At 67.2% G+C, this 54418-nt stretch carries 57 protein-coding genes; 19 read left to right on the top strand and 38 right to left on the bottom strand.

Annotation, left to right across the window (positions count from 1 at the left end; all coding sequences use genetic code 11):
- Positions 1–19: 19 nt before the first annotated feature.
- Positions 20–748 carry an NIPSNAP family protein gene (locus tag ACGFNJ_RS15240; RefSeq protein WP_393447559.1) on the bottom strand — a complete coding sequence of 243 codons (729 nt, stop codon included), beginning with the start codon at positions 746–748 and terminating at the stop codon, positions 20–22.
- A 46-nt stretch (positions 749–794) separates the two neighbouring features.
- Positions 795–1109, bottom strand: coding sequence for a DUF4873 domain-containing protein (locus tag ACGFNJ_RS15245; protein ID WP_393447561.1), 315 nt, complete (start codon positions 1107–1109; stop codon positions 795–797).
- Between the two features lie 149 nt (positions 1110–1258).
- Here ACGFNJ_RS15245 and ACGFNJ_RS15250 point away from each other — a divergent pair, with 149 nt between their 5' ends.
- From ACGFNJ_RS15250 to ACGFNJ_RS15265, 4 genes are read left to right on the top strand one after another with little or no spacing between them, the layout of a single operon-like run.
- Positions 1259–2281: a diiron oxygenase gene (locus tag ACGFNJ_RS15250; RefSeq protein ID WP_393447563.1), complete on the top strand. Its 1023-nt coding sequence runs from the start codon at positions 1259–1261 to the stop codon at positions 2279–2281.
- Positions 2278–3267: a diiron oxygenase gene (locus tag ACGFNJ_RS15255; RefSeq protein WP_393447565.1), complete on the top strand. Its 990-nt coding sequence runs from the start codon at positions 2278–2280 to the stop codon at positions 3265–3267. Before ACGFNJ_RS15250 ends, ACGFNJ_RS15255 begins: the two co-directional genes overlap by 4 nt.
- Positions 3268–3269: 2 nt before the next feature.
- Positions 3270–4343, top strand: coding sequence for a 2Fe-2S iron-sulfur cluster-binding protein (locus ACGFNJ_RS15260; protein WP_393447567.1), 1074 nt, complete (start codon positions 3270–3272; stop codon positions 4341–4343).
- A 9-nt stretch (positions 4344–4352) separates the two neighbouring features.
- Positions 4353–4685, top strand: a complete 333-nt coding sequence (locus ACGFNJ_RS15265) for a DUF4873 domain-containing protein (protein WP_393447569.1) — start codon at positions 4353–4355, stop codon at positions 4683–4685.
- On the opposite strand, the gene ACGFNJ_RS15270 is transcribed toward ACGFNJ_RS15265, so the two are convergent.
- Both ACGFNJ_RS15270 and ACGFNJ_RS15275 read right to left on the bottom strand, forming a co-directional pair.
- The gene (locus ACGFNJ_RS15270; RefSeq protein WP_393447571.1) at positions 4674–5540 is read right to left on the bottom strand and encodes an NmrA family NAD(P)-binding protein; all 867 of its coding nucleotides are present in this window, start codon (positions 5538–5540) and stop codon (positions 4674–4676) included. The two genes, ACGFNJ_RS15265 and ACGFNJ_RS15270, sit on opposite strands and share 12 nt — an antisense overlap.
- On the bottom strand, positions 5537–5989 hold the full coding sequence (locus ACGFNJ_RS15275; RefSeq protein WP_393447573.1) for a nuclear transport factor 2 family protein: 453 nt from the start codon (positions 5987–5989) through the stop codon (positions 5537–5539). Before ACGFNJ_RS15275 ends, ACGFNJ_RS15270 begins: the two co-directional genes overlap by 4 nt.
- A gap of 90 nt (positions 5990–6079) precedes the next feature.
- Between ACGFNJ_RS15275 and ACGFNJ_RS15280 the strand changes: the two genes are divergently transcribed.
- The gene (locus tag ACGFNJ_RS15280; RefSeq protein WP_393447575.1) at positions 6080–6679 is read left to right on the top strand and encodes a TetR/AcrR family transcriptional regulator; all 600 of its coding nucleotides are present in this window, start codon (positions 6080–6082) and stop codon (positions 6677–6679) included.
- A 5-nt stretch (positions 6680–6684) separates the two neighbouring features.
- Here the strand turns inward: ACGFNJ_RS15280 and ACGFNJ_RS15285 are convergent, their stop codons facing one another.
- The 7 genes from ACGFNJ_RS15285 to ACGFNJ_RS15315 all read right to left on the bottom strand — a co-directional run bounded on the left by ACGFNJ_RS15285 (position 6685) and on the right by ACGFNJ_RS15315 (position 14287).
- Complete coding sequence (locus tag ACGFNJ_RS15285; protein WP_393447577.1) at positions 6685–7944, bottom strand: diguanylate cyclase domain-containing protein; 1260 nt, start codon at positions 7942–7944, stop codon at positions 6685–6687.
- A 53-nt stretch (positions 7945–7997) separates the two neighbouring features.
- Positions 7998–8807, bottom strand: coding sequence for an SAM-dependent methyltransferase (locus ACGFNJ_RS15290; protein ID WP_393447579.1), 810 nt, complete (start codon positions 8805–8807; stop codon positions 7998–8000).
- A 170-nt stretch (positions 8808–8977) separates the two neighbouring features.
- On the bottom strand, positions 8978–10189 hold the full coding sequence (locus ACGFNJ_RS15295) for an ROK family protein (protein WP_393447581.1): 1212 nt from the start codon (positions 10187–10189) through the stop codon (positions 8978–8980).
- Positions 10190–10256: 67 nt separating this feature from the next.
- The gene (locus tag ACGFNJ_RS15300; protein ID WP_393447583.1) at positions 10257–11492 is read right to left on the bottom strand and encodes a sugar ABC transporter permease; all 1236 of its coding nucleotides are present in this window, start codon (positions 11490–11492) and stop codon (positions 10257–10259) included.
- A gap of 79 nt (positions 11493–11571) precedes the next feature.
- On the bottom strand, positions 11572–12360 hold the full coding sequence (locus ACGFNJ_RS15305; protein ID WP_393447585.1) for an ATP-binding cassette domain-containing protein: 789 nt from the start codon (positions 12358–12360) through the stop codon (positions 11572–11574).
- A gap of 68 nt (positions 12361–12428) precedes the next feature.
- Positions 12429–13508 carry a sugar ABC transporter substrate-binding protein gene (locus ACGFNJ_RS15310; protein ID WP_393447587.1) on the bottom strand — a complete coding sequence of 360 codons (1080 nt, stop codon included), beginning with the start codon at positions 13506–13508 and terminating at the stop codon, positions 12429–12431.
- Between the two features lie 182 nt (positions 13509–13690).
- A complete protein-coding gene (locus ACGFNJ_RS15315; protein WP_393447589.1) occupies positions 13691–14287 on the bottom strand; it encodes an NAD(P)H-dependent oxidoreductase in 597 nt (198 codons plus the stop codon).
- Between the two features lie 207 nt (positions 14288–14494).
- Between ACGFNJ_RS15315 and ACGFNJ_RS15320 the strand changes: the two genes are divergently transcribed.
- Positions 14495–15439, top strand: coding sequence for an alpha/beta hydrolase (locus ACGFNJ_RS15320; protein ID WP_393447591.1), 945 nt, complete (start codon positions 14495–14497; stop codon positions 15437–15439).
- A gap of 132 nt (positions 15440–15571) precedes the next feature.
- On the opposite strand, the gene ACGFNJ_RS15325 is transcribed toward ACGFNJ_RS15320, so the two are convergent.
- The 3 genes from ACGFNJ_RS15325 to ACGFNJ_RS15335 form a co-directional block, all read right to left on the bottom strand.
- A complete protein-coding gene (locus ACGFNJ_RS15325; protein ID WP_393447593.1) occupies positions 15572–16492 on the bottom strand; it encodes an LLM class flavin-dependent oxidoreductase in 921 nt (306 codons plus the stop codon).
- A gap of 42 nt (positions 16493–16534) precedes the next feature.
- On the bottom strand, positions 16535–16945 hold the full coding sequence (locus tag ACGFNJ_RS15330; RefSeq protein ID WP_393447595.1) for a nitroreductase family deazaflavin-dependent oxidoreductase: 411 nt from the start codon (positions 16943–16945) through the stop codon (positions 16535–16537).
- 75 nt (positions 16946–17020) lie between these two features.
- Complete coding sequence (locus ACGFNJ_RS15335) at positions 17021–18532, bottom strand: flavin-containing monooxygenase (RefSeq protein WP_393447597.1); 1512 nt, start codon at positions 18530–18532, stop codon at positions 17021–17023.
- Positions 18533–18601: 69 nt separating this feature from the next.
- On the opposite strand from ACGFNJ_RS15335, the gene ACGFNJ_RS15340 reads away from it, so the two are divergent.
- Entirely contained in the window at positions 18602–19606 is a 1005-nt protein-coding gene (locus tag ACGFNJ_RS15340; protein WP_393447599.1) for an AraC family transcriptional regulator, read from the top strand.
- On the opposite strand, the gene ACGFNJ_RS15345 is transcribed toward ACGFNJ_RS15340, so the two are convergent.
- Entirely contained in the window at positions 19607–20179 is a 573-nt protein-coding gene (locus tag ACGFNJ_RS15345) for a TetR/AcrR family transcriptional regulator (protein ID WP_393447601.1), read from the bottom strand.
- A gap of 124 nt (positions 20180–20303) precedes the next feature.
- Between ACGFNJ_RS15345 and ACGFNJ_RS15350 the strand changes: the two genes are divergently transcribed.
- On the top strand, positions 20304–21731 hold the full coding sequence (locus ACGFNJ_RS15350; RefSeq protein WP_393447603.1) for an MFS transporter: 1428 nt from the start codon (positions 20304–20306) through the stop codon (positions 21729–21731).
- Between the two features lie 75 nt (positions 21732–21806).
- Positions 21807–24701, top strand: a complete 2895-nt coding sequence (locus tag ACGFNJ_RS15355; protein WP_393447605.1) for a BTAD domain-containing putative transcriptional regulator — start codon at positions 21807–21809, stop codon at positions 24699–24701.
- 292 nt (positions 24702–24993) lie between these two features.
- Here ACGFNJ_RS15355 and ACGFNJ_RS15360 read toward each other — a convergent pair whose 3' ends face one another.
- The 3 genes from ACGFNJ_RS15360 to ACGFNJ_RS15370 form a co-directional block, all read right to left on the bottom strand.
- Positions 24994–25977, bottom strand: coding sequence for a zinc-binding alcohol dehydrogenase family protein (locus ACGFNJ_RS15360; RefSeq protein WP_393447607.1), 984 nt, complete (start codon positions 25975–25977; stop codon positions 24994–24996).
- A 4-nt stretch (positions 25978–25981) separates the two neighbouring features.
- Positions 25982–26446, bottom strand: coding sequence for a MarR family winged helix-turn-helix transcriptional regulator (locus ACGFNJ_RS15365; protein WP_393447609.1), 465 nt, complete (start codon positions 26444–26446; stop codon positions 25982–25984).
- A gap of 167 nt (positions 26447–26613) precedes the next feature.
- Positions 26614–28062: an alpha/beta hydrolase gene (locus ACGFNJ_RS15370; RefSeq protein ID WP_393447611.1), complete on the bottom strand. Its 1449-nt coding sequence runs from the start codon at positions 28060–28062 to the stop codon at positions 26614–26616.
- A gap of 70 nt (positions 28063–28132) precedes the next feature.
- On the opposite strand from ACGFNJ_RS15370, the gene ACGFNJ_RS15375 reads away from it, so the two are divergent.
- The 3 genes from ACGFNJ_RS15375 to ACGFNJ_RS15385 are packed head-to-tail and all read left to right on the top strand — an operon-like array spanning position 28133 to position 30093.
- Entirely contained in the window at positions 28133–28735 is a 603-nt protein-coding gene (locus ACGFNJ_RS15375; protein WP_393447613.1) for a TetR/AcrR family transcriptional regulator, read from the top strand.
- Positions 28732–29313, top strand: coding sequence for a YdcF family protein (locus ACGFNJ_RS15380; protein ID WP_393447615.1), 582 nt, complete (start codon positions 28732–28734; stop codon positions 29311–29313). The genes ACGFNJ_RS15375 and ACGFNJ_RS15380 overlap by 4 nt, the downstream gene beginning before the upstream one ends.
- Positions 29314–29358: 45 nt before the next feature.
- Positions 29359–30093: a VIT family protein gene (locus ACGFNJ_RS15385; RefSeq protein WP_393447617.1), complete on the top strand. Its 735-nt coding sequence runs from the start codon at positions 29359–29361 to the stop codon at positions 30091–30093.
- Positions 30094–30165: 72 nt separating this feature from the next.
- Here ACGFNJ_RS15385 and ACGFNJ_RS15390 read toward each other — a convergent pair whose 3' ends face one another.
- Genes ACGFNJ_RS15390 through ACGFNJ_RS15400 form a run of 3 tightly spaced genes read right to left on the bottom strand, consistent with a single transcriptional unit; the run spans position 30166 to position 30981 of the window.
- Positions 30166–30339, bottom strand: coding sequence for a CsbD family protein (locus ACGFNJ_RS15390; RefSeq protein ID WP_393447619.1), 174 nt, complete (start codon positions 30337–30339; stop codon positions 30166–30168).
- A gap of 9 nt (positions 30340–30348) precedes the next feature.
- Complete coding sequence (locus tag ACGFNJ_RS15395; protein ID WP_167837670.1) at positions 30349–30504, bottom strand: DUF6131 family protein; 156 nt, start codon at positions 30502–30504, stop codon at positions 30349–30351.
- 24 nt (positions 30505–30528) lie between these two features.
- Complete coding sequence (locus ACGFNJ_RS15400) at positions 30529–30981, bottom strand: hypothetical protein (protein WP_393447621.1); 453 nt, start codon at positions 30979–30981, stop codon at positions 30529–30531.
- Between the two features lie 126 nt (positions 30982–31107).
- Here ACGFNJ_RS15400 and ACGFNJ_RS15405 point away from each other — a divergent pair, with 126 nt between their 5' ends.
- Entirely contained in the window at positions 31108–31302 is a 195-nt protein-coding gene (locus ACGFNJ_RS15405) for a heavy-metal-associated domain-containing protein (RefSeq protein WP_393447623.1), read from the top strand.
- A 1-nt stretch (position 31303) separates the two neighbouring features.
- Here the strand turns inward: ACGFNJ_RS15405 and ACGFNJ_RS15410 are convergent, their stop codons facing one another.
- The gene (locus ACGFNJ_RS15410; protein WP_393447625.1) at positions 31304–32881 is read right to left on the bottom strand and encodes a Na+/H+ antiporter; all 1578 of its coding nucleotides are present in this window, start codon (positions 32879–32881) and stop codon (positions 31304–31306) included.
- 120 nt (positions 32882–33001) lie between these two features.
- Positions 33002–33865 (bottom strand): MBL fold metallo-hydrolase, encoded by an 864-nt coding sequence (locus ACGFNJ_RS15415; RefSeq protein WP_393447627.1) that lies wholly within the window; start codon positions 33863–33865, stop codon positions 33002–33004.
- A gap of 148 nt (positions 33866–34013) precedes the next feature.
- Here ACGFNJ_RS15415 and ACGFNJ_RS15420 point away from each other — a divergent pair, with 148 nt between their 5' ends.
- Positions 34014–35186 (top strand): cytochrome P450, encoded by a 1173-nt coding sequence (locus ACGFNJ_RS15420; protein ID WP_393447629.1) that lies wholly within the window; start codon positions 34014–34016, stop codon positions 35184–35186.
- A 21-nt stretch (positions 35187–35207) separates the two neighbouring features.
- Here the strand turns inward: ACGFNJ_RS15420 and ACGFNJ_RS15425 are convergent, their stop codons facing one another.
- Positions 35208–36209, bottom strand: a complete 1002-nt coding sequence (locus ACGFNJ_RS15425) for a DUF418 domain-containing protein (RefSeq protein ID WP_393447631.1) — start codon at positions 36207–36209, stop codon at positions 35208–35210.
- A 120-nt stretch (positions 36210–36329) separates the two neighbouring features.
- Between ACGFNJ_RS15425 and ACGFNJ_RS15430 the strand changes: the two genes are divergently transcribed.
- Complete coding sequence (locus tag ACGFNJ_RS15430) at positions 36330–36776, top strand: MarR family winged helix-turn-helix transcriptional regulator (RefSeq protein WP_393447633.1); 447 nt, start codon at positions 36330–36332, stop codon at positions 36774–36776.
- 31 nt (positions 36777–36807) lie between these two features.
- Positions 36808–37188, top strand: a complete 381-nt coding sequence (locus tag ACGFNJ_RS15435) for a DUF5313 family protein (RefSeq protein ID WP_393447635.1) — start codon at positions 36808–36810, stop codon at positions 37186–37188.
- A 16-nt stretch (positions 37189–37204) separates the two neighbouring features.
- Here the strand turns inward: ACGFNJ_RS15435 and ACGFNJ_RS15440 are convergent, their stop codons facing one another.
- On the bottom strand, positions 37205–37840 hold the full coding sequence (locus tag ACGFNJ_RS15440) for a response regulator (protein ID WP_393447637.1): 636 nt from the start codon (positions 37838–37840) through the stop codon (positions 37205–37207).
- Positions 37837–39042: a sensor histidine kinase gene (locus tag ACGFNJ_RS15445; protein ID WP_393447639.1), complete on the bottom strand. Its 1206-nt coding sequence runs from the start codon at positions 39040–39042 to the stop codon at positions 37837–37839. The genes ACGFNJ_RS15440 and ACGFNJ_RS15445 overlap by 4 nt, the downstream gene beginning before the upstream one ends.
- Positions 39043–39168: 126 nt before the next feature.
- Here ACGFNJ_RS15445 and ACGFNJ_RS15450 point away from each other — a divergent pair, with 126 nt between their 5' ends.
- A complete protein-coding gene (locus ACGFNJ_RS15450; protein WP_393447641.1) occupies positions 39169–40137 on the top strand; it encodes an SDR family NAD(P)-dependent oxidoreductase in 969 nt (322 codons plus the stop codon).
- Positions 40138–40213: 76 nt separating this feature from the next.
- Here ACGFNJ_RS15450 and ACGFNJ_RS15455 read toward each other — a convergent pair whose 3' ends face one another.
- The 11 genes from ACGFNJ_RS15455 to ACGFNJ_RS15505 form a co-directional block, all read right to left on the bottom strand.
- Complete coding sequence (locus tag ACGFNJ_RS15455; protein ID WP_393447643.1) at positions 40214–41098, bottom strand: aminoglycoside phosphotransferase family protein; 885 nt, start codon at positions 41096–41098, stop codon at positions 40214–40216.
- A gap of 43 nt (positions 41099–41141) precedes the next feature.
- Positions 41142–41753, bottom strand: a complete 612-nt coding sequence (locus tag ACGFNJ_RS15460; RefSeq protein WP_393447645.1) for a hypothetical protein — start codon at positions 41751–41753, stop codon at positions 41142–41144.
- A gap of 140 nt (positions 41754–41893) precedes the next feature.
- The gene (locus ACGFNJ_RS15465) at positions 41894–42850 is read right to left on the bottom strand and encodes an MlaD family protein (protein ID WP_393447647.1); all 957 of its coding nucleotides are present in this window, start codon (positions 42848–42850) and stop codon (positions 41894–41896) included.
- Positions 42847–43920, bottom strand: a complete 1074-nt coding sequence (locus ACGFNJ_RS15470) for an MlaD family protein (protein ID WP_393447649.1) — start codon at positions 43918–43920, stop codon at positions 42847–42849. The genes ACGFNJ_RS15465 and ACGFNJ_RS15470 overlap by 4 nt, the downstream gene beginning before the upstream one ends.
- A complete protein-coding gene (locus ACGFNJ_RS15475; RefSeq protein WP_393447651.1) occupies positions 43917–45020 on the bottom strand; it encodes an MlaD family protein in 1104 nt (367 codons plus the stop codon). Before ACGFNJ_RS15475 ends, ACGFNJ_RS15470 begins: the two co-directional genes overlap by 4 nt.
- Positions 45020–46048 (bottom strand): MCE family protein, encoded by a 1029-nt coding sequence (locus ACGFNJ_RS15480; RefSeq protein WP_393447653.1) that lies wholly within the window; start codon positions 46046–46048, stop codon positions 45020–45022. Before ACGFNJ_RS15480 ends, ACGFNJ_RS15475 begins: the two co-directional genes overlap by 1 nt.
- Positions 46036–47040, bottom strand: a complete 1005-nt coding sequence (locus ACGFNJ_RS15485) for an MlaD family protein (protein ID WP_393447655.1) — start codon at positions 47038–47040, stop codon at positions 46036–46038. Before ACGFNJ_RS15485 ends, ACGFNJ_RS15480 begins: the two co-directional genes overlap by 13 nt.
- A complete protein-coding gene (locus ACGFNJ_RS15490) occupies positions 47037–48083 on the bottom strand; it encodes an MlaD family protein (protein ID WP_393447657.1) in 1047 nt (348 codons plus the stop codon). The genes ACGFNJ_RS15485 and ACGFNJ_RS15490 overlap by 4 nt, the downstream gene beginning before the upstream one ends.
- Before the next feature lie 3 nt (positions 48084–48086).
- Complete coding sequence (locus ACGFNJ_RS15495) at positions 48087–48950, bottom strand: MlaE family ABC transporter permease (protein WP_393447659.1); 864 nt, start codon at positions 48948–48950, stop codon at positions 48087–48089.
- A 1-nt stretch (position 48951) separates the two neighbouring features.
- Positions 48952–49794 (bottom strand): ABC transporter permease, encoded by an 843-nt coding sequence (locus tag ACGFNJ_RS15500; RefSeq protein ID WP_393447661.1) that lies wholly within the window; start codon positions 49792–49794, stop codon positions 48952–48954.
- Between the two features lie 201 nt (positions 49795–49995).
- Complete coding sequence (locus ACGFNJ_RS15505; protein ID WP_393447663.1) at positions 49996–51087, bottom strand: calcium:proton antiporter; 1092 nt, start codon at positions 51085–51087, stop codon at positions 49996–49998.
- Positions 51088–51342: 255 nt separating this feature from the next.
- Here ACGFNJ_RS15505 and ACGFNJ_RS15510 point away from each other — a divergent pair, with 255 nt between their 5' ends.
- Positions 51343–52176: a patatin-like phospholipase family protein gene (locus ACGFNJ_RS15510; RefSeq protein ID WP_393447665.1), complete on the top strand. Its 834-nt coding sequence runs from the start codon at positions 51343–51345 to the stop codon at positions 52174–52176.
- Positions 52177–52410: 234 nt separating this feature from the next.
- Positions 52411–53556, top strand: coding sequence for an FG-GAP repeat domain-containing protein (locus ACGFNJ_RS15515; protein ID WP_393447667.1), 1146 nt, complete (start codon positions 52411–52413; stop codon positions 53554–53556).
- 8 nt (positions 53557–53564) lie between these two features.
- Here the strand turns inward: ACGFNJ_RS15515 and ACGFNJ_RS15520 are convergent, their stop codons facing one another.
- Entirely contained in the window at positions 53565–54368 is an 804-nt protein-coding gene (locus ACGFNJ_RS15520; protein ID WP_393447669.1) for a transglutaminase family protein, read from the bottom strand.
- Positions 54369–54418 lie beyond the last annotated feature (50 nt).

Raw genomic sequence — 54418 nt, forward strand, 5'->3', positions numbered from 1 at the left:
ATGTCGACAGGCGTGCGGATCAGCGCAACATGGACCGCGCGGTCGGCGCCAGCAGTAGCTGCTCGGTCGGGGCCGACAGCCGCTTCGACAGCTCAGGCAGCACCTGCTCGGTCCACGTCGAATCGGCAGCGAGACGATCGAGGTGCGCCCTGCGCTGCGCCGCGTTCTCGAAGAGCGCGAAGCAGACGAACACCGTCTCCGCCCGGACCGGCAACGGCGTAAAGGTATTCGGCGACGGATCGGTGACGTAGCAACCGATCGGCGCCGCACCGGTCCGCTCGAACAGCGGCCGGACCCTGCTGTCGAAGAACTCCGCGAACTCCGCGGTCGGCGGGTCGATGTGGTAAATCGTTGCCAGCACGCGAGATTCCGGCAGCTCTGTCGCGTCATGGCCGGGCCGCTCGCCCGACACCACGAAACCCGAGTCCGCCGAGGCGGGTTGCAGCAGCAACGCGTTGTCGGTGTCGACCATGGTGGCTCGCGCCGCGGGTGCGTGCGTGCGCCACACCTCGCCGTCTATGTAGAACGCGGTCAGCGCGTCGCCCCTGGTGCCGAAGTCGGGGAACGCACGCATCCACACGAACCGATCCGGATCACTCTCGTCCCGGAACTGCGCGACGATGCGCATGCCGACGGCTTCCTGCGTTTCGACGAGCTCCCGATCGAAGAGCTCGATCAGCACATCGCGGGTGCCGGGATGCAGCGTGTACTGCCTGAGTTCGACTATCGGCCAGATGTTTTCAGTCATGCGCCTACAGTGCCAGCACCCACCGACAGATCACCATCCACCACGTTCAGTGCACCGGGTACGGCGGCGTGCTCTTGCCCATGATCCGGTACCGGTTCCAGAGGTCGCGGTCGCCGACGACCGCGGGCCTTGCCGCCGTTTCGGTCCGGACCACGCACGGCGTGCGCTGCTCGTCCCCGAGCACCTCGGTGAGCGTGGCGTCGGCCTCGACCCGGCCGACCCACCGGTACACGCCATCCGTCGGCTCCGGATAGCCCCGGAGTTCCACGCGCACCGGCACTTCCACGCCACGCACGACGAGGGTCGCCGTGCCGTAGTAGTCGGCGCCGTCGTGCGGGCTACTGCCACCTCGCTCGGTCATGGCGTCCTCTTTCCCGCGCTGACGAAACCGTGTCTCAGACAATCTTGACAATACTGATCCGCGGTTCCAGACTCAAGGTGTCGGTACCAGCGGTACCGGATACACCTTTCGCGATCGTGCGCCGTGGCGGATCGACACCGGCGACGTGCGTGCGCGACCCGGAAGAGAGCCCGATCACGATGGGAACGCCGAGCCCCGACCCGATCGAATTCCATTCGCCAACAACCACTTCGGGCGCACCGGTGCGGCGCAGGCGCACCGTCGCCGACCGTGCGCTCAGCGCACGACGGCTGCTGCTCGACGCCGCCGCCGAGACCTACGACGGCGACCTGGACATCGACTGGTCAGCCCCGATCGATCCCGAAAAGCACTGGCTGCCCGACCAGCTCAGCACCATTCACGGCACCTGGCTGTGGCACCGGATGGGCACCGAACAGCGCGCCACCCTCGCCAAACACGAACTCGCGAACCTGCTCACGCTGGCCATCTACGCCGATGCCGCCCGGTCCATGCTGCTGTTCCGCGACATCATCGAGGCCTCCGGCCCTGCCGACGACGAGACGCGCGCCGCGCTCGCCGCCATCCACGCGGACAGCCGCACGATGGCCATGTTCGGCAGGATGGTGCACAAGAGCGGTCTCGCCCCATACCGACGGCCGCTACTCGCGCAGGCAGTTTCGCGGCTGGTGTTGCTGACGCCGAGGAACACGGCTACCCCGGCGGTGACCCTGCTGATCCAGCAGGCCATCCACGACATCGCGGCCACGATCGCCGACGACCCGCAGGTCCAGCCCCACGTGCGCCAGCTGATGAAGATCCACCGCGCAGGCGCCCGGCGCAACCTGGCCTACGCTCACGATCAACTGCTCGCCGAAATCGACGAGCACGGAACGATATCCAACCGACTGGCGGCCCTGTGGGCGGCGCTCGCCACCGTCGCGCTGTATCCCACGATCATCGCCGCGCGCCCCTATCGCGCGGCCGGGGTCAGCCCCAGGCACGCACTACCCACCGCATACGTGAGCGGCCACTACACCGAGGCGGCCGGTGCAATGACCGAATCCTTTGTCCGCCAAGGCATTGCCGCCGGACTGTTCGACGGCCCGCTGACCACCACCATTCTCCGGCTGGGTCGCGTCTGGCCCGGTTCCACTCCGAGGAGGCACCGATGACCACACCCGCCAGGCACACGGTCAGCACGGCAGGAATGTCGACAACTCGCGCCAAGAACGTCGGCGACCGGCAGAAGACCGCACAGCGCCTGCTGCGTTCGGCCGCCGATCGCGCCTATGACGGTGAGGTGGACATCAATTGGGATGCCCCGCTGGATCCGGACAAGCGCTGGATGCTCGACCATCGCCAGACCCTCTACGGAACCTACCTGTGGGACAGGCTGACCGACGAGCAGCGCCGCACCCTAGGCATGCACGAGGCGGTCAGCGCGCTGAGCTTCGGCATCCTCGCCGAGACGGCGCTGTCCACCTTCCTGCTGCGCCAGGTGATCGAATATCAGAACCCCGGCGACGACCACAGTCGCTACGCGCTGGCCGAAGTCGGCGAGGAGACCAGGCATTCCACGATGTTCAGCAGGCTGATCAACAAGTCCGGCCTCCCCGCGTATCAGCCGTTCATCCCCAAGGCCGCGTTCAAGGCGGTGCGGCTGGTCGGCCTCGTGCCGATGGGTCCTGCCATCATGGCGGGCCTGCTGCTGGTCGAGGAGACGCTGGACCGATTGCAGCGGGAGAACATGGACGACCCGCAGATTCAGCCACATATGCGTCAGCTCAACAAGATTCACGTGCTGGAGGAGGCCAGGCACATCACCTATGCGCGCGAGGAGCTGGTGCGCCAGATCGCCAAGCGCGGCAAGGTGGTCAACGCGGCGCATCGACTCGCGTTCGCGGTCATGGTGTTCGGCATCCAACCCGCCGTGGTGACCCCACGGGTCTACCGCTCGGTCGGCATCCACCCGCTGCATGGTCTTGCCGTCGCGCTGCTGAACCCGAACTACCGGGACAACGCCAAGTTCGCCGGCGAGGTGTTGCTGCGCTATGCCTATGAGGTCGGCATGGTCCGCGGCGCCGTGAGCACCCGCATCCTGCGGCTGGCCAGGGCACTGCCCGATGACGTCATGGCCGAACTGTCTCGGACGGCTTGATCATGACCGAGCCGGACACCGCCGCGACGCTGCCCGCCGCGACGGCGAACACCCACGTGCACGAGCTGCAGATCGTCGAGGTGATCCGCGAGACGACCGACGCCGTCTCGCTGGTCTTCGAGGTGCCCGACCTGCTCGTCCCCCGATTCCGCCATCGCCCTGGGCAATTCCTCACGCTGCGCATCCCGAGCGACCGGACCGGCGCGGTGGCCCGCTGCTATTCGCTGTCGAGCTCACCGCATCTGGACGACGACCTGATCATCACGGTCAAGCGCACCGCGGGCGGCTATGCCTCGAACTGGTTGTGCGACAACGCCGTTCCCGGTCTGCGACTGACCATCCTGTCACCGTCGGGCGTCTTCACGCCCAAATCGCTCGACGCCGACCTGCTCATGATCGCCGCGGGCAGCGGCATCACCCCGGTCATCTCGATCATCAAGTCCGCCTTGATCGCGGGCACCGGCGCCGTCTACCTGTTCTATGCCAACCGCGACGCGTCCTCCGTCATCTTCGGCACCGAACTCGCGGACATGATGGCCGAGTACCCGGACCGGCTCATCGTCGACCACTGGCTGGAGTCGACCATGGGCCTACCCACCGCCGAAGCGATGACCGAACGACTGTGGCCCTACACCGGCTTCGATGCATTCCTCTGCGGCCCAACGGTATTCATGCACACGGCGCGCTCAGCCATGGTCGCCGCAGGCATGGCCGAACGCCACGTGCACACCGAGATCTACCAGTCACTGACCGGCGATCCGTTCGCCGACATCGTGATCGCTCAGGACGACTCCGAAACCCCGGCTACCGCAACGGTGGATCTCGACGGCCGCCGCCTGGAGCTGCGCTGGCCGAGGCACACACCGCTGCTCGATGTGCTGCTTGCCGGTGGCCACGACGCCCCCTACTCCTGCCGCGAGGGCGCGTGCAGCGCCTGCGCCTGCACCGTCCGGTCCGGCGAGGTCCGCATGCTGCGCAACGACACCCTGGTCGACGCCGATCTCGCCCTCGGACTCACCCTGGCCTGCCAGGCCGTGCCGCTCACCGACCACGTCGACATCGCCTTCGATCAGTAGGACCCGACCATGTCCGACCCCGCCGACGACCACGACTACCAGGGCCAGGCGATCATCACCATCGACGGCGCCGAGGTCCCGGTCGAGCTCACGCTGCGTGGCCATTTCCAGGGCATCGACGGAATCTATCGCTGGTACGGGCGAATTCAGCCGAACCGGGAGCTCGCGGCCGCCGTGGGCGACACGGCCATCGCGGAGGTCAGCACCCCTTTCGGCACAGCATCCGCGGTGATCGGCGAACTCGACTTCTGGGGCCGCTACCGGGTTTCCGGACACAGCACGCCACCGTTCTTCGTGCCGAACAGCTTGGCGGAGATCGACGACACCCGCTCAGCGCAGTGAACTCCCCTGCGGCCGAACCGCTTCGGTGATCAGTGCAGCTCGATGCCGCACGACGTGCTCGCGGAACGACCGGGCAGCCCGGCCGGTCACGTCGGGCACCACGGTGGTGACCCGATCTTCGGCGCCCTGCCGGATGTCGTCGTCGAGAGTGGCGAGCATCGCGGCGAACTCGGCGGGCACGCCGGATTCGTTGACCAGCGCGGTGAATTCGATGCGGCCCACGCTGCGATGCCGTACCGCGCGGCCGGTGACCTCGGCGACGACGGCCGCGGCCGTCGAGTAGCTCAACGCCTCGGGTCCGGTGAGCACGTGCTCGGCGTTGTGCGGCGCCGGATCCAGCAGGGCGCGCACCGCGACGGCGGCGATGTCGTCCGCGTCGACGAAGGCGACCCGGCCGGATCCGGTCGCGGTGACGATCTCCCCCGCCGCCCGGATACCGGCCGCCACCGGATGTGCGCCGGTGAAGTTCTGCATGAACCAAGACGGCCGCAGCACAGCCCATTCCGGCACCGCCTCGCGCACGAGCCCGTACAGCTCGCCGACCCCCGGCGTCTCGGCGGTGATCGCAGACGAACCGAGCAGCACCACTCGACGCACACCGGCACGCACCGCTGCGGCCAGGAACGGCGCAACGAGCGGAGCCGGGTCGATCGCCCCGATCGGCGGGACCAGATAGCAGCCGTCCATGCCTGCCAGCGCGGCCGCATGCGTATTCGGCTCGGTCCATTCGAAACGAATCTGTCCGGGGCCGTGCGGCTTTCGACTAGCGACGCGCACCTCGGCAGCTTCGGCGCGCAGCTGGGCCGCCACTCGGCTGCCTGTCGTTCCGGTACCTCCGGTGACCAGGATCCTCATCCACGCACCACCGACGCGCCGAAGTCCGCCAAGCCCTCCGCGCCGCCGAGCGCCTCGGCCGCGGCAAGCGGGCTCCAATAGTCGCGATAGTGCGCGATCTCGCCAGCCCGCACGGTGATCACCGCGATGTAGCGCAGCCGATATGGCCGCCCGGTCCGCACCGCGACGCCGTCCACCGAGAACTCGACGACAACGATGTCGGGGTCGGCGGTGACATGCACCGTCGGCGGGTCGATCGACTGGATATCGGCCATCTCGGGGTAGCCGCGCAAGTAGTCGGCGATCGCCGCGCGCCCGATCACCTCGGTCGGATAGCCGGGCGGCGCGAACGGGAATTCGATGCTCCCCTGCTCTGCCCACAACCCCGCGAAGCCTGCCATGTCCTTGGCCAGCAGGAGCCGGAGTGCCTCGTGGACCACGGCACTCGGGGTGCTTACCGATTCGGGCATGAGCCCTCCCATTCCATTTGGACGATACGGTACCGTCCCGTTCAAAGATAGACGGGACGGCACCGTCCCGTCCACCCGTATACTTCGCCCATGGTCGAGAAGCCCCGCCGCGCGCCCACCGGCGCCGCGGTCCTGCAACCACGCATCACCGCCGCCGTCGCCGAGGCAGTCATGGACGAGCTCGCCGAGCACGGATACGTCCGGCTGTCGATGGAGGCGATCGCCAAACGGGCCGGCGTCGGCAAGAGCGCGCTGTACCGGCGCTGGCCGTCCAAACAGGACATGGTGATCGCGGTGCTGTCCGAGTTCAGCGTCGAACTCGCCGATGTCGAGGACACCGGCACACTGCGCACCGATCTCACGGCGAGTTTGCGGGCAACGCACGCCTGGTTCACCCACCCGAGGATGTCCACGATCCTGCCGGATCTCACGGCCGAGGCAGGCCGCAATCCGGTACTGGCAGAAGCGGTCCGGGCCACCATCGGCGCGCCACGGCGCGCGCTCGGCACCCGAATGCTGCACCGTGCCATCGAGCGCGGCGAACTCCCCGCCGACACCGATATCGAGCTGGCGCTGGATCTGATTGCCGCGCCGATGTTCTGGCGGTTGAACGTCCGGCACGCCACGACCGAACCCGGCTATCTCGACCGCTTGACCGAGCATCTACTGCGCGCGCTAGCCGCCCGCTGAGCCGACTACCGCTGGCGAAACCTGGTGCCCGTCGCCTTGTTTCGGTACATCGCGGTGTCGGCGGCATGCATGAGCTGATCCGGCGCGGTCGGGACCTCGTCGAGGAAGACCGTTCCGATGCTGGCCGCCACGCTCACCAGGTGATGCTCGACTTCCATCGGCTCGGTGAGCGCCCTGGCCAACCAGTCGGAGATCTCGGTCAATTTGCCTGCACACGGGCACTTTTCGATCAGCACGATGAATTCGTCACCGCCGAGACGCGCGACGAGCCCGTCGACCGTTTCGACCGCGGACTGCAGCCGCTGACCGACCACGCGGAGCACCCGGTCGCCGACCGTGTGCCCCCACACGTCGTTGATCTCCTTGAAGCCATCGAGATCGAGGTAGCACACGCCGATCGGCGGCACCGCGTTCGCCAGCCGATCGAAGAACAGGCCGCGATTGGGCAGGCCGGTGAGGCTGTCGTGGTTGGCGTCGTGCCACAGCCGGTCGGCCAGCTGCTTGCGCTCGGTCACGTCGACGGCGACCCCGATCAGGAAGGCGATCTGCCCGGCGCTGTCGCGCACCGACGACATCGAGAGGTCGATCGTGGTGGTGGTGCCGTCCGGGCGCAGATGCTCGGTCTCCAGCCGGAAGCGATCGGACTCGCCGGCCAGCATCCGCTGCAGCTCCTCGAACGCGTACCCGATATTCGCCTGGCCGATCAGCTCGGCGACCGACCGGCCGGGCATGACTTCGACTGGCAGACCGAGCATTTCGGCCATCGCCGCGTTCGCGTCGAGCACGTTGCCCGCCACGTCGATGGTGCCGATGCCCACCGACGCGCCCGCGAAGACCGCCGCGAACCTGGCCTCCGATAACTGCCGCCTGGCCTCGGCCTCTTGCGCCGCCGCCAGCGAAGCCACCAGCGTCGCTTCCTGTTCGGCCAGCGCCGCCATCCGCAACGCGGCGGTGAAGCCTGCCGCGAATTCGGCTGCGGCGAGCACCGCACGGTCGCGGATGCGCTCGTATTCCGGGCCTTCCCTGGTCGGACAGAGTTCGTCCACCAGGTCTCGGCAGATCACCACCACCGAACGGCTGACCGCCACCGCGTCCCGATAGTTGGCCGCTACCAGCACGGTCGCAGCGTCGCGCGCCACCGCGAGGTCGGTGCTGCCGCGCACCACGTTCATCAGCGCCGCGCCGAGGTCGGCGAGCATGGCCTCGATCTGGGTCCGCGTGAGGGTGGGGGCCACCGCGCCGTCGAGCGCGTCGGCCCACCGCACCGCTAGCTCATGCGACCCCACTCAGGGACCCCCTGCTGGCTCGTGTTCGCGCTTCAGACCTTTCGGCCGACCCCGGCCAGACCGAGCGAACGGCCCGGTGCCTCGTGCAGATCCCGCTCGGACTCCGGGCGCCAGACCGGCAACTCGACTACGCCGGGCTCGACCAGCTCCCATCCATCGAACATAGCGACGATTCCGTCCCGATTACGGAAATGGATGCCAATTCGATCCTGTTTGGTCGCATTATCACCCAATTTATTCGCATCTTCCGGACGCAGCTCCGACGTCAGGTGCGAGATGGCGACATAGCTGCCCGGTTGCACGGCCGCGCGCAGATCCGCCACCTTCGCGACGGGCTCGTCGCTGTCGGCGAGCAGATGCAGCACCGCGACGAGCAAGAGGCCAACCGGTTGATCGAAGTCGATCAGTCCGGTCGCGGCCGCCTTCGCCCGCAGTTCAGCGGGCTTGCGCAGATCGGCCTCGATGGCGCCCGCGTTGATGTTGCCTTGCAGGATCGCCCGCGAATGCGCCACCGCCACCGGATCGATGTCGGCGTACAGCACCCGGATCTCCGGATCGATGGCCTGGACCACCTCGTGCACGTTTCCCGCCGTCGGAATCCCCGACCCGATATCGAGGAACTGACGGATACCGGACTCGGCGAGGAAGCGCACCGCCCTGCGCAGGAACGCCCGGTTACTCAGCGCCAACCGGGGCAGATCGGGCACCAGCATCTTGCCCATTTCCGCTGCCTTGCGGTCGATCTCGAAATTGTGCGAGCCACCGAGCAACGCGTCGTACATCCGCGCCGGGCTCGCCTGCTCGGTATCCACGCCTTCGGGCGCCCACGCCGGCCTCTCCATCACAACCCCTTATTGCTCACGCTCGAACTACCGCAGACCGGCCAAGCACCCCGGGTGTGGTGTGCTCGATCACCCGAACGGTGCTGTGCGCATAGTAGTCGGGTTAGGTGATCAGCGGGAAGCTCACCGTCGACGAGGGTTGGCCCACACGCGGTTTCACGTGCGGTAGGTCACGAAAGCCCGGCGGAGATCCTGGCCAGCGTCTGCAGCGGATCGGTCAGCACGTCGGCGAAGGCCAGCTCGGCCGCGCCGATCAGAGTCGCGTCGCCACCGAGGGTCGAGGTGCGCAGCCTGACCCGCTCGCGGACCGCCTGCAGGCCGTCGACCGCGACCCTGCTGCGCACCTGCGCCGCCGAGGCCAGGTAGATGTCGCGCAGCACGCCGCCGAAGACGACCATCGACGGGTTGAAGATGTTGACCAGGTTGGCGACGCCGTAACCGAGCCAATCGCCGACATTGTGCAGCGCGTCCCGCGCAGTGGCGTCGCCGCGCGCGGCGGCCTCGACGATGGCTTCCACCGCGGCTCGGCCCGCCCGGTCGGTGCGGCCTGCCGCGGCGATCAGGCCGAGCTCGCCCGCCTCGGCTTCCAGGCATCCGCGCGATCCGCACGCGCACGGTCGGCCGTCCCGGTTGACGATCATGTGGCCGACCTCGCCCGCGTAGCCGCCCTCGCCGCCGAGCAACTGGCCGCCCATGATGATGCCGCCGCCGATGCCGACGTCGCCGTGCAGGTAGATCAGGTCGGACAGGCCGACACCGACACCGCGTTCGCGTTCGGCGAGCGCGCCGAGGTTGGCGTTGTTGCCGACCGCTACCCGTAGGCCGAGGTCGAGTTCCTGAGTCAGGCTGGCGCCGAACGGCACATCGACCCAGCCGATATTGGGCCCGTAGCGGACGACGCCGTCCTCCTCGCGGACCATCCCGCAGAACGCGACGCCGACACCGACGCACACGGCATCGGCGGCCTTGCCGATCATCCCGCGCGCCATCGAGGCCAGCGCGCTTATCACGTCCTCGGGATCGAAAGTTCCCATGGGCCTTGCGGTTTCGATCTGATCGAGCACCAGGCCGCCGAGTCCGACCCTGGCCGCAGCGAGCCGGTCGGCGCCGACGTCGAGCGCGACGACGTAGACGCGCTCCGACTCGGCCCGCACCACCAGCGACGGACGGCCCGCCTTGCCGGTCTGACCAGGCAGTTCCTCACGCACCAGGCCGGCAGCGGCCAGGTCGGCGGTCAAGGCCAGAATGGTGCTGCGGTTCAGCCCCATTCGCTCGGCGAGCGTGGCACGCGAGGCCGCGCCGTCCCGATGCACGTGCCGGAGCAGCGCGGCCAGGTTCTGCCTGCGAATCTCCTCTGGGGAGGGAGCAGCGCGCACGGTCACCTGCCTCTCCAGATCTCTGGCCTCGCTGACGTCGGACTCCTTCGAAGTCGCTGATCCTCCGCTGTCTTTATCCGCTCAGTCGCGTGCGTTTGCGCGACAAGGCGTCCACGCCGGCCGCCAAGAGCAGCACAAATCCTGTCACAACGAATTTCGTGCCCGCGCTGTAGCCCATCAAGCCCATGCCGTTGTCGATCACCGCGACCACCGCGGCGCCGAGGACCGCGTCGAGCATGCGGCCGCGCCCGCCGAACAGGCTGGTGCCGCCGATGACTGCCGCGCCGACCGCGAGCAGCAGCACGCTGCTACCACCGGTGTTGGGGTCGACGGAGTTGGCACGCGAGGCCGCGATCAGGCCACCCACCGCCGCCATCGTCGAACACAGCACGAACGCAGTGATTTTCACCCGATCCACCGTGATGCCCGCGCGGCGGGCCGCCTCGGCATTGCCGCCGACGGCGTAGATGTGCCTGCCGAAGGAGGTGCGGTTGAGCACAAACGTCCACAGCAGCAACAGGATCGCGATCAGCGGCACCACGATCGGCATGCCCTTGAGCGAGTGCAGGTCCGGGTTGCGGCTGCGTTCCCCGTTGAGCACCAGTACGGCGATGCCGAGCACCACCGCGACCGCGGCGATCCGCAGCGCGATCACCGGCGCCGTCTCGCCGGTGAGCCCGAGTTTGGTGCGGGCCCGCAGTTTTCGGTATTGCACGAACGCGAACCCGGCGATCAGCACCGCGTACAACACCCAGCCGAGCACGGGCGGCACGTTCTTGTTCGCGATGGCGAGGATGGTGTCGTCGCGGATCGAGATGTTGCGGCCGTTGTCCATGATCTTCAACGCGACACCTTGCAGCGCAAGGAAAGCCGCGAGCGTCACCACGAACGAGGGGATGCCGACCTTCACCACGATGGTGCCGATCGTCAACCCGATCACCACGCCGGTGAGCAGCGAAACCAGCACCGCCGCATACCAGGGCCAGCCGCGGTCGGTGAGCAGCACCGCGAGCACCGCGGCACAGACGCCGCTGGTGAAGCCTGCCGACAGGTCGATCTCGCCGAGCAGCAGCACGAAGATCAGGCCCATCGCGATCACCGCGATCGCCGCGCCCTGCGTGAACAGGTTCGCGAAGTTGGCCTCGGACATGAAGACCGGACGAGCAATCCAGAAGACGACGGACAGCAGGACCAACGCGAGCACCGAGGGCAGCGCGCCCATGTCCCCGCTGCGCACGCGGCCGACGTAACTCTGCACCATCTCGGAAACCGGTGCAGTATCAGGCTTTTCAACCACAGTGGCGCTCATGCCTGCGCCTCGCTGACGCTCGGCTCCGGCATAACCGCCACAGGGGCGGCTGTGCCCATTGTTCGCTCGCTGCGCTCACTCATCCTTTAGCTCCGTTCGCGTCCAGGCCCAGTGCGCCGCTGCGGCCCGCCGTAATCAACTCGACGACCTGCCCGTGGGTCACGTCGGAGGTGCGTACCTGCGCTGCCATCCGGCCCAGATACAGTGCCGCGATCCGATCCGAGACCGCGAAGACGTCGTTCATGTTGTGCGAGATCAGGACCACCGCGAGGCCGCGGTCGGCCAGGCGGCGCACCAGTTCCAGCACCTGCTGGGTCTGGGCGACGCCGAGCGCAGCGGTCGGCTCGTCCAGGATCACCACCTTGCTGTTCCACAGCACGGCCTTCGCGATCGCCACCGTCTGACGCTGGCCGCCGGACAGGCTGGACACCTGCTGCCGGACGCTCTTGACCGTGCGAACCGACAAGCTGGCCAAGGTCTTTCCGGCCAACTCCTCCATCGCGTACTCGTCGAGCACGATCCCGGTCTTCTTCTCGCGACCGAGGAACATGTTCTGGACGATGTCGAGGTTGTCGCAGAGCGCGAGATCCTGGTAGACGATCTCGATGCCGAGCGCCGCCGCATCACGCGGGCTGTGCACCTGAACGGGCTTGCCCTCGAACAGGAACTCGCCCGCATCGATGGGATGGGTGCCGCCGATGCATTTGACGAGCGTGGACTTTCCGGCGCCGTTGTCGCCGACCAGCGCCGTCACCTCGCCCGCGTAGGCGGCGAAAGCGACGTCGTGCAAGACATGGACCGGCCCGAAACTCTTTTCCAGGCCGCGTAATTCGACGACCGGCGTATCACTACGCGATGCTTCTGTCATTTGCTGCTCCCTGAGAAGGCACCCCTTCCGCCGTCCCCTCATCGAGCCGGCGGAAGGGGCTCGGGCGATCAGATGCCGTTGGACGCGCAGAGTGCGGCGATCTCACCGGTGCACAGCTCGGCCTTGGTGACATAGCCGTCCGCGACAACGTCTTTCACGTTCGCCGCGTAGATCGGCTTGGGCTCCAACAGCACCGAGGGCACGTCGGCCTTACCCTCAGGGTCGCGCACGGTGCCGTTCGCCTGGCCCTGCTGGCCCTTGGTCAGCGCGATGGCCAGCTCCGCAGCGGCCTGAGCTTCCTTCTTGATCGCCTTGTAGACGGTCAGGCACTGGTCGCCCTTGAGCACGTTCTGCAGACCCTGCACCGTGGCGTCCTGGCCGCTCACCGGGACCTGCCCATTGAGCTTCTGCTTCTTCAGCACCGCGATCGCGGCGTTGGCGAGGCCGTCGTTCGCGGCGACAACGCCGCCGATGTTCGGCTGGCTGGTGAGCATCTGCTCGAAGATGGTGCCCGCCTGGGTGTTATCCCATTCCGGCACAGCCTGATCCGGGCCCTTCGTGTACTGGCCCGCGTCGAACTTCGGCTTGAGCACTCCGTCGTAGCCGGTCTTCAGCAGGGTGGCGTTGTTGTCCGTCGGCCCGCCGTTGAGGTACGCGACAACGGGATTGGCCGCGTTCTTGTCGGTGAGGCATTTCGCGACGCCCTCGCCGAGCAGGCTGCCGACCTTCACGTTGTCGAAGGACACGTAGAACTGGGCGCCGCCGCCGAGCGTCAGCCGGTCGTAGTCGATCACCGTGACGCCTTGGGACTTCGCCTTCTGGATCACCGCTTTGCCGGTGCCGCTGTCCAGGTTGGTCATCAGCAGCACCGAGGCGCCGTTGGTCATCATCTGGTCCGCGATGGTCTGGAAGGCGTTCTTGTCGCCCTGCGCGTTCTGGATGTCGGCCTTGACCCCGGCGCCGTCGAACGCCTCCTGCAGGTACTTCCGGTCCGCCGTCTCCCAGCGTGCGGAGGTCTTGCTGTCCGGCAAGATCACCCCGATCTTGGCCCCACCACCCCCTGAACCCTTCGAGTCGTCACCACAAGCAGTCAACGAACCGAGCAACGCGATCGAGACGGCCGCGATGCCGAGAATGCCCTTACGCATGAGGGGGCCTTTCGTGGAACCACCGCCCCGGTAGTGCCCGGGCGGTCGAGGTCGAGCGAATGTTGTTCGCTGCAACATATTCGACTGTGACTCAGCGCACAACCTGTTCGGGCGACCAATTTGTTGTTCCAGATAACAATCAGGACACGCACGGGTCGGTCCACCGCCCACATGCGCCCGTTCTAACGGTCGGCGACCAGCGCGGCAGCCAGGTCGCGCGCCTCCTTCAGCCAGGTCGCGCGCTGGTCGGCGGTCGAATCCGTGACCGTCCGGAACACCCTGCGGCGAATATCCGCGACACCGACATAGGGCAGCACGCAGGCCGCCCAGATCTGCGCGAGCGGATCACCGAACACGTCACGTTCCCGCTCGAGGGTCGTGTCGGAGGTGTTGAGCACCAGGGCCCGCCGCACCCGGAGCAGTCCGGCCGGTTCGCCCGAGGCTTCGTCCAGCTTGTAGGCGACGGCCGGGGTGAGCACCCGCTGCACCCAACCGGTCAGGATCGCGGGCGGCATCCCCCACCAGTTCGGATGCACGAATGCCAGCGCGTCCACGTCGGCCAACTCGTCCTGATAGCGCCGCACCAGCTCGTCGGCGGTGTGCGCGCCGCGCACGGTGTCGGTCTCGGCCGCGGTCGACGCCGGGTCGAAGCCCTCCGCATACAAGTCGTGCGCGGCGACCTCGGCGCCGCGGGCACGCAGTTCATCGACGACCGCGTCGAACAGGGCTCCGTTGAAACTGTCGGACCTGGGGTGGGCGAGATATACCGCGATATGCACGAGCACCACTGTGCCGGAGGCAGTCGGCGCCGGCGCACCGAGATGTGCTGGAAGCAGGATGATTCAGGCGGAGCGGGGATCAGGCATAGCAAGAATTTGGGGGGCACCGATTGGCGAACAAGGCTATTCGTGGAGGCGCGGGGTGTTTTAGATTCGCCGCGGGGACCAGCAGCACCAGGGAAAGTCCCCGGAGGAAAGGAACGCCCGTTGTCCAGACTCAGTCGGCTCATCGCCGCCGCAGCCACCGTAATCGCCAGTCTCGCTATTCCTTTCGCGGTCGAGGCACCCGCCGACGCCGCAGCGGGCACCGTCCGCTGGGAAACCAGGGTCAGCGATCGCATCCTCGACATCGGCGTCTCGTCACCCAATCTCGAAGGGCCGGACTGGTCCGTCAAGGTCGTCCGGCTCCTGCTGCCACCCGGCTGGACCAAGGAGACCTCGCGATCCTGGCCGACCGTCTGGGTGCTGCACGGCGGCTTCGACGACCACAAGTCGTGGACCGACAAGGGCAACCTCGAGGCGCTCACCGCAGGCAAGAACGCCATCTTCGTGCTGCCCGAAACCAGCTGGTGCAGTGCCTATTCCAACTGGTACAACGGCGGCAGCTACGGACCACCCGCCTGGGAGAAGTACCTGCTCGACGACGTCCGCGGGCTGCTGGAAACCCGCTATCACGCCAACAGCACCCGCGCCATCGCCGGCAATTCCATGGGTGGTCTCGGTGCCATGAAATTCGCTGCCGCCCACCAGGGTTGGTTCAACTCGGCCGCCTCGTTCAGCGGCAACGTCGACCCGCTGCACGCCTCCGGCGCACCCGGCGACCCCGACAAGCCGGGCCAGGGTTGCGCCGCCGCATGGGAAAGGGTGTGGGGCGACTACCGAAACGCCGAAGAACGCAAGATCTGGGTCGCCAACAACCCCTACAGCCAAGCCGGAAAGCTCACCGGCATCCCCCTGTTCGTCTCCTACGGCAAATCAGGGGCCGTCGAATCCCAAGTCTACGAACAGAACTACCGCTTCGTCGACGAACTGCAACGCCTCGGCGCGCGAGTGGACGAACGCTACGTAGCCACCCAAGGCCACGACTGGAACGCCTGGAAGATCCAGATGCAGAACGCCCTTCCGATGCTGCTCTCCTCAGTCGGCGCCTGAACGCCCCAGATCCGCACCCCTTCTGCGCATCCGCACCGTTTCTGGCAGACCAGAAGCAGTGCGGATCCACAGAGAGGGTGCGGATTCGCAGAAGGAGTGCGGTGGTATGCCCGGCGCCGTGATGGGAACGTCTCAGGCGACGTGGGGTAGCACTTCGGCGACGACGCGTTCCATTTGGGATGCCGAGTCGAAAAGTGGGTTGATCAGGATCATTTCGGCGCCGATGTCCGCTACCGCGCGCAGTCCCTCGATGCAGGTCTCCGGCGCGCCGCACACTGCTACGGGCAGCAGTGACTTGCCGAAGTCGCCGTACTGGGCGACGAGGGCTTCGACCATGCGGGTACGTGCGCGCTCGACGTCGTCGTCGACCGCGATGTACACCCGTTTCGCGATGCGGAAAGTCGCTGGTTCCCTGCCGGTTTCGGCCAGTGCGGCGCGGACGATCGGGACCTGTTCGGCGAACTGGGCCGTGGTCGAGGAGCCCGCGCCGAAGAAGCCGTCGCCCCTGCGGACGGCGCGGCGCAGCGCGGCAGGCTTGCTGCCGCCGAACCACAGTGGCGGATAAGGCTTCTGGAACGGTTTCGGTTCCATGGTGGCGGCGGCCAACCGCCAGAACTCACCGTCGAAATCGATGATCGGCTCGGTCCACAGCGCTTGCATCAAGTCGAGGCCCTCGTTGAAGCGCCGCACGAGATTGTCGCCGGGAGCGACATCGAACGCGGACAGCATCCTGCCGCGGCCGCCGATCCCGACGCCGATCTCCAGCCTGCCTCTGCTCAACTGGTCCAGCGTGCTGATCCGCTTCGCGAGATGCACCGGATTGTGCAGCGGCGTCACGAATACCGAGCATCCGAGCCGCAGCCGCTCGTTACTGGCCGCGGCGAAAGCCAGCAGCTCCAGCGGGCTCATGCTCGGCGCGGATCCGATCACCTGCTCGGTCATCCATGCGCTCTCGAACCCGAGCTCTTCGGCCCGATCGAGGTACTCGCGCAGGGCTTTCGGCTGAAATGTCCCGTCAGCGAAATGCTGTGGAATCGAGATTCCGTATCGCATCCCTCGACCCTAGCCCCGAACCACCCTAACGGGTTAGCTTTATCAGCTATCGATCGTGAGCGTGACCACCGGGATGACGCGGTCGGTCTTCTCCTGATAGTCGGCGAAGCCGGGCATGACCGCGACCATCGCGGCGTAGAGGCGGTCGCGTTCTGGCCCTTCGGTGATCGGCGTCGCGGTCGCCTTGTGGGTTTCGGTGCCGACCTCGATGGTCACCTCCGGGTTGGCGCGCAGGTTGTAGTACCAGTCGGGGTTGGTCGGCGCACCCGCCTTCGAGGCGATGATGACCAGCCGGTCCCCGTCACGGACGTACGCGACCGGGCTGACGCGCGCCTGGCCGGATTTGGCACCGATGGTGGTGAGCAGCAGCAGATCAGCGCCCTCGAACGGCCCGCCGACCTTGCCGGCGTTGTTCCGGAATTCCTCGATGATCTGGGTGTTCCAGTCGGCCATTCGATGCTCCTCGTGGTTGCGGAAGATCAGTGATGTGATCTTCCGCCGAGCCTATCGGGCGGCGGCAGCCGGAAGTCAGCGCGCCGCCGAGAACTCGGGCTCACGGACCGCCGACCTCGGCGTAGCGGCGAGGGTCTTGTCGAGGTCGGTGCGCAGCGTGGTCGCCGAGTCGAGGAGGTAGTTCTGGCGGACCTTCCACGGATGACGATCACCCTGACGGGGGAAATCGGCGATCGAGCGCTGAATGTAGCCTGCGGCGAGGTCGAGCAGCGGCTGCTCGGTGATGTTGCGCTCCGCGCGCGGGACGACGGCGGCGTAGTCACGGCGGTCCATGTGGTTGATGATCTTGCAGACCAGGCGGGAGCTGAGGTCGGCACGCAAGGTCCATGACGCGTTGGTGTAGCCGATGCAGACGGCGAAGTTGGGCAGGCCGGTGAGCATCGCGCCCTGCCAGACAAATTGGTCGGCCAGCGTGACCGATTCCCCATCGACCCGAGGGGTGATGCCGCCGAACGCGAGCATTTGCAGGCCGGTCGCGGTCACGATGATGTCGGCGGGCAGCACCCGGCCGGACTTCAACCGAATACCCTCCGGCACAAAGGTATCGATGTGATCGGTGACGACCTCGGCCTTGCCCTTCTTCATCGCCTTGAAGAAATCGGCGTCGGGGACCGCGCACAGACGCTGGTCCCACGGGTCGTAGCTCGGCGTGAAATGCTCGGCTACGGCCTTCTCGTCCTTGAGGATTCGCGTCGTCAAGCCGGTGAGCAGCTTGCGCGCGGCCTCCGGGCGGCGACGGCAGTACTGGTAGAAGCCGATGCTGAACAGAATGTTCTTGGTGCGGATCACCCGGTGCGCCAGGTTCGGCGGCAGCAGCTCCCGGATCTTGTCGGCGTATTTGTCGCGGCCCGGCACCGCGCTGATCCAGGTCGGGCTGCGCTGCAACATGGTGACCCGCTCGGCCTGTTCGGCCATCGCGGGCACCAGCGTGACGGCGGTGGCTCCGCTGCCGATCACCACGACGCGCTTACCGACGTAATCGAGGTCTTCCTGCCAGAACTGCGGATGCACCACCTGGCCGGAAAACGAAGCGGCGCCGGGGAATTCGGGTGAGTAGCCGTGGTCGTAGTTGTAGTAGCCCGCACAGGCGTACAGGAAGCCACAGGTCAGTTCGCGCCGCGTGGCGTTGCCCGCCTGGTCGCGCTCTTCGAGAGTCAGTGTCCAGCGGGCGGTTTCGCTGGACCAGTCGGCCGCGATCACCTTGGTCTGGTAGCGGATATGCCGGTCGATGCCGAATTCGGCGGCAGTTTCGTTGATATAGCGGCGAATCGAGGGGCCGTCGGCGATCGCCTTGGCATCACGCCACGGCTTGAACGGGTAGCCGAGGGTGAACATGTCGGAGTCCGAACGGATGCCGGGATACCGGAACAGGTCCCAGGTGCCGCCCATCGCCGCGCGGGCCTCGAGAATGGCATAGGTCTTCCCGCGGCACTCGGTCTGCAACCGATAGGCGGCGCCGATGCCGGACAAGCCAGCGCCGACGATCACGACGTCGAGGTGTTCGGGGGCTGCGACGGACTGGCTCATACTCCCAGTCTGTAACGATGCGACCTCGGATTCTTGACTTTGCACGACAACTATTTGATTCTGAGCGACATGTCGGTAATTCGCTCCGCAGGCCTGCGCGGTTTTCGCGCGACGGTCGCGGAGCTCGGCGGCAACGCCGAGGACTTCGCCACCGCGTGCGGGCTGCCGCTCGCAGCCCTGGACACCGACGATCTACTGATTCCGGATCAAGCACTGGCCGCCGCGCTGGAACTGGCCGCGCACCAACTGAACTGCCCCGACCTCGGCCTGCGCATCGCCATGCGTCAGGACCTCGACATGCTCGGCCCGCTGGCCTTGGCCATCCGCAACTCCCCCTCGCTGGCCCATGTCCTCGAATGCTCCGCGCGCTACCTGTTCCTGCATGCCCGCTCGCTTACGCTCACCTCGGAGCCGGACCCGTACGACGATCCGCACGTCATCGCGCTGCGTTATGGCGTCCGCCCAGGGCTGCCACCACCCGTCCAGGGCATCGACCTCGGACTGGCGTTCGTGCACCGCACGATTCAGCGCCTGTGCGACGAACGTTACGGGCTGCGCTCGGTCGAATTGCCTTACGTACCAGAAGCGCCGATCACCCGATACGAGGAATTCTTCGGCGTGCCGGTGCGCATCAACCGGCCCTATGCGGCGCTCCGGGTGCCGCGCGACCTGCCGAACCGGCCATTGAGCGGCGGCGACGAAACCCTGCACCGCATCGCGATGTCCTTCCTCGCAGAGCAATCGGGTGGCGCCGACGCCGCCGTCGCACCGAAGGTCCGCGCCGCCGTGCAACAGCTGCTCGGTACCACCGCACCCGAAATCGACGCCGTCGCAAGGCTGTTGACCGTCCATCCGCGCACCCTGCAACGCCGCCTTGCCGCCGAGGACACCTCGTTCGCCGTCATCCTCGACGAGGTCCGCCGCGAAGAAGCGCGCCGCTACCTCACCACCACCGACATGCCGATGAGCCAGGTCGCGTCGCTGATCGGACTGTCCGAGCAGTCGACGTTCACCCGCTGCTGCCGAAGATGGTGGGGCACAACGCCGACCGTGATCCGCCGCCACCGCGGCTGATCACCGACCGGCGACGCGCAGCCCGTCGAAGGTGACGGCGAGCAGTCGATCGGCGACCTCCGGCGTCTTCTCGCAGGCGACGCCGATGCCGTGCCCGAACCGCAGCAGGTCGCGCGGTTCGATGTCGGCGCGGATGATGCCCGCCTCCTGCGCAGGCTTCAACAGCTCGGCGGCGGCGTCGGTGATCATCGTCCGGCACAGCGTGAACGTCTCGGACTCGGGGTCTATCAACGCCTTCAGCGTGGTCGCGAGGCTCCGCTTGTCCATCACCCACGCCACCTGCTCACGCATCCACTGCTCTAGTGCGTCTGCGGTAGGCAAGGTTTCGCGCAATTCACCAGCACGCCTGCAGAGCGTTTCGATGCTGGAGCGATAGACCGCCTCGACGAGCGCCTCCCGATTCGGGAAGTGCCGGTAAAGCGTGCCCGCCCCGACGCCTGCACGCCTGGCGATGTCGTCGAGGGGCGCTTCCGGTCCGTGCTCGGCGAACGCCTCGCGCGCAGTTTCCACGATCCGCTCATAGTTGCGCCGCGCATCGGCCCGCATCGGCCGACCGGTCGAAGGTGCGCCCACGAACCCTCCACTAGAAACGGATTGACTCTCCGGTTAGTCTTGCGAAACCGGAGAAACTCTCCATATGATAGCTCCATCGAAACGGAGAGTCTCTCCGCTTAGCCCGAAAACGATGGAGCGTTCTTTGTCGACCACACTTCCCACGGGCATCGCCGCGCCGGACACCGGCCTGCGCCCCGTTCGTTCCAGCCTCGTGCTGGTCACCCTGCTCACCTGCCAGCTGATGATCATCCTGGACATCACCGTGATGAACGTGGCGCTGCCGCGCATCCGCACCGACCTCGACTTCAGCGCGACCGGCCTGGCCTGGGTGATGAACGCCTACACCCTGGTCTTCGGCGGACTGTTGCTGCTCGGCGGCCGGGCGGGCGACCTGTTCGGCAGGCGCAACCTGTTCATCATCGGCACCACCCTGTTCACCCTGGCCTCGTTGGCAGGCGGCCTGGCCCCGTCGGCGACCTGGCTGCTCGTCGCCCGCGTGGTGCAGGGCATCGGCGCGGCCATGGCGGGACCGAGCACGCTCGCTCTGCTGACCACCACCTTCAGCGAACCCAAGGCCAGGATGCGGGTGCTCGCCCTCTTCTCCGGCATGTCCAGCGCAGGCTTCGCCATCGGCCTCATCGTCGGCGGACTGCTGACCGAATGGCTCGGCTGGCGGTCGGTGCTGTTCATCAACGTGCCCTTCGGGCTCACCGTCGCCGTGCTCGCCCTGCGCTATCTGCCCGACGCGGTGCGCCAGCCCGCCCGGCTCGACCTGCCTGGCGCGGTGACCGCGACCGCCGGTGTCGCGTCGCTCGTCTACGGCTTCCTCAGCGCCGCGTCCAACGGCTGGGGCAGCGAGACCACCGACATCGCGCTGGCTGCAGGCGCCATCCTGCTCGTTGCGTTCCTGACGATCGAATTCCGCACGGCCCAACCACTGTTGCCGCTGCGGCTGTTCACCGACCGCAATCGCGCCGCCGCGTACGCCAACATCTTCCTCGGCCCGATGGCGGGCATGTCGATGTTCTTCTTCCTGACCCAGTACCTCCAGGAAGTGCGCGGATTGAGCGCGCTGGCAACGGGTTTCGCGTTCCTGCCGACCGCGGTGCTGATGTTCACGATGATCAGGCTGATCCCGCGGCTGCTGCCGCGCTTCGGGCCGAAACCGGTGACGATCGTCGGCACCGTGCTGATGGGGTCCGGGCTGGCATTGCTCACCCAGCTGACCACGGACAGTGGCTATTTCCCCTTGCTGTTCGCGGCGATGCTGCTGATGGGGCTCGGCATCGGGCTGGCATTCTCGCCGCTCAACGTGATCATCATGTCGAATGTGCCGCCGAGCGACGCGGGCGCGGCAGGCGGTGCGCTGCAGACACTGCAGCAGACCGGCGGCGCGCTCGGACTCGCCGTCCTTGTCACCGTGTTCGGCACCGCGACCAGGAGCGCCACCGGTTCCGCGCAGCAGGTGCTGGTCAGCGGAATCACGACGGCATTCGCCGCGGCGGTCGGTATCGCGGTGCTGACGTTTCTGGTCGCGCTCACCTTCCGCAGCACCAGGGCGGCGGCCTGACACGCCCCGAACTCGCGGGGCGCGCCAACCCGAAGCGCCGCCAAGTAAACTCCCAGCGTTCGGGAGGTTCTACTGGTGCACTTCACTGTGTTAGGGGAGGTCAAGGGGTGGCGCGGGGACGCGCCACTCCAGCTGGGGCCGCCGCAGCGACGAGCCGTGTTGGCGGCCTTGCTGTTGCGTGCGGGCAACGCGGTGACGGCCGACGAACTGGTCGAGGGCATCTGGGGTGAGCGACCGGTGCCGCGCGCGGTCGCCGCGCTGCGCACCCATGTCGCGCAATTGCGCAGAACCCTGGAACCGGATCGAGAGTCGCGGGGGCCGTCGACGGTGCTCGTCTCGATCGGCGACGGCTACGCGCTGCGCATACCACCGGACGCCACCGATGTCGCCGAGGTCGAGCGGCTGGTCGCGGCGGCAGGTCAGGTCCGCGACCTCGATCCGCACACGGCGTGGACCCATCTGGTCGCCGCGCTGGACAAGTGGCAGGGCATCGCACTCAGCGGGCTGCCCGGCCCGTTCGCGGAACGGCAACGCTCGCGGCTCGAACAGTGGCGACTTGCCATCCTGGAGGACCGGCTCGCCCTCGACATCGAGACGGGGCGCAGCTCCGACGCGGTCGCGGAGCTCGGCCCGTTGATCGAGGAACATCCACTGCGCGAACGATTTCGGGCGCTGTTGATGACCGCGCTGTATCACTGCGGCCGCCAGTCCGACGCGCTGGACGCCTACGCGCGGGCCCGGCGGGCACTGGTGGACGGCGTCGGCGTCGAGCCGGGTCCCGAGCTGAGCGTGGTACACGAGCGCATCCTGCGCGGCGCGCTCCCGATGCCGGCCGCGGCCACCGTCCAGCGGGCCGGAATCGAGCAGGTGCCTGCCCAATTGCCGCCCGACATCGCCGATTTCACCGGCCGTGCGCAACTCGTCGACGAGCTGGCCGCACAGCTGACCGGCGCGAGCAGCGCGGTCGCGATCTCCGCGGTCGGTGGCATGGGCGGCGTCGGAAAGACCACCCTCGCACTGCATGTGGCGCACCGGGTGCGGGATCGGTTCCCGGACGGGCAGTTGTATGCGAACCTGCACGGGGTCGATCCGCTGCCGACCCCGCCCGCCGCCGCACTCGGTGGCTTCCTGCGCGCGCTCGGCGTCGCGGAGGGCGATATCCCGTCCACCCTCGACGAGCGGGCCGCCGAGCTGCGTACCCGGTTGTCCGGCAAGCGAATCCTGATGGTGCTCGACAACGCGCTGGACTACGCGCAGGTCGCGCCGCTGCTCGCCGGGTCGGCGGTGCTGATCACCAGCCGGTCGGCGCTGACCGAGCTGCCCTCGGTGACCAGGACCCGGCTCGACGTGCTCGAAGCGGCGGAGGCCTTGGTGTTGCTCGAGCGCATCCTCGGCGTCGATCGCGTTGCCGCCGAGGCGGACTCGGCCCGCGCGGTGGTCGCCCTGTGCGGACACCTGCCGCTGGCGGTCCGCATCGTCGGCGCCAGGCTCGCGGTCCGGCCGCAGTGGACGATCGCGTCGTTCGCCGAGCGGCTCGCCGACGAGAAGAGCAGGCTCGACGTCCTCAAGACCGGTGAGCTCGCGGTCGAGGCGGCGTTCCGGCTCGGCTACGGACAGCTCACCGACGAGCAGGCCAAGGCCTTTCGCACGCTGGCGCTGGCGGAGGTGCCCGATCTGTCCGTCGACGGCATCGCCGCGATCCTCGGCGTCACCGCGCCGCAGGCCGAGGAGCTGTGCGAATCCCTGGTCGATCTGAGCCTTTTGGAGACCACCGCGCCTGGCCGGTACCGATTCCACGACCTGCTGCGGCTTTTCGCGTGCAGCATTGCCGACGAGGACGAATCCGTCCTGCTGGTCCGGGTGCTCGACTACTACCTGGCCAGTGCGAAGAACCTGCTCAGCGCGATCGACTACAGCAACACGACCCGCCTGCTCGTCCCGACGACGGTCCCCGGCCGCGCCTTCGCCGGCGGCGCGGATGGCCAGGCGTGGAACGACATCGAGCGCCCTGTCGTCATCGCGCTGCACCAGCAGGCCGCCCGGATCGGCGGGCGCGCCCTTGATGTCGCGGCCGATCTGGCCTGGGTGATGGCCGAGTTGATGGACGCGGGCACCGGCGCGCGCGAGCTCTCACGCGCGCTGGAATCGATGCTGGACACCGCGATCGCGGAGGACAACCTGGCCGCCGAGCGGCGGATCAGGACCGCGCTCGGCGCGCTGCTCCAGGTCGGGCTCGGCGAGGTCGAGGCCAGCCTGCCGCATCTGCACGCGGTCTCGGGCCCGCAGGGGAACGACGCCGACCGCAGGCTCGCGGTGCTCGCGTCGGTATTGCTCGGCGTCGCGGCACGCAGGCTCGGCGACGCGGACGCCTCGCATCGGCATTTCGAGCACGCGACCCAGCTCACCCGGGCGCTCGGCGACCGGTCGATGGAGGCATGGTGCCTGGCCCTGGTCACCCGAACCTACTGCGAGGCAGGACAATACGATGAGGCGCTACTGATGGCCGAGCGGGCCATCGCGCTCGCGCACGAGTCGTCGAACCCGGTGGCGCTCGGCTGGGCGACGCACGAGCTGGCGGCCACCCTGTCGATGCTCGGCGAGCATCAGCGCGCGATCGAGCTCGGCACCGACGCGGTGCGCGCGGCGCGGCGCAACGGGGTGCGGCTGTGGGAGGGCTGGGCGCGCACCCGGCTGGCGCAGATCCACCTGCAGGCGGGCGACCCGGTCGAGGCGGAGTCGAACGCCGTCGAGGCGCTGCGCCTGCTGACCAAGGCCGCCGACCCGATCGACCGGGCGCGGGCGATGGCGTTGCATGCCGCCGCGCTGGCGGCGCGCGGCCGCCGCGGACGCGCTGAGCAGGAGCTCGAGGAAGCCGCCGAGATCTTCCGGCGGGCGGGCCTGTCGCCGCCGAACCTCGATCGGCTGTACGGCGCGCACGCTGCGGAAACAGACGTCGCAGGCGTTGAATAACGAACGTTGATTCGTTATTTATCGGTTGCGGAACGGCGGCTGGCATCGTCTTGGTCTGTGTGACCATCATCGCCAGTGGTGGACAGGAGACCAGCCCTGCGGCCCAGCGCCGCAGGCACCGTGACCGGGAGGCGGGGCCGGGACCGCGTCGACTCGCGTCCGTGGGGTGCGCGAGACGCACCGCGTCCCGTCGCCGACACCAGCAGCGCATGATGAGGGTGCGCTGCGACAGCATCGGCGATTCGGTTCCGCTCTCCTGTCCATCACCGGCCGGCGCCCTGTCGAGGTGCGCTCAGAGTGCGACGACCAACTTGCCGACCGCGCCGCCGGATTCCATGTAGCCGTGCGCTTCTCGGATCTGGTCCAGCGAGAAGACCTGATCGACCGGGATGGTGATCCGGCCTGCCGCCGCGGCATCGAGGAACTCCTGCAGGACAGCGGCGGGCAGGTCGCTCGCGTCACCCCCATAGGCCGTGAGGCGGACACCCTGCGGCAGATAGCCGAGGGGATAGAAGTTCTCGACGAGCCACTCGTTGGACAGCATGCCGGTGAAACAGACGACGCCATGAATTCTGGTGGCGCGCAATGTATCCGGTAGTGTCGGCGTGCCGACCAGCTCGAGCGCGGTATCGACGCCGTCGGGCACGATCCTGCGGATTTGCTCGGCGACTTCGCCGTCGTCGATCAGCACGTGGTCGACGCCGAGCTGCTTCAACGCATCGGCCTTGGCCGGGTTGCGGGTGGTCGCGAAGACGGTCATGCCCCGCTGCGCGGCGAGCACCGCGGTGGCCGCGCCGACCGACGAGGTGCCGCCCCGGATCAGAATCGATTGTCCCGGTTGGGCATCGAGGCCGACGGTGAGCGAGCCGTAGGCGGTTTGCAGCATCTCCGGGACCGCGCCGAGCGTCGGCCAGTCCAGCGAGCTGGTGAACGGAATCACCTGGGCCACCGGCACACACGTGTACTCGGCGTAGCCGCCGTCGAAGGCGCGGCCCATGCCGCCCATCATCGCGACGACCTGCTTGCCGACCGCGAACTCGCCGCCGGGACACGCGGCGACGACACCGGTCGCCTCGATGCCCGGCACCCGAGGAAAGGTCATGCCCTCCGCGAGGCCGAGCCTGGTGTGCAGCTCGGACCTGTTGAGGCCGAACGCCTTTACCTGGATGAGCACCTCACCCGGCCGCGGCGTCGGCACCGGTAGCTCGCGGATCTGCAGCGCCGAGAGCGGCCCTGGGCCGTCCAGCACCACGGCCCGCATGGTGGTTGCGGTCATTCGATTACTCCTTCTCTGGTTCCGCCGTCGGCGCGGCGGCGGCATTGGCGGCACGGAGCAGACGCAGCGTGGCATCGAGCCGGTCCAGGGACACCGTCCCGAGCACGGCGCCCATCCGCTCTGCGAGTTCCGCCTCGACCGTTTCGGTGGCGGCATGCACGATGCGTTCGCCCTTGTCCGTCAGCGTGATACGCGACGAGCGACCGTCGGCGGGGTCGCGCTGTCGTTGCGCGTAGCCCGCCGCCTGCACCCGATCGACGATCTTGCTTGCGCCGCCCTCGGTGATCGTCAATCCCTCGGCGATGTCCCTGACCCGCGCGCCGCCCGGCCTGCCCGCGACGCGCAGCATCTCGAACCACGGCACCGGCAGCGCATGCTCGGCGCGCAGCCGCCGCTCGACGGTGTTCCAGAGCAGGATTTCCACCCGGACCAGCTGGTCGAACACCTCGACCAGACGCGCATCCGTCATGCGGTACTCCATTCCCTGTAAGTCTTCTTTGCTAACCACGGTCGGTGACTACGGCACCTTTGCAGGCAACTTCACGGCATGGCACTCTTCGATGCCGCAAATCTTCATTCCATGGAATGGAACGTAGCGGGGCGTTTCGATTATTCCCGCCCGCGCCGACGATGCGATCAGCGGCAGACTGCGCCGCGTTCGGGCACCACACCCGCACGCAGGTAGCCGTTCACGACCCGGTCGACGCACTCGTTCACGCCGCCGTAGGCACCGTGGCCGACACCGTGATACGTCAGCAGGACACCGGAGGGCAGCGCCTGCGCCAGCTCGGTCACCCACTCGATCGGCGCCTCCGGATCACCGGTGTTGCCGATCAACACGATCGGCGCGGCACCGGCGCCGCCGAGCGGAGCACGACCGACACCGTGCACGGACCAGTAGGTGCACTCCGCCAGGCGGAGCCCGGTGAGTTCGCCGAAACGCGGTGCAACCCCGGCGAACTCGGGAAGCAGCCCGCGCACCTGGTCGGTGGTGTAGAAGTCCGGGTAGTCGGCACAGTTCGCGGCGGTATTGATGGATGCGAAGTTCGACCGAGACCCATCGGGCCTGCGCCCCGCGAAAAGGTCCGCGTAGCCGACGAGTTCGCTTCCGTCCCCCGAAAAGGCCTTGGCCAGTGCGGGAATGAGGTGCGACCAACTCTCCGGCGCGGCAACACCGAGGCCGAGCCCGGCGGTCGCGACGGCCCGGGTGAGCGGCGTGCCGCGATCGGTGCGCACCGGCGCCGCCTCGGCCTGTGCGAGGAAGGCGTCCACCCGAGTCAGTGCCTGCTCCCGCGTGCCGCCGAGCGGACAATTGCCCGCCGCCACACAGAAATCCAGGAATGCTCGCAGCGAGGCCTCACTGCCGGCCGCCTGATCGAGCAGGCTCTGCCGGAACGTGCGCAACGGAGTGCCAGGGGCGTCGAGCAACATCCGGCCGACGCGCTGCGGGAACAGCGTGGCGTAGGCAGCGCCGAGCTGACCGCCGTACGAGACGCCGAGATAGTTGAGCTTGTCGTCGCCGACGGCGGCGCGGACCAGATCGAGATCGCGGGCGGAATCGAACAGGCCGATGTGCGGTAGCAGCGGGCCCGACTGCGTGGCGCACGAGTCGGTGAACTGCCTGCTGCTCGCGTCGACCGCGGCCCACTCGGCGTCGGTACGCGGAACACGGTCGGGCAGTGCGGTTTCCGCGCACTGGACCGCGGTGCTGCGGCCGACACCGCGCGGATCCCACGACACCAGGTCGTAGCGATCGAGCAGCGCCGAGAACTTGGCTGCCACGCCGACCACGGTTTCCAGGCCGGAGCCGCCGGGCCCGCCCGGGTTGTAGACCAGCGATCCGAGCCGCTGCGCCGGATCGGCGCTACGGGTCCGGATCAGCGCGAGATCGATCGTGCCCGCGCCGGGATCGCGATGGTCGCGCGGCGCGGTGATCGTCGCGCACTCCCACACCCGGTCGTCACCGGAGATGCCCGCGCACGGCGACCAGGTCGGCCCGGCCTGCTCCGCCGGACGCGACCGCTCCGCCGCGCACGACCCGGCCAGCAGCGCAAGCACCGCGAGCATCGCACCGAACCACCGCATCGCCACCCACCCCTTTATTAGCACGACTGTGTTGACAATTAAGTTAGCACAGTCGTGCTACAAATACGAGGTGGCTAGAACCGTTGATCAACAAGCCCATCAGCAGCGGCGGCAGGCGATCGCCGAGGCGGTGTGGCGGGTCATCCAGCGCGACGGGCTGGAGCACGCGTCGGTGCGCAGGGTGGCCGACGAGGCAGGGATGTCCATGGGCAGCCTGCGGCACTACTTCGCCACCCAGTCCGAACTACTCGCCTTCTCACTCGGCATGGTCGGCGAAGGGATGATGGACCACATCCGGCAGTTGGACCTGGCCGAAGACCCCCTCGAACGCGCGGTGCAGATCCTGCTCACCGGCCTGCTGCCGACCGGCCCGCGCCAACGCGCGATCACCCAGGTATGGCTGGCGTTCCTCGGCCGGGTGCTCACCGAGCCGTCCCTGCGCCGGAGCAGCAACGAACTCTATGACGCCACCGGCGAACTCGTCGCCTGGGTGATGGCGGAACTGGCCGCCAGCGGCCGTCTGCGCGACGACCTCGACCTGACACTGGAAACCCAGCGCCTCTACATCCTCATCGACGGCCTCACCGTGCAGGCGCTGATCCGCCCGGAAAAGGTGCCACCGACCCGGCTTCGGGAACTGCTGACACATCATCTCGACCAGCTGTGCCGATGATCGGCGGCCGAGCTGTCGGTACCCTCGGAGAAGTGCCCGGCCTGCGACGAGCTGGAATTTTCTTCGGCACCCTGATCGCCCTGGTCCTGCTGATCGGGCTCGCGGGGCTGCCGGTGTACGTGTATCCGCAGAAGGATCCGCTGCGCAAAGCCGATGCCATCGTGGTGCTCGGCGGCACCGCCTACGAACGGTTCGATGTCGGGCTCGAGCTCGCGCAGCGCGGATACGCTCCCACCCTGGTGATTTCGCGGTCCACCGGGAACGACGACCACGAGATGGACAAGTACTGCGCGGGCCGATTCGACTTCACCGTCAGCTGTTTCATCCCCGACCCGTGGACGACCGAGGGCGAAGCGCACGAAATACGGCGGCGGGCAAAACAATTCGGTTGGCGGCACATCATCGTGGTGACCTACACACCGCATGTGTCGCGCGCGCGGTACATCGTGTCGAAATGCTTCGACGGCGAAATCACGATGGTGGCCAGCCCGAGCGACTCGGGCCTGAGTTTCTGGGCGTGGATGTACCTCAGGCAGTCGGCGGGATATCTGCGGGCATTTCTCTCACTGGGCTGCTGACGAGGCGCACCGAAATCGCCACGGGAGTGGCATAGTCTGCGGCTCATGGACGAAACGACCGGCGCACCCGCCTCGGGCGGGCACCCACACGAACCGCACGCCGAGGGACTGGCGTCCAAGCTGAATTGGTTGCGCGCGGGCGTACTCGGCGCGAACGACGGCATCGTCTCCACCGCGGGCCTCGTCGTCGGCGTCGCCGCCGCGACGACCAGCACGAACGCCATCTTCACCGCGGGCATCGCCGGGCTGTCGGCCGGCGCGATCTCGATGGCGGTCGGCGAGTACGTCTCGGTGAGCACCCAGCGCGATTCGGAGCGGGCCCTGCTCGCCAAGGAGCGCAGGGAACTGCGCGAGGAACCGGAGTACGAGTTGGCCGAGCTGGCAGGCATTTACGAGGCCAAAGGCTTGTCCGAGGCCACGGCCCGCAAGGTCGCCGAGGAACTCACCGCGCACGACGCGTTCACCGCGCACGCGGAGGCGGAGCTCGGGCTCGATCCCAAGGACCTGACCAATCCGTGGCAGGCGGCGTTCTCCTCGGCGGTGTCGTTCACCCTCGGTGCGCTGTTGCCGCTGCTTGCCATTCTGCTGCCGCCGGTGCCGGCGCGGATTCCGGTCACCTTCGCCGCCGTGCTCGTCGCGCTGGCACTGACCGGCACGATCAGTGCCCGCCTCGGCGGCAGCGGCCCTGGCCGGGCGGTGCTGCGGGTGGTGATCGGTGGCGCGCTGGCCATGGCGGTCACCTACGGCATCGGGCAACTGGCCGGAGTCGCCGGAGTATGACGGCAGCGGAAAGCCGGTGCCGGCCCGAGGGCTCGATTGCCCTTGGCCGACACCGGCTTTCGGTTCGACAGGTCAGCGCTTGAAGGCGTCCCGGAGTTTATCCGTTGCGCGTTTCAAGTTACCGCGAGCCTGTTCGCGTCGCCCTTCCGATTCCATGCGGCGATTTCCCGCCGCCCGGCCGAGGACCTTCTTCACGTTGCCCCTTGCCGCTTGCACCTGATGTGCGATCCGGTCTTCGAAGTTCATGGTCGGTCCCTAGTAATACCAGCGCCGACCGCCGACCGGGCGGCCCACCGAACCGGCGATCATCAGCACGAGGCCGACAATCAGGATGATGATGCCTGCGGTGGTGAGCAATCCGATTCCGAGCAACCACCCTGCGATGAGGAGGATGAGTCCGAGAACAATCATGGTCGTATTTCCTTTTATCGATGATTATTTCGACGTCGGCGCCTGCGCACGGGAGGTGCGTTCGGCGCGCGGTGTGTCCCCGGTAGCAGTGGTGGCCGGTTTACGGACGAACCTGCTCCAGACCGGCTCGCGGTGCGACGGCGCCGCGGGTTCCTTACGGACCGGCGGTGGTGTGCTGTCCCCGAGATCACGCCGGACCGCTGCCATTTCGCGGCGGGACTGCCTGAGTTCGCGACGGGCAGCCATGCCGCGTCGAGAGACACGCCAGGAGCCGGTCAATAGCAGGGTCAGCCCGAGCATGCCGATGGCGCCGAGAATGATGCCGTAGCCGAACAGCACACCGCTGGAACCGTGGAAGTGGTAGTCGAAAACGGCGAAATCACTGGACAACACGTGATTTCCGTCGTTGTTCGCCACCACGCCTGCGACTCCGACGATCACTGCCGCGATCAAGACGACGAGCCCGATGATGATCATGACAATCCTCTTGCGTCGAGTTGTATGACACCCCGGCTATTCCCGGGAAGCAGACCACCAAACGTAGGAATCGAACTCGACTGTTCGCCGGCGTTTACACCCGACGATTCGGTCTATTCGATCCACATGGCTACCTACACAATCACCTTGCACAACGTCACCCACGAGTCAGCTTCGGCCATCGAGTCGAATCTGCGCGGCGTCAACGGTGTCGACTCCGTCGACATCGACGTTCCCTCCGAGCGCGCGCTGGTGTCCTCCGACCTCAGCTACGGTGAGGTGCTCGACGCGATCCGGCAGAACGGCGTTTCCGCAAGCTGATTCAGCGCCTGCCCAGATCCAGGCGGCGAGTCACCCGGTCGACCACGTCCGGCGGTATGCCCGGCTCCCGGCGGGCGTTGAGTGCTTCGCGGCGGCCTGCCTCGAGGACCTCCTCGCGGATCTCGCGAATCTTGCCTGCCAGCATCAGGTTTCGCTTGGCATCCGACTCGGCGTCGGCGTCGGCTGCCTCCGGGTCGGCCTTCGCCGAGCGCAGCCGGAACGTGTCCCGGAAACGCTCGTAGACCTCATCGGGCAGCTGCTCGGCGGCGGCAATCTCCTTGAGACGAGCCAACTCTGCATTGACGACCCGCTCCCACAGTTGACGCTCGACTGCGCGCTCGCGCTGGGTGTCGGCATGCACCCCGGTCAGGCGCACCACCAACGGCAACGTCGGACCTTGCAGCAGCAGCGTGAAGAGCACGACGGCGAACGCGGTGAACAGGATCTCGGTGCGGCCGGGAAAGTCCTTGCCCTGGTCGGTGGTGAACGGAACAGCCAGCGCCAGTGCGACTGTCGCGACGCCGCGCATGCCCGCCCACCAGGTGACGATCGTTTCCTGCCAGGTATACGGCTCGTCGGCGTCCGCCCTGCGCCGCCAGTTCCTGCTGAGCGTCACGGTGGCCAACAACCAAGCCAGTCGCAGGCCGACCACCACCGCGACCACCGCGGCCGCGCCACCGAGCAGGCGCGGCCATTCGTGCCCTGTCGCGTCGAGCACCGTGGCGAGTTCCAGCCCGATGAGGCCGAAAGCGAAGCCGCTCAACAACATTTCGATGATGTCCCAGAACGATTCACCGACCAGCCGATAGTTCGAGTCGCCGAACTGGGTGACCGCATCGGTCAGATACAGCGCACAGACCAGCACGGCGAGCACACCAGAACCGTGCAACTCTTCGGCGAGCCCGTAGGCCGCGAACGGCAGCAGCAGGCTCAGCGCCACCTGCCAGGTCGCCTCCGACAGCAGGTTCGTCAACCGGCTGCCCGCCCACCCGAGCACCAGTCCGACCACGACGGCAACCACCGCGGAGATCACGAATTCCGCCGCGGCCTGCGGCGCGGAGAACGTGCCGGTGACCACGGCTTGAATCGCGACCCCGTAGATGACGATCGCGGTCACATCGTTGAACAACCCCTCCCCGCCAAGGACCACCACCAGACGGCGGGGCAAGCCGAGGCGACCCGCCATCGCGGACGCCGCCACCGGATCCGGTGGCGCGACCAAAGCCCCCAGCGCGACGGCAGCGGCGACCGGCAGCCCCGGATACCAAGCATGGAAGACCGCGCCTGCTGCGGCCGCGGTCGCGATGACCAATCCGAACGCACGCAGCGCGATGGAGACCCAGTTCTCCGCGAACTGCCGCCACGATGTCCGCCGAGCAGCCGCATACAGCAGCGGCGGCAACACCAACGGCAAGATCAACTCGGGCGCGATGTCGACCCGCGGCGCAAACGGGACCAGCGCGACCACACACCCGAACACCGTCATCAGCACCGCCGACGCGACACCGACCCGCTTACTGATCGGTTCGGCGAGGATCGCCGCGAACAGAATGACGAACATCAGCACCAACTGGTCCATGACCGTCCAGTCTGCGATGCGGCCGCGCATTTGCGGCCCGGACACGCGGGTTCCGGACGCGGACTGCCTGCTCGCCTGCGCTACCTCTCGCTGCCTCCGTCGCCTGCGTCGGGTGACCGATCAGGCAGGGTAGCCTGCTCGTTCGCTGGCGAAAACCCTACGCACGGACAGCCTCAATGCATCGGGGTTGAGGCGATCCGGATAGCGAGCGAGCATCGCGTCGACGAGTTCGGCCGGGTCGCCGACCTTGTCGAGCAGCTCGTCGAAATCGGTGAGGTAGGCGCGAGTGTCGGCGATTGCCCGTGGGGAGTCCTGGGCGCCTGGCGCTTTGTGGCCGGCGACAACTCGTTTCGGATGCAAGGCCGCGACTTGGTCGACTGCCGCGATCCACTGTTGCCGCGTGGCTTTGCTGGTTCGGGCGAGGTATTGGTGCACGCCGTTGTAGATGATGTCGCCCGCAACGACGAGGTCGAGCGAGGGCACATGCAGGAACGTGGTGTCGTGGGTGTCGCTGTAGCCTGCCTCGACGGCGCGCAGTTCGTGCCCTTCGAGGTCGATCACGCTGCCGGCCAGAGGTTGGGCTACCTGGAGGTCATTCGGGAGCTGACCAGGGAAGGTTGATTCCCAAAAGGCTTGGAAGAACTCGGGTTCCAGCTCTTGGTGCATATGCGCGACGGTGCCGGGGGTGGCAACCGCGCGGGCGCCGGGAAATCGCCGCAGCAACGGCGTCATGCCGAAGAAGTGGTCGCCGTGACCGTGGGTGAGGTAGATCGTGGTGAGGTTCTTTCCCGATGCCTCGATCCAGTCGCCCAGGTCGCGGGCCTGACCCTCGGTCAGGAAGGCGTCGACGAGGACTGCGTCGCGCGTGCCGGAGATCAGGGTGGCCGAGATGGGCGACCAGATCGATCTCGCCCCGGGGACGCCGGTCTCCGCCGGGATCGATGGCGTGACGAAAACCTCTGCTGTCAAAGCGCTTTCAGGCATGACCGAACTCCTGTTCAGAAGTGGGGGTAGCTAGCGAACCCGAAGCCCAACTCATGAGACACTCTCATTATGATGTCTCAGTCGAGACATTCAATGTGTTATGTCTCACCCCGGGTCGGCGGCGGTCGGCCTGAGAGATGATGGGCGGGTGACGGAGATATTCGGTGGTGGGTTCGCGGCCGATCCGTGGCCGGTGCTGGCGCGGCTGCGGGCCGAGGGTGGGGTGCATCGGGTTCGGACGCCGGATGGGCCGCCCGCGTGGTTGGTGACCAGGTACGCGGATGTGCGGGCGGGGCTGCTCGACGATCGGTTGTCGACCAACCCGCACTTGGCGAGTGCCGGGGAGTATCAGGGCTTCGGTGTTCCGCCACCCTTGGATGCCGTGCTTGTCGCAGAGCCCGCCGACCATGCTCGGCTGCGCAGGATGGTGACCGGCGAGCTCTCGCCGCGACGACTGGCCGAGTGGACCGACCTGGCGCCTGAGCTGGTCGATTCCCTACTGCATGAACTGGATTCGGGCGCCGAGATCGATCTCGTCGAGCGCTTGGCGGTCCCGCTGCCCGTCGCGATGCTCGGCGAACTGCTGGGCTTGGGCACGACCGAGCGCGAAAGGTTAGCCGACTGGGCGAATTCGACACTGCTGCCGTCGGCCACTCCCCTGCGTGCCAGAGACACCCTCGCCACGATGTTCGGGATCGTCACTGCGGCTACGGAACAGGCGCGGGCAGAGCGTGCCGACACGATGCTCGGCAGACTGGTCGCCGCACACGACGACACCGGGTTGCCACGCACGGATGAGCTGGCCGGTCTGCTGTTCTACCTCCTGTTCGTCTGGTACGAGGTGCTCGTCGACCTGATCGCCGGATCGGTGCTGACCTTGATCGGGCGACCGGATCAGCGGCGCGTTTTGCACAGCACGAACGAGAAGCATTCAGCGGTAGACGAATTGCTGCGCTACCTGTCGCCACCGATCCTCGCGGGCCACAGGTTCGCGACCACGGAGCTGACCATCGGCGACCAGACGATCGAGGCCGGGCAAACGATCCTGTTGTGTCTCGCATCGGCCAATCACGACCCGGAAGTCTTCGACAGCCCGGATGAGTTGGACCTGACCCGAGCTCCGCATGCTCAGCTCGGCCTGGGACTCGGTGTGCGCGCATGCCTCGGCAATGCACTGGTGCGCGCACTGACTGCGGCCGTGGTCGACCACCTCTTCACCCGCTGGCCGGACACCACGCTCATGGTTCCCGAACGAGACATCTCCTGGCGCTCCGGATTTCGTCATCGCGGGCCGCAGACATTACCGGTGAAGCTGGGGTGAAATGTTGTCCGCCAACCGCTTTCACCAGCGGCGGCTCGGCTCCGGTTCGCGCCGGGCAGGCACCAGTTCCCACCAGGTGACGCAGCGCCAGACCCATTCGAGCGGACCGTAGCGGAAAACCTTCAACCAGCCCCAGCTGACGAACGCCTGCACGATGATGATCGCCGCGGCCAGGCCGAGCAGCAGACCGTAGTTGGCGGAACCGGCCAGTCCGAGGTGCGGTGCGGCGAGCAGGATCAACGCCGTCGCGGACACGTAGTTGGTCAACGCCATTCGGCCCATCGGCGCGAGCACCTCGGCCAGCACCGCGCCGGTTTCGGTGCGTAGCACCAGCAAGAGTCCGGTCAGATAGGCGAGTGCGCCGAGCAGGCCTGCGACCGCGGGCGCACACGTGGCAAGCAGGTCCAGGTAGGGCGTTCGGTACTGCCACATCCCTGCGAACACCGCGGCGGGCAGTGCCAGCGCGAACAGCACCGCGAGTTGCCAGCCACGTTCGTCGAGGGTGTCGGCGATGCCGAAGCGCGCGGCGGCAAGGCCGAGCAGGAAAAGTCCTGGGATCAGCCCGAATCCGCCGCCGAGCCAGACCGCGACACCGACCGTGCCCACCAGGCCTGCGATCAGGATCGCCCAACGCGGCAAACTCGCGGCAGGCAGCAGGATCACCAATCCGACTATGGCGTAAGGCAATAACGCCTCGCCGGGTTGGAACTGATGGTGCGCCAACCCGAGCAGACCGAGCGCGACCAGTCGACGCGCCAGCACCAGCCGCGGCCGGTCGGTGCGCAACGCGGCGCTGTCGAGGAACAGCGCGAAGCTCAGCCCGAACAGGAACGAGAAGATCGGGAAGAACCGGCCTTCGAACAGCACCGAGAGCAGGTGCCGCAGCGGAACCAGCTCCCCTGGCGCTTTCACCGTGGCCATGTCGGTGAGCTGCCAGATGTTGACGACCAGAATTCCGCACAGGGCGAATCCACGCACGGCATCGAGTTCGTGGATGCGTGGGCGGGCCGCGTTCTGGTGCATGCGTCTCAACGTAACGAGAACCCGCGCGCGAGCCACGCTTCTCGGACGAGATGTCGCCCACATACTTCGTGCGTTAACTGTTTGTGCGTTAACCTATAGACCGGCACGACAGGAGGACAGATGGAGATCGACGATCCGCTGCGGCTCGACCGGCAGGTCTGCTTCGCGCTTGCGGTGGCCAATCGCTCGGTGCTCGCCGTGTATCGGCCGCTGCTGGAACCGCTCGGACTCACCCACCCGCAGTATCTGGTGATGCTCGCGCTCTGGGGTGCGGCGCCGATGTCGGTCAAGGCGATCGCCGAGGCCATTCAGCTGGACTCACCGACGCTCTCGCCGCTGCTCAAGCGGCTGGAGAGCGCCGGGTTGATCACCAGGGAACGCGACAGCCGCGACGAGCGGAACCTCGTGGTGAAGCTGACCGCGGTCGGCGCCGCGATGCGTCAGCAGGCCGAGCAGATCCCGCCGGCCGTGGTGGACCGCCTCGGCGTCACGCTGGCCGATCTCGAAGAACTCCGCGATGTCCTCACCCGCGTCAACAAGGCCGCACGGCGTTCCGTGCTCAGTTAACCCCGTTCGCACCACCGCGAGGAGTCCGCGCATGCCCCGAGACCAGCGACGGCCCAACCCGATCCAGTGGATCGGCTACGCCTTCGGACGCCGCCTACCCGATTCGATGATCGCATGGGTCCGCCACGACCTCACCGGAAAGCACGCCGTCACAAGGCATCTCGTGCGTGGCATGCTCCCGTTCACCCCACTGTTCGCGGCCTTCCTGCTCTTCCCCGGCGAACTGTGGCTGCGCGGTTCGATGGTGCTCCTCGCCGCCCTGCTCGCCCTGTTCTACACCACCGCATTCATGCCGATGAACCGCGCACACCGCTTGGTCAAGCACGGCCTGCCCGCCGACCTGGAAAACCCCGACCGCGCCCGCCGCCGCGCCATCGAACGCGCGAAATACGCTGCGCAACACCCACACTGACGTGCATTCACCGGCATCACTGCCGACGGGCGCCGAGGACGGCCAGTTGGACGCGGTTGGTGGTGCCGGTCTTTGCCATCAGGTTGGTGACGTGGGTTTTGACTGTGGTGATGCCTAGGTGCAGGCGGGTGGCGATTTCGGCGTTGGCGAGTCCGTCGGCGACGAGGGCGAGCACTTGGGCCTCGCGCGCGGTCAGGCCCGGTAGGGGCGGGTGGTCGACCGGGGTTGCGCGTGCGCTCAGGGCGGTGTCGACCACTCGGCGTAGTACCTCTGGTGAGAACGGGCGGTCGCCCTCGGCGGCGCGGTGGATGCCGCGCAGTAGGTCGGCGGGTGAGGCGTCCTTGACCAGGAAGCCGCAGGCGCCTGCCGCAAGCGCCGGGTAGAGGTGATCGTCGTCGTCGAAGGTGGTCAGTGCGAGCACCCTCGTCTGCGGCCTGGCGGCGAGAATTGTTGCTGTGGCCCGGATTCCGTCCATGCCGGGCATGCGCAGATCCATCAGCACGACATCGGGGCACAACTGCTCGGCGAGGCGAACGCCCTCGGCGCCGGTGCTCGCCTCGCCGACCACCTCGAGCGTGGCATCGGTTTCGCAGAGCATGCGCAGGCCGGCCCGGACCAGGTGCTGGTCGTCGACGAGGAGTACGCGGATCATCGCGTAGCGATTTCGTGCGGGGTGGCGGTTGGCAATGCCTGCCTGCCGACCGGAAGGCGTGCCGCCAGTTGCCATTCCGTGCCGACGCAGGAGGCGGTGAACTCGCCGCCGAGCAGTTCCACCCGCTCGCGCAAGCCGATCAGCCCGAGCCCGTGACCGGCAGCGGCGGGCACGGGCTCCGAGCGCACACGAGAACCGTTGTCGCACAACAGGAAATGCAGTACGTCGTCCTGCATCGTGATGCTCAGCCGAGCAGTCGTGCCAGGACCAGCGTGCTGCACGATGTTGGCAACGCCCTCCTGGGTGAGCCGCAGCATCGTAAGGGCAAGCACCGCATCGACTTCGGTGATGCCCTCGGCCAGTGCGGTGGTCACGGTGACCCCTGACTGCCCGGCCCGCGTCACGACCGCGGTGAGCGCGTCGGGCAGATCGGCGGGCGCGATGAACGGATCATCGGTCATCGCGGGGTCGCGCAGAATCGCCACCAGCCTGCGCAGATCGGTGAGGGTCTCCTTGCCGCTTGCGTGGATATCGTCGAGGACTTCGAGCGCGCCCGCAGGCGCATCGGGCATGGCATGCCTGGCGACGCCGACACGAAGCACGGTCGATGACACGTGATGGGCGATCAGGTCGTGCAATTCCCGTGCGATGGCGGTGCGTTCGACGGCGCGCGCCGCGGCCACCTCGGCGTCGCGGCGCTGCGTAATCTCCTGTGCTTGCTGTCGCGCGTGCTCGGCGCTCTCGCGCGCAGTCCGCAGCAGAGCACCGACCAGCAGCGGCGCGCCGGCCATGACCAGCGCCCGATACCCGTTGGCGGCCATCTCCCCGCTCGGATGCAGCAGGTAGGCGCCGGCGAGCGCGCCAGCGGCGAGCCACGGCTGCCAGCCCGACCGGCGGGCCGACACCTCGATCAGCGCGACCGCCGCCGCGACCTTCGCCACCACCGGGCCGGTGTCGCCGACTTCGAAGCCGAGCAGCAGCACACCGCTGACCACGAGCGACGTGAGGAACGGCCAGCGCAGCCCACCTGCGGTCGCCAGCACCGCGAGCAACCCGATTGCCCAGTCGCGCAGGCTCGGCGCGTCGGTGAGCAGGAGCAGATACCCCGCCGCCGTGACCGCGAGCAGCAGCGTCCGCAGCGGCAGAAACCGCACGTCGAACCACCACTGCACACCTCGGGTCACCCCGGCCGAGCTCACCACACTCCCATCATGCCGTCTGACCTGTCCCCCGCGGTTCCTCCGGTAGGAGGAGCGCCTCCTCCTTACGGCCGGAAGCCGGGCCTGCGGGCGGAGTCGCCGGACCGCGTGCGCCGCGAAGGTAATGGCATGACGAACGAGCAGCTCGACGCCGACAACAAGCCCACTGAACCCGATGAACCGACGCAGGCGCGACCGAGCCGTCGGCGCCTGCTCGGCACGGTGGCCGCCGCCTCCGGGCTCGCAGTTGGCGCGGCCGCAGGCGTTGCGCTGGGTGCAAATTCGAATCCGCCCCGATACGAGCCGACCGCGCTGCGCCGGTTCGACGGCAAGACCGTGCTGATCACCGGCGCCACCTCGGGCATCGGTGCGGCCGCCGCGCGGTTGTTCGCCGCCGAGGGCGGCCGGGTCGCGTTCTGCGGGCGGCGCGCCGACCGAGGCCGCGAGGTCGAGCGGGCGATTCGCGCGGCAGGCGGCGATGCGACCTACATCCAGGCGGATGTGCTGATCGAAGACCAGGTGCGCGGTTTCGTCGAGACGGCGGTGAAAACCTATGGCGGACTGCACGTCGCGTTCAACAACGCGGGCATCACCATCCAGAAGAAGCTGCACGAGTACTCCAGCGCGGAGTTCGATCAGGTCGTGCACACCAACTTGCGCGGCACCTTCCTCGCGATGAAATACGAAGTGCCGGAAATGATCCGCAGCGGCGGCGGCACCATCGTGGTCACCTCGTCGAGCAATGCGCTTGCCACCGACGGGGGCCGGGGCGCGTACACCGCGAGCAAACGCGGGTTGGTCGGGCTGGTCCAGTCGGCCGCGCTGGACTATGCGGCCGACGGTATCCGGGTCAACGCGCTGGTCCCCGGCACCACCGACACCGAGTTGGTGCGTCGCGCCGCAGGCATGGAAAACATCCCGGACGCCGCCTGGCAGACGTTGATGAAACAGTGGGCAGGGAGCAATGTTCCCGGCTTGGGCCGCCTCGCCACCGCCGCCGAGATCGCGGCGTTCGCGCTGACCCTCGCCTCCCCTGAACACCCGTACATGACGGGCGCTCAACTAGTCATCGATGGAGGAAAGACCGCGCACGCGTGAACATCTCGCCGGTCGGCGACACAAACACACGCGTGCCGTTTGGCAAAGTCTTTGCACGCGTTGATATCTCGTGCCGTCAGCGCAATGCCCATGGTGCGATCGCTTGCACCGAGGGGTAGCCAGGATCGTCGCTGTCCTCGTCTTCGGCGAACCATATCCAGTTGCGGGCGCATTGGACGATGGTCCACGCGCGGGCGCGGTCCGGGTCGAGGCCTGCGAGGTCGACGACGGCGGCGAATCGGTGGTCGAGGGTGGATTCGGTGCGCCGGTTCCACAGCAGCGACAGGGTGGTGAATTCCGGGTCGCCCACCAGCGGCTGTGGATCGATGGCCAGCCATGGTTCACGTTGTCCGGCAAGGACATTCTCGAAATGCAGGTCCTCGTTGGCCAGCACCTGAGCGGAGGTAGGGCCGAGCTGGGTGCACGCCTCGACCGCGGCATCGAGCAGCTTGCGCGGGAACGGCTCGCCGAGCCGCGCCCAGTCTCTCCGCAGTTCTTCCGCCCACACCGCCGATTCGGTGCGCAGGTTGCGCGAAATACCTTGCGGTGCAGGGATGGACAGCCTGCGCAGCAGTTCAGCGATGATCCGCACCGCGTCGTCGATCGGCTCGGTCTCCAGTGATCGTCCCGAGTCCAAGCGCTCCAGCAGCAAGGCGCCGTGCTCGGCGTCGCTCTCGAGCAGCAACACCGCGCCGTCGCCGTGCCAGGCCGCCAACGCGACCGGCTCGTCCTTGGTTTCCGGCGTCAGGTAGGCCAGCTTCAGCACGGCCCCGCTGCCGTCGGCGCGCCGGACCGGGAGCACCAGCCCGCCGTAGCCGTGCATCGAGGGTCCGTCGACGGTGAGCTGCCAGCGATCGCGATAGTCGGCGACCAGGCCGGGCAGACGATCGAGCCAGGCGCGGGCGGGCGCGCCCTCCTGTTTCGCGAGACGGGTGGCGAAGAATTCGGGGACAAGGGTCACGGCTTCGAGCATCTCAGCCGTGTCGATCGATTTTCGATCGGCGCTACCGCGGGCCTGGCACGGCGGGCAAGGGTTCCGGCTCGCCGCCCTGCCCCCGCGGTACGCAGAGCCACTGGCCTTCGGGACCGAGCAACCACTGCGCGACAATCCCGTTGTGTGAGCAGTCGTCACCGATCTGATGATCGTCGCGCGCTTGCTCCTGCGGCACGCACATCCACTGTCCGCCACGCAGATCCCACTGCGCGACAACGCCGCCGGACGAACAGTCCTCGCCGACTTGATGTTCGACACCACCCTGCCCCTGCGGCACGCACATCCATTGCCCGCCACGCAGATCCCACTGCGCGACGATGCCGCCCGCCGAGCAGTCGTCGCCGATCTTGCGGGCGGGCAGCGGCGGTGCGACCGGTGTCGGCGGCCCAGGACTCAGCCGGGTCGGTGCAGGCGAGGGCAGTGTCGGCGGCAGGGTGCGCGACGCGCCGGGTGAGGTGGCGGTCGCGGTGGCCGATGGTGTCGATTTCGGGTCCGCCGAGTCGGTGCCGGAGCGCAGCAGCAGCCCGATCGCGACCACCAGCGCCAGCGCGGCGGCGAGCACGGCCGCGATGGCCAGCACACGGGTGTTGTCGGATCCGCGACCGCGGTCGGGAGTCACCATCGAAACCGCCTTCACTGCTGACAGGAAAAACCGGTACGAATGCTGAGCTATCCGGCACGTTACCCGAACATTGCTGGGTCGCGTATTGAATTATGAGAATTGTATTTTTGCAGGTAAATGCCACTAAATGAATTAGCTGATCATTTGACGGTGACCCGCACCTTGACCGCATCGTCGTCGGTCGATGCCAATGCCTGCGATATCAGCGCGCTGATATCGATCTTGGGCGCCACCGAATTGACGGCCTCCAGGAGCGGCTGCAGCACCGGCAACGTCTCCTTCAGATCCGGGCCGACCTTGTTCAGCCACTCGGTCAGCTTCTGCAGGAACGGCACCGTCCCGTTGGGTTCGAGATACTCCTCCGGGTTACGTCCGGTGCTGGTCAGCCTGCCGACCGATTCGACGAGCGCGTTCAACGACTCGCCGAACCGCACCAGGGCGGGCGCACCCGCCTCGGCGCCGGGGCCGGTCCATTGCATATCGCCCGCGGTGAACTGGAAACTGCGGAGCAGTTCGGCGATCCGCGGCTCTCTCGACATGATCGTGGAGGCGAGCAGGTCGCCCGCGCGCGTCAGCCCGGGAATCACCGGCGCGGTGCCGTCGAGCGACTGGCCGAGGTTGCTCACCAACGAGCCGACCACCACGGGATCGAGTTGATTCAGGGTGTTGCTGAACAGCCGGGCGACCTCGGGGATGGACCGCGGCGAGAGCACCTCCGAGGTGTCGAGCCGCTGACCGTCCTTCAGGTACGGTCCGTTGTCCGCGATCGGCTTGAACTGCACATACGGCTCACCGAGCCCGGACAACTGTTCGATGGTGATCGTGCTGTTGGTCGGCAGACGGTCGGTGTTGTTCACCCGGAACCCGACCTCGACCCCACTCATGGTGCTGTCCACGGAGGTGACCTTGCCGACCGGGATGCCGGTGAGCAGGATCGGCGAGCCGACGGCGAGCCCACCCGAATCCTTCAAAACCATGGAGGCATGGGTGTATTCGGCGAACGGGTCGGCGCGCACCACGTCGAAGGTCAGATAACTCGCGCCGAGCACGGTGATGGCAGCGATCCCACCGAGCGAGGCCAGCGAACCCAACTTCATCGCACCACTCCGATCATGCGCAAGATCTGGATGATCCGATCGATCTGGTCTTGCTGAGACACCGAATCCACCTGCACCTTGGTGACATTCACCTTCGGTCCGTGTTCGGCGAACGGAATCACCTTGTCCCGCAAGAACTCCACCAGCAGCTTCAAGTTCGTCGGCTTGCTCAGATCCAGCGGACCACCCGTGGCCAGCGGCACGAATGCCTTCACCGTGCCGTCCAGGCCCCCGAGGACCGGGGCGAGCCAGGTCAACGACTGCCCGAGCGGACCGAGCTGGGCGAAGATGTTCGTCACGTTGTGAATGGAGCTCACCGAATCGGTGACCCGCTGCACCGACTTCTCGCTGAGCAGTTCCTCCAGCTGAGGCATGAGGCGGTAGTTCTCATAGACGTTGGCGTCCAAGCCATCCAGCATCTGGGTGACCTTGTCCTGGTTGGCCGCCAGGTCGATGAGGTCGGAGCGCATCGTCTCGGAGATACGCGCGGTCTCCTTCGGCTCCGGCGGCAACACCGAGTTGAACCGGCCGATGATGTCCTGCAGGTTGCCGACCGCGCCGCCCTGGTTGAAGAAGGCCAGCGCGGCCATCGTGTCCTCGAGCTGCACCGGCGCCTTGGACCGCGACATCGGGATGGTGTCGCCCGAGCCGAGCAGCGAGCCGAACCCGTCGGGCGGGGTGGTCAAGGCGAGGTGGATATCGCCGAGCACCGTGTTCTGCCGCAGTTCCGCGATGGTGGTCTTCGGTAGTCGCGCCGAGGTCGAAATGTCGGCGTCGACAACGACATACCCGCCGCGGCCGGCGGGCGCCTTGTCCGCAGGCACCACGGTGACCTTGTTCACCGTGCCGACCTGGGCGCCGTTGGCGACCACCTTGGCCTTCGCGGGCAGATTCAGGACGTTGGCGAATTCGATCCGGATCCGATAGGTGTCGCCGGACACCGTGGTGCCTGGCACCGGCACCGAGGACGGATCGAACGCGCAGCCGCCGACCGCGAGCCCGGCGGTCACCGCGAGCGCTACCGCGATGTGCCGCAACGGAATACGCCGTGACCAGAAGTATCGGCTCATCGAGCACCTGCCGTTCCAAGCACCAACCGTGCGATGTCGACGTCGACCAGTCCGTTCGCGGCGCCGGAGCAGCGTCCCGGTGCGAGTGCATTCACTGCCGCGCATACCTGTTCCGCGTTCTGTTCCGGGATCCGCACCCGCGGCGGGGCATAGGTGATGCCTGCCGCATTGGTCGACTGGTCGGTGACGGTGCGGAATCCGGCGACGAGCCCCGGCACCATCATGATGATGTCGCGCAGCGATCCGACATTGGCGCGCAACAGCTTTATCAGTGGCACGGTGAAGTCCAAGCCACGCAGGATCGTGCTACCGAACATGGTGACGATCTCGTTCAGCATGGGGAACACCTGGCGCAGCGCGTCGAACAGTTCGACGCCGGGCAGGAGCAGATCGTCGCTGGACTGATCGAGCACCGGTCCGACCCGCGTCATCATGGATTTGATGTCGGGCCAGTACTGGGCGACCTTCTTCGACACCGCGGCGAACGAATCGAAAATGCCTGCCAGGTGGGCGATGTCGGCGTCCGGTGAGGAGACCGCAGAGCCGAGCTTGTGGATCAGCGCGTTGATCTGCGGGCCGGTGCCGGAGGACGCCGCGTCCAACGTGGCCAGGCCCTTGGACAGCGAATTCTGCTGCCCCGCTTCGGCTCCGTTGAGCTGTTCGGACAGCTGCCCGAGCGCGTTGAGGGTTTCGGTGAGACTCTTCGGCGTCACCGTGTTGGTGATGCAGGTGCCCGGCGCCCAGCGCTGCAAGTTCTTACCGCTGGCCAGCACCGCGAGATTGCGGTCGGCGACCACGGTGTCCGAGACCGTGGTGGCCGAAGCATCGGCGTAGACAGGGTATTTCGCGTCTACGTCGAAGTCGACGCGAACATCCTTACCCTGATTGCGCACCTTGCTGACGCTGCCGACGGTCAGGCCGCGCATCGTCACCTGATTGCCCGGATACAGCCCGATGCTGTCAGGCATGATCGCGCAATAGGATTCGGTCCGCTTCAATGGATCGAAGGCGATGACATAGCCCGCCACCGCGACGGCGGCGACGACAACGGCCCCGGCGATCGACATGAACGCCCGGGATCCGAGCACCTGTTTCAGCATCAGCACGCCTTTCCGGGAAGCGGGATGCACACGCCGGCGGGCGCCTGGATCGTCTGGCCGGACTGGTCCACCGTCACACCGCCGTCGGGCGCGAACTGCTGCATCTTCTGCCCGAGGCTCTTCGTGGCGTTGATGAGCGGTTCGATCCGGTCGGCCATCCCCTCCAGCTTGTTCACCGCGTCGGCCAGCGGCTGCGCCATCGGCTTGAACGTAGATTCCCAGGCAGGCACCAGGAAGGTCGCGCGCTGCAACACACTCTTGAGGTCGGCGATCGCTTCGCGCAGCGTTGCGCGCTTGTCGATCAGCACGGTCTCCAGCAGGTTGATGTTGTCGATCATCCGGTGGAACTCGCCCCTGGCGCTGTCGTACAGCTTCACGTTCTCGTCGGCCACCGCGATGGCGTTGGACACCTGGGTCCGCTGCCGGTCGATGGCGTCGACGAACTTGCTGACCGTGTCGAGCGTGGTGCGCAGCGTCTGCGGCGCCGCGGTGACCGACTTGTCCAGCGCGGCAAGGTTTTCCCGCAGGGTGCTGCCGTCGATCTTGCTGAGCGGTGCGGTCGCGTCCTGGAAGGTCTGCACCAGGCTGTAGGGCAACCGCACCCGATCGAGCGGAATCACCTTGCTGCCCAACGGTTTCTTGCCCGCCGGGGTGACCGCGACGTAGTGCCCGCCGACCACGGTCAGCATGCGAATGTCCAGCGTCGTCTCCTCGCCGAGGAAGACATCGGAGTCGACGGTGAACCGCATGACCACCCGATCCGGCTTCAGCTCCAGCGATTTCACCTTGCCGACCGAGATGCCGGCCAGGCGCACGTCATCGCCCGCCTTCACCGACTGCGCCTCGGACAGCTCGGCGGTGTAGGTCGTCTTGCCGATCGGCACGGCGTACAGCACACCGGCCACCACGATGCCGATCAGCACGAGCACCGCGCCCGCGATGCCGAGCCGCACCTCGCGGCGCTGCGTCGACGGCTCGTCGAGCACCGGCTTCTCACCGCCGAACCAGCGACCGATCATGCTTGGCATATCGCCACCTGCTGTCCTGCGATCAGCACCCGCAACGGCATGGGCACCTCGGCATTTCCCTTGCTGCACACCGGTTTCACACTCGCAGGAGTGCTCGGCAGCGCGTTGTCGAGCGCGGTGATCAGCGCGGGCAGCTTGCTGAACAGCTCGACGGCCTGCGAGGTATCCGGGAAGACGGTGCGAATCAGTGCGTTGACGTCCTGTCCGCTGTCCTTGGTGATCCCGAGCGAGCCGAGCAGCCGGTCGAGCGGACCGAACACCCCTGGCCCGGTATCCGCGAAATCGGCGAGCCCGTGCACACTTTCGGCCAGCGACTGGTAGATGTCGGTGTACTTGGCCAGCAACGGCACCAGGTAGTGCTGCCTGCCGCCGACCTTCTCGTTGAGCTCGGACATGTTGCGCACCACCGTGCCGATCACCGCCTGCCGGTTGCTGGCGTACTTGCTCAACTGGTCGATCGCGTCCAATGCCGCGCCGACGCCGCTGCTGTCGCCCTCGACCACCGCGAGCAGGCTCTTGGTGAACTGGTTCACCTGTTCGGGTGAGAAGGTGGCCAGCACCGGCTTGAGGCCGTTGAACAGGCTCGTCACGTCGAAGGACGGCACCGTCATCTTCGTGTCGATGCGCGCGTCCGCGGGGATCCGGACACCGGGTTTCGGCTGCTGCTGCAGGTCGATGTAGCGCTGGCCGGTGAGGCTCTGGTACCGGATGGCCAGCATGGAGTTGTCGTAGATCGGTGTATCGGTCTTGACCGTGAGCTTGACCTTGGCCTTGTCACCCTCGAGCGACAGGCCCTCGACCTTGCCGACCTGCACGCCGTACATGCGCACGTCGTCGCCGACCTTCAGCCCGTTCGCGTCGGTGAAGATCGCGTCGTGCGCCTCGGAGTCACCGCCGACCGGGCGCTTGATCGCCGTCAGCACCAGCGACAGGATCACGACCATGACCGCGGCGAACAGGGCGAGCCGCCAGGCCGCACCACGTACCGTCATCGGGCACCTCCTGGAGTCGCGGGGGAACCGAGCAGGGGCACCGCGATACCGGGCACGCCACGCAGATCCACGTCGAGATCGAGGACCGGCCCGTCCGGCGTATCCGGCATCGCCCGCCGCAGATTTCCGAGCAGTGCGCGCAGCTCGGCGGCCGACTGCTGCGGCCGAGGAACCAACTGCGCCAACATGACCAGCGTCGGCGCGAGCATGTCGGTGGTGCCGGAGAGGTAGCCGCCCGTGACACCGAGCGTCTTCGACACCTGAGGAAGAATGACCTCGTTCATCGTCTGCACGGCGTAGTCGAAGTGCTGCTTGTCGGTCTGCACGATGTTGATGTGGTTGAGCCGGTTGATCACTTCGACACCGGAGGCGGCGAATTTGGAGGCACCGCTGAACGCGGGACCGAGATTGCCTGCCAGTTCCGAGGGTTTCATCGTCTGGTTGTCGGCGATGCTGCGCGCCACCGTGATCAGCGCCTGCATGAGCGGCGTGAAGGCACGGAAATCGGAGGACAGCTGCGAGAGCGCCGTGACCATCTGCGGGGTCAGCACATTCGCGCCGACCTGGGACAGGCTGCGCAGCACGCTGCCGAGGGTGGCGTCGTAGACATCGGCGGCCCGCTTGCCGGTGAACTCGACCAGCGCACCGTTGTGCAGCGGGGAACCGCCTGTCCCACGGCGCAATTCGATCTCGCTGATGCCGAACAGGTTGGCGGGCGAATAGTCGATCTTCAGGCTGTCGTCGATGCCGTGCAGCCGGGAATCATCGAGCTGCAAGGTGATTCGCTGGGTGCCGAGTGCGTCCGGCGCGACCCGCGCGACCTTGCCGACCCGCACCCCGTCCAGCCGGACATCGCTGCCCTCGCTGATGCCGTCGCCGATCTGCTCGGTGCGCAACGCGATGCGCAGTCCGTCCGGCGAGCCGGTATTGCGATAGACGACAGCCGCCAGCACCACCACCACGATGAGCAGCAGCACCGACCCACCGACCACGCGCGACTTACCGCGGTCGGCATCGACCCCTGGCATTCCATACTTCGGCATCCGCTACCCCGTAAAACTGATCGCCGAATTGAAGCCCCACAGGGCGATGGACAGCACCATGTCGATCGCGATGATCGCGACGGAGCTGGCGCGGACCGCGCGCCCCGATGCGATGCCGACACCCTCCGGCCCGCCGGTGGCGAAGAACCCGTAATAGCTGTGCACCAGGATCACTACCGTTCCGAAGATGGCCACCTTGATCACCGAGGCGATCACGTCGAAGCCGGAGACGAACTGGAAGAAGTAATGGTCGTAGACGCCGGCGGACTGACCATGCACCAGCGTGATCAACCCGCGGCATGCCGCGTAACTCAGGATCAGCGCGATCAAGAACGTCGGCACGATGGCGAGCGCGCCCGCGACCACCCTGGTGGTCACCACGAAGGGCACCGAGCGCAGGCCGAGCGCCTCGATCGCGTCGATCTCCTCGGAGATGCGCATCGAGCCGATCTCCGCGGTGATCCGGCAGCCCGCCTGGGCGGCGAACCCGATCGCCGCCGCGATCGGCGCCAGCTCGCGGGTGGTCGCGTAGGCCGAGACGAGGCCGGTCACCGGCCCCATGCCGAGAGTGTCCAGGGTGGCGAAGGCTTCGACGGCGACCGACGCGCCCATCACCAGACCGAGCACGCCCATCATCGGCACCGTGCCGCCGCCGACGATGACCGAGCCGCGGCCCCAGGTCATGTCGGAGATCGCCCGCATGGTCTCGCCGCGATACCGCTTGAGCGTCAACGGAATCGCCGAGAGCACCTGCCACACGAACACCGCGACGAAACCGAATGATTCGGCGCCGCGCACCAGCACGCTGCCCCGGCGCGCGTAGCGCTTGATCCAAGCAAATCCCTTGGGCGCGTATGACGTTGCCATATCACGCCAGCTTCGTCGGTAGGAACATCGCGGTGACCTGGGCGGCAACCAGGTTCACGACGACGATCGACATCACCGAGAGCACCACCGCCGCGTTCACCGCGTCGGCGACGCCGCGCGGGCCGCCCTTGGCCTCCAGCCCGCGTTGGCAGGCGATGACGGCGACAAGGAACCCGAAGATGATCGCCTTCAGCAGGGACACCCACACGTCGGCGGGCGTGGTGAACGATCCGAAGGTCGCCCAGTAGCTGCCCGGCGTGACACCGAGGCCGGCGATCGCGACCGCATAGCCGGACAGCACGCCGACGAAGATGATCAGGATGTTCAGCAGCGGCGCGACGACGAGCATCGCGGCCATCCGCGGGATCACCAGACGATGCACCGGGCTGATGCCCATGGTTTCCAGCGCGTCGATCTCCTCGCGGATGGTGCGCGCGCCGAGGTCGGCCGCGATGGCCGCCGAGCCTGCGCCGCCGAGCAGGAAGCCGGTGGCGATCGGCGCGCCCTGCTTGATGACGCCGAGGCCGCCGGTCGCGCCGAGCAGCGAGTCCGCGCCGAGGGTGTGGATCAGGTTGCCGACCTGGACCGAGACGATCACGCCGAACGGGATCGCCATCAGGATCGCCGGAATGGCCGTGACGGTCACCAGTCGCCAGGCCTGCAGCAGCGCCTCACGCCACTGGAACTGGCCGCGAAGGAGATCGGTGAAACCACCGACGACGGATTCGTGGGCAATGCCGACCGCCCTGCCGAAGGTCCGCAGCGAGGACACGATGGTGTCCGAGAAATTCTTGCGAACGACCGAGGCCGCGGACTCGTCGACTTTTCGTGTGTCCGGCGTCATTGCCGATGCCCTCTGGCCGCGCCTGCGGCACTTTGTGTGTCGAAGTTCATGGCGCACTCTCCGCATCCCGGCAATCAATGCCAACTAATTGCAAGCTAATCGTTACGCTAGGTCACAACAAAATCGGAGGGCTGTGACCCTCGCCACTAAAAAACGATCCTTGCCATCCTGGCGACTGATGCGTGATCCGAATCACTTCGCTTAGGGACTAGCGGCGAGGAACACAAAAGCCGAGAACAGGGCCAAATGGACACCGCCCTGCAATAGCGTCGCCCGGCCGGGAACAACCGTGAGTACGCCGACAACGACTGTAAGCCCGAGCAGCACCATTTGGGTGGCGCCGAGGCCGAGCACCAGCGGACCGTCTAGCCAGATGGTTGCTACAGCGATCGCCGGGATGGTCAACCCGATGCTCGCCATCGCCGAACCCAGCGCGAGATTGAGGCTGATCTGCACCCGATCCCGCCGCGCGGCCCGCACCGCGGCCAGGGTCTCCGGCAGCAGCACCAGCAGCGCGATCACCACGCCGACGGCAGAGGGCGGTAGCCCCGCCGAGGCGACGGCGGACTCGATGGACGGGGACACGACCTTGGCGAGCCCGACCACACACACCAGCGCGACGAACAGCAACGCCAGGCTCACCACGGCAGCCTTGGCGGTCGGCGAATCATCGTGGTCGTCATCGTCGGCGACCACGCCATCACCCTCGACGGGCAAGAAGTCGTCCGGATGACGCACCGTCTGCACCATGACGAACAAGCCGTAAAGCGCGAGCGAGGCGACCGCGGCGAAGACCAATTGGGCAGGCGAGAACTCCGGTCCGGACGCGCTGGTGGTGAAGGTCGGCAGCACGAGACTCAGCGTCGCCAGGGTCGCGACGGTGGCCAGCGCGGCACCGGTGCCCTCCGCGTTGAACACCGCTACCCGTCTGCGTAACGCGCCGACCAGCAGCGCGAGTCCGAAGATGCCGTTGCAGGTGATCATCACCGCCGCGAAAACGGTGTCACGGGCCAGCGACGCCGCCTTCTCACCACCGGAGATCATCAACGTGACGATGAGCGCGACCTCGATGATGGTCACCGCGACCGCGAGCACCAGCGACCCGAACGGCTCGCCGACCCGGTGCGCGACCACCTCCGCGTGATAGACCGCCGCGAGCACCGCGCCGATCAGTGCGGCGGCCACCAACACCACCGCGACTCCCGACAAACTTCGCCCCCAGGTGAGCGCCAGGGCGACTGCAGCGAGCAGAGGAACAACAACGGTCCAGCGGTCGGTCAACACACGGATCATGGGATCCATCGTTACAGCTAACCCTTCGCATCCAGGTCAGACGAGTGCCGCCGGGCGATTTGCCCGTTTCGTTCAGCCAGCGATCATTGGCTCGGCCCGCCCGGACGAGGCTGTCCTCGTCAGGAAAGTCCGCGAGCTCGAACCAGCTGGCCATGCCCATCACCCAGGTGGCACCGCGGACCGGGATCGCGGTGGCCTCGACCAGCCGCGCGTGTCACGACTGAGGCAGATCGAGATCGCGACAAGATGATGGCCATGATCGAGACCTCCTCGGCCGCGCCTCGACGAATCGCGCTGGTGCTCGGCGGCACCGGGCTGGTGCGGATGGGGTGGCTGGTCGGGCTGGTGCACGGGCTGGCCGACCGTGGCGTACACCTGGGCGAGGCCGACCAGATAGTCGGCACCTCGGGCGGCGCACTCGTTGCGGCCATGCTGACCACGCAGGGTGATGTGATGTGGTTGCTTGGTCCGGACGCTTCGCCTGCGCCACCGGCTGATCCGCAGGTCACCGCCGACGCACTGGCTGTGCTCGGGGAACCGGGCCTGGATCTGACCCAGGCGCGGCGCAAGATCGGCGCGAAGGCGGTGGCGGCCGCGAGCGGAGATCCGCACCAACACGTTGCCCGCATGCGCGCATTGACCGGAACCGCACGATGGCCACAACGGGATCTCGTGATCACCGCCATCGACATCGACACCGGCGCACTGCACGGCTGGACACGCGACGGAGCGGCGTCGCTACCCGAAGCCATGGCAGCCAGCACCTCGGTACCTGGCCTGCTTCCCCCGATTCCGATCGACAACCACTGCTACATCGACGGTGGCGTCGGTTCCTCGATCAATGCGCACCTGGCCGCAGCCGCGGACCTGATCATCATCATCGAAGCTGTGGCCGATGAATTCCCGCACCTGCCGACCGATCAGGATCTCGGTCGCGCCACCGCTGTGACCCTCGTACCCGACAGCGCCGCGATTGCCGCCTGCGGCGCCGACAGTTTCGACCTCACCCGCCAACCCGCCGCCTACAACGCCGGCCTTCGCCAATCCGAGGACGCGGCACAGCGTTTAAGGCGACTCGACCTGTTCTAGCCACAGCAGCCCGGGTGTGCGTCGAGCCATGAAGTCCGAGTGTCGGCTGGGCACTGCGTCATGTCACGCGGCTATGTCTTCGACATAGTGCCGAATTCACGGTTGGCACACTGCTGCACCGAATTGTCTTCGCGGTAGGCAATCCGACAAATAGTCATAGTTATCGCGGTATGTGTGTGAAGCACGCCATAAAGTCCGGGCCCTGCAATACCTCTCAGCACACCGGGACAATTCATGAACGCTTCTCGCCTTCGTCCGCGCGGCCTGGTTCTCGCCGCGACCGCTGCCACCCTCTGTCTGATCACCCCGATCGCCGCGCACGCCGCAGGCACGATCACCTTCGCGCCGAAGGTGGATTCGCCCTCCGGCGGCCAATTTCCGTCATGGGGACCTGGCCCGTCACCGATCGGCATGGTCACCGCCGACTTCAACGGGGACGGTAAGGCCGATGTCGTCGCCGCCGATTTCCAAGGGGCAGGGCCGGTGCTGATGACCGGGCAGGGGAACGGTCGCTTCAACACCGGGACCAGGGTCGGCAATGTCGGCAACGGGTTCGGCGCGATCGGCGTCGGCGACCTGAACGGCGACGGCAAGCCGGATGTCGTCGCGCAGGCGTGGACGACGATCGCGACGTTCCTCAACAACGGCAACGGCACCTTCGGCGCGCCGAAGAAGTACACGGTGCTCGAAGGCGCACAGCAAGAGGTGATCGTCGCCGACGCCAACGGGGACGGCAAGGCCGACGTGCTCGCGCTGGTGCCCACCGGCGTGCAGACCTGGTTCGGCAAGGGCGACGGCAGCCTCGACGGCGGGCCGGTCAGCTCGATCCCTGGCGTCGCGGCCGCCTTCACGGTCGGAAAGTTCAACGCGGACAACAAGATCGATATCGCGATCAACAACGATGTGCTGCAACAGGTGCAGGTCTTCACCGGCGACGGGGACGGCTCCTTCACCCGGCGCGGCGCGAGCACCTCGGGATTGATCACCGAGGACATCCGCGCAGGCGATTTCGACGGCGACGGCATCGACGATGTGATCACCGCCGATTCGTTCTCGCTCAGCACCACGCTGCTGCATTCCGACGGGCAGGGCGGATTCAAGAAGACCGATCGGATCCCGCTGTCCGGACTCGGCCCGACCAGCATCGCGGTCGGCGATTTCGACAAGGACGGCAAGCTGGACGCCGCGATGTCCGCGGTGGTCAGCTCGCGGATGGTGATCTTCCAGGGCAACGGGACGACCGTCACCAAGACCGGCGATTTCGAGGTCACCTTGGCCCCGCAGACGCCGGCGCTCGCCGACTACGACGGTGACGGCAAGCTCGACATCGCGGTGGCGGGCGCCGTGAACGCGGTGTCGTTCCTGAAGAACAACTCCTGAAATCCGGCTCAGCCGAGCGAGACTGGGGTGACGTGGTCGTCGTAGGGCAGATAGCCCTCGACGAACGCGGTCACCCGCAGGCTGTTCACGATGATCTCGCCGCCGTGGTTGTCCAGGAACGCCACGTCGGAGGCGTCGCGGCCGGTGGCGATCCGGACCAGCGTCGAACGCGGGGCCAGGCCGGTGGCGTCGAGCGCGCGCCAGCTGCCGTCGACATAAGCCTCGGCCACCGCGTGGAAGTCCATCGGCGAGCAGCCCGGCGCGTACACCGATACCACCCGCGCAGGCACTTTGACCGCGCGAAGCAACGCGACGACCAGATGGGTGAAGTCACGGCACACGCCGGCACCGGACAGCAGCGTCTCCACCGCACCGTCGATGGGGTCGCTGCTGCCCGCGACGTAGCGGAGCCGGCGCCCGACCCACGCCGACACCCTGGCGGCGAGCTCGGCATCCGGTGGGCCGGAACCGAATTCGGTGGCGGCGAAGCCGAGCAACTTGTCCGACTCGGCAAACCGGCTCGGCCGTAGATAGAGCGCGAGATCGTAGTCCGACGGCGTCTGCGGTGGCGCGGCACCGAGCACGGTCGCGCTGTAGTTCGCGCGCAAAGTGCCTGTGCCGACGGAGAATTTGTGAATCCTGGTGCCGTGCGGACCGGTGATCTCCCACGGGGTGACGGTCCAGCCGTCGAGGTCGAACACCAGGGATTCGGTCAACTCCAGATTCGACTGCCTGGCCACGGCGATCTGGAACTCCAAGGTGGTCGGCGCGGTGATCGCCACCTCGAGCTGGGCCGAGACATCGCGCTTCACTACACAATCCTGCCAGCTGCGGTCCAATGCCTCCATATTCTCGGCCATCG

Source organism: Nocardia sp. NPDC049149, from assembly GCF_043197455.1.
In the GTDB taxonomy this organism is placed as follows: Bacteria; Actinomycetota; Actinomycetes; order Mycobacteriales; family Mycobacteriaceae; genus Nocardia.

What these genes read in the sequence shown, in the direction of transcription:
- ACGFNJ_RS15240 (WP_393447559.1), bottom strand. Translation starts at nt 748, where the DNA reads ATGACTGAAAACATCTGGCCGATAGTCGAACTCAGGCAGTACACGCTG.
- ACGFNJ_RS15245 (WP_393447561.1), bottom strand. Translation starts at nt 1,109, where the DNA reads ATGACCGAGCGAGGTGGCAGTAGCCCGCACGACGGCGCCGACTACTAC.
- ACGFNJ_RS15255 (WP_393447565.1), top strand. Translation starts at nt 2,278, where the DNA reads ATGACCACACCCGCCAGGCACACGGTCAGCACGGCAGGAATGTCGACA.
- ACGFNJ_RS15260 (WP_393447567.1), top strand. Translation starts at nt 3,270, where the DNA reads ATGACCGAGCCGGACACCGCCGCGACGCTGCCCGCCGCGACGGCGAAC.
- ACGFNJ_RS15265 (WP_393447569.1), top strand. Translation starts at nt 4,353, where the DNA reads ATGTCCGACCCCGCCGACGACCACGACTACCAGGGCCAGGCGATCATC.
- ACGFNJ_RS15270 (WP_393447571.1), bottom strand. Translation starts at nt 5,540, where the DNA reads ATGAGGATCCTGGTCACCGGAGGTACCGGAACGACAGGCAGCCGAGTG.
- ACGFNJ_RS15275 (WP_393447573.1), bottom strand. Translation starts at nt 5,989, where the DNA reads ATGCCCGAATCGGTAAGCACCCCGAGTGCCGTGGTCCACGAGGCACTC.
- ACGFNJ_RS15280 (WP_393447575.1), top strand. Translation starts at nt 6,080, where the DNA reads ATGGTCGAGAAGCCCCGCCGCGCGCCCACCGGCGCCGCGGTCCTGCAA.
- ACGFNJ_RS15290 (WP_393447579.1), bottom strand. Translation starts at nt 8,807, where the DNA reads ATGGAGAGGCCGGCGTGGGCGCCCGAAGGCGTGGATACCGAGCAGGCG.
- ACGFNJ_RS15300 (WP_393447583.1), bottom strand. Translation starts at nt 11,492, where the DNA reads ATGAGCGCCACTGTGGTTGAAAAGCCTGATACTGCACCGGTTTCCGAG.
- ACGFNJ_RS15305 (WP_393447585.1), bottom strand. Translation starts at nt 12,360, where the DNA reads ATGACAGAAGCATCGCGTAGTGATACGCCGGTCGTCGAATTACGCGGC.
- ACGFNJ_RS15310 (WP_393447587.1), bottom strand. Translation starts at nt 13,508, where the DNA reads ATGCGTAAGGGCATTCTCGGCATCGCGGCCGTCTCGATCGCGTTGCTC.
- ACGFNJ_RS15325 (WP_393447593.1), bottom strand. Translation starts at nt 16,492, where the DNA reads ATGCGATACGGAATCTCGATTCCACAGCATTTCGCTGACGGGACATTT.
- ACGFNJ_RS15330 (WP_393447595.1), bottom strand. Translation starts at nt 16,945, where the DNA reads ATGGCCGACTGGAACACCCAGATCATCGAGGAATTCCGGAACAACGCC.
- ACGFNJ_RS15335 (WP_393447597.1), bottom strand. Translation starts at nt 18,532, where the DNA reads ATGAGCCAGTCCGTCGCAGCCCCCGAACACCTCGACGTCGTGATCGTC.
- ACGFNJ_RS15340 (WP_393447599.1), top strand. Translation starts at nt 18,602, where the DNA reads ATGTCGGTAATTCGCTCCGCAGGCCTGCGCGGTTTTCGCGCGACGGTC.
- ACGFNJ_RS15360 (WP_393447607.1), bottom strand. Translation starts at nt 25,977, where the DNA reads ATGACCGCAACCACCATGCGGGCCGTGGTGCTGGACGGCCCAGGGCCG.
- ACGFNJ_RS15365 (WP_393447609.1), bottom strand. Translation starts at nt 26,446, where the DNA reads ATGACGGATGCGCGTCTGGTCGAGGTGTTCGACCAGCTGGTCCGGGTG.
- ACGFNJ_RS15370 (WP_393447611.1), bottom strand. Translation starts at nt 28,062, where the DNA reads ATGCGGTGGTTCGGTGCGATGCTCGCGGTGCTTGCGCTGCTGGCCGGG.
- ACGFNJ_RS15380 (WP_393447615.1), top strand. Translation starts at nt 28,732, where the DNA reads ATGATCGGCGGCCGAGCTGTCGGTACCCTCGGAGAAGTGCCCGGCCTG.
- ACGFNJ_RS15385 (WP_393447617.1), top strand. Translation starts at nt 29,359, where the DNA reads ATGGACGAAACGACCGGCGCACCCGCCTCGGGCGGGCACCCACACGAA.
- ACGFNJ_RS15390 (WP_393447619.1), bottom strand. Translation starts at nt 30,339, where the DNA reads ATGAACTTCGAAGACCGGATCGCACATCAGGTGCAAGCGGCAAGGGGC.
- ACGFNJ_RS15395 (WP_167837670.1), bottom strand. Translation starts at nt 30,504, where the DNA reads ATGATTGTTCTCGGACTCATCCTCCTCATCGCAGGGTGGTTGCTCGGA.
- ACGFNJ_RS15400 (WP_393447621.1), bottom strand. Translation starts at nt 30,981, where the DNA reads ATGATCATCATCGGGCTCGTCGTCTTGATCGCGGCAGTGATCGTCGGA.
- ACGFNJ_RS15405 (WP_393447623.1), top strand. Translation starts at nt 31,108, where the DNA reads ATGGCTACCTACACAATCACCTTGCACAACGTCACCCACGAGTCAGCT.
- ACGFNJ_RS15410 (WP_393447625.1), bottom strand. Translation starts at nt 32,881, where the DNA reads ATGGACCAGTTGGTGCTGATGTTCGTCATTCTGTTCGCGGCGATCCTC.
- ACGFNJ_RS15415 (WP_393447627.1), bottom strand. Translation starts at nt 33,865, where the DNA reads ATGCCTGAAAGCGCTTTGACAGCAGAGGTTTTCGTCACGCCATCGATC.
- ACGFNJ_RS15425 (WP_393447631.1), bottom strand. Translation starts at nt 36,209, where the DNA reads ATGCACCAGAACGCGGCCCGCCCACGCATCCACGAACTCGATGCCGTG.
- ACGFNJ_RS15430 (WP_393447633.1), top strand. Translation starts at nt 36,330, where the DNA reads ATGGAGATCGACGATCCGCTGCGGCTCGACCGGCAGGTCTGCTTCGCG.
- ACGFNJ_RS15435 (WP_393447635.1), top strand. Translation starts at nt 36,808, where the DNA reads ATGCCCCGAGACCAGCGACGGCCCAACCCGATCCAGTGGATCGGCTAC.
- ACGFNJ_RS15440 (WP_393447637.1), bottom strand. Translation starts at nt 37,840, where the DNA reads ATGATCCGCGTACTCCTCGTCGACGACCAGCACCTGGTCCGGGCCGGC.
- ACGFNJ_RS15450 (WP_393447641.1), top strand. Translation starts at nt 39,169, where the DNA reads ATGACGAACGAGCAGCTCGACGCCGACAACAAGCCCACTGAACCCGAT.
- ACGFNJ_RS15460 (WP_393447645.1), bottom strand. Translation starts at nt 41,753, where the DNA reads ATGGTGACTCCCGACCGCGGTCGCGGATCCGACAACACCCGTGTGCTG.
- ACGFNJ_RS15465 (WP_393447647.1), bottom strand. Translation starts at nt 42,850, where the DNA reads ATGAAGTTGGGTTCGCTGGCCTCGCTCGGTGGGATCGCTGCCATCACC.
- ACGFNJ_RS15470 (WP_393447649.1), bottom strand. Translation starts at nt 43,920, where the DNA reads ATGAGCCGATACTTCTGGTCACGGCGTATTCCGTTGCGGCACATCGCG.
- ACGFNJ_RS15475 (WP_393447651.1), bottom strand. Translation starts at nt 45,020, where the DNA reads ATGCTGAAACAGGTGCTCGGATCCCGGGCGTTCATGTCGATCGCCGGG.
- ACGFNJ_RS15480 (WP_393447653.1), bottom strand. Translation starts at nt 46,048, where the DNA reads ATGCCAAGCATGATCGGTCGCTGGTTCGGCGGTGAGAAGCCGGTGCTC.
- ACGFNJ_RS15485 (WP_393447655.1), bottom strand. Translation starts at nt 47,040, where the DNA reads ATGACGGTACGTGGTGCGGCCTGGCGGCTCGCCCTGTTCGCCGCGGTC.
- ACGFNJ_RS15490 (WP_393447657.1), bottom strand. Translation starts at nt 48,083, where the DNA reads ATGCCGAAGTATGGAATGCCAGGGGTCGATGCCGACCGCGGTAAGTCG.
- ACGFNJ_RS15495 (WP_393447659.1), bottom strand. Translation starts at nt 48,950, where the DNA reads ATGGCAACGTCATACGCGCCCAAGGGATTTGCTTGGATCAAGCGCTAC.
- ACGFNJ_RS15500 (WP_393447661.1), bottom strand. Translation starts at nt 49,794, where the DNA reads ATGACGCCGGACACACGAAAAGTCGACGAGTCCGCGGCCTCGGTCGTT.
- ACGFNJ_RS15505 (WP_393447663.1), bottom strand. Translation starts at nt 51,087, where the DNA reads ATGATCCGTGTGTTGACCGACCGCTGGACCGTTGTTGTTCCTCTGCTC.
- ACGFNJ_RS15510 (WP_393447665.1), top strand. Translation starts at nt 51,343, where the DNA reads ATGATCGAGACCTCCTCGGCCGCGCCTCGACGAATCGCGCTGGTGCTC.
- ACGFNJ_RS15515 (WP_393447667.1), top strand. Translation starts at nt 52,411, where the DNA reads ATGAACGCTTCTCGCCTTCGTCCGCGCGGCCTGGTTCTCGCCGCGACC.